49 protein-coding genes and 1 pseudogene (2 of these 50 only partly in view) are annotated in these 57032 nt (G+C 72.4%); 35 read left to right on the top strand and 15 right to left on the bottom strand.

The features are described from left to right. Positions 1-80, bottom strand: partial view of a GNAT family N-acetyltransferase gene (locus tag AB0J55_RS28140; RefSeq protein ID WP_364254663.1) — the start only. It extends 385 nt beyond the left edge of the window; the window shows 80 of its 465 coding nt (coding positions 1-80); the start codon lies at positions 78-80; its stop codon lies off the left edge, out of view. 71 nt (positions 81-151) lie between these two features. Between AB0J55_RS28140 and AB0J55_RS28135 the strand changes: the two genes are divergently transcribed. Together AB0J55_RS28135 and AB0J55_RS28130 are read left to right on the top strand one after the other, a co-directional pair. Further along, positions 152-763 carry a TetR/AcrR family transcriptional regulator gene (locus tag AB0J55_RS28135; protein ID WP_364254660.1) on the top strand — a complete coding sequence of 204 codons (612 nt, stop codon included), beginning with the start codon at positions 152-154 and terminating at the stop codon, positions 761-763. A gap of 28 nt (positions 764-791) precedes the next feature. Beyond that, positions 792-6005, top strand: coding sequence for a hypothetical protein (locus AB0J55_RS28130; RefSeq protein ID WP_364254657.1), 5214 nt, complete (start codon positions 792-794; stop codon positions 6003-6005). On the opposite strand, the gene AB0J55_RS28125 is transcribed toward AB0J55_RS28130, so the two are convergent. Further along, positions 5962-6927 (bottom strand): helix-turn-helix domain-containing protein, encoded by a 966-nt coding sequence (locus tag AB0J55_RS28125; protein WP_364254654.1) that lies wholly within the window; start codon positions 6925-6927, stop codon positions 5962-5964. The two genes, AB0J55_RS28130 and AB0J55_RS28125, sit on opposite strands and share 44 nt — an antisense overlap. 43 nt (positions 6928-6970) lie before the next feature. Between AB0J55_RS28125 and AB0J55_RS28120 the strand changes: the two genes are divergently transcribed. The 6 genes from AB0J55_RS28120 to AB0J55_RS28095 are packed head-to-tail and all read left to right on the top strand — an operon-like array spanning position 6971 to position 12367. Then, positions 6971-7360, top strand: coding sequence for a cupin domain-containing protein (locus AB0J55_RS28120; protein WP_364254651.1), 390 nt, complete (start codon positions 6971-6973; stop codon positions 7358-7360). 40 nt (positions 7361-7400) lie between these two features. Beyond that, positions 7401-7919: a helix-turn-helix domain-containing protein gene (locus AB0J55_RS28115; RefSeq protein ID WP_364254648.1), complete on the top strand. Its 519-nt coding sequence runs from the start codon at positions 7401-7403 to the stop codon at positions 7917-7919. A gap of 51 nt (positions 7920-7970) precedes the next feature. Beyond that, entirely contained in the window at positions 7971-8462 is a 492-nt protein-coding gene (locus AB0J55_RS28110) for an SRPBCC family protein (protein WP_364254645.1), read from the top strand. Beyond that, positions 8459-9484: an LLM class flavin-dependent oxidoreductase gene (locus tag AB0J55_RS28105; protein WP_364254642.1), complete on the top strand. Its 1026-nt coding sequence runs from the start codon at positions 8459-8461 to the stop codon at positions 9482-9484. Before AB0J55_RS28110 ends, AB0J55_RS28105 begins: the two co-directional genes overlap by 4 nt. After that, on the top strand, positions 9481-11814 hold the full coding sequence (locus AB0J55_RS28100; protein WP_364254639.1) for a molybdopterin-dependent oxidoreductase: 2334 nt from the start codon (positions 9481-9483) through the stop codon (positions 11812-11814). Before AB0J55_RS28105 ends, AB0J55_RS28100 begins: the two co-directional genes overlap by 4 nt. A gap of 7 nt (positions 11815-11821) precedes the next feature. After that, entirely contained in the window at positions 11822-12367 is a 546-nt protein-coding gene (locus tag AB0J55_RS28095) for a dihydrofolate reductase family protein (protein ID WP_364254636.1), read from the top strand. Positions 12368-12374: 7 nt separating this feature from the next. On the opposite strand, the gene AB0J55_RS28090 is transcribed toward AB0J55_RS28095, so the two are convergent. Beyond that, on the bottom strand, positions 12375-13898 hold the full coding sequence (locus tag AB0J55_RS28090) for an AMP-binding protein (RefSeq protein ID WP_364254633.1): 1524 nt from the start codon (positions 13896-13898) through the stop codon (positions 12375-12377). 60 nt (positions 13899-13958) lie between these two features. On the opposite strand from AB0J55_RS28090, the gene AB0J55_RS28085 reads away from it, so the two are divergent. The 3 genes and pseudogenes from AB0J55_RS28085 (at position 13959) to AB0J55_RS28075 (ending at position 15702) form a co-directional block, all read left to right on the top strand. Continuing rightward, entirely contained in the window at positions 13959-14777 is an 819-nt protein-coding gene (locus tag AB0J55_RS28085) for a hypothetical protein (RefSeq protein WP_364254630.1), read from the top strand. 193 nt (positions 14778-14970) lie between these two features. Continuing rightward, positions 14971-15267, top strand: a pseudogene (locus AB0J55_RS28080) (nitroreductase/quinone reductase family protein); the annotation flags it as partial. 36 nt (positions 15268-15303) lie between these two features. Continuing rightward, a complete protein-coding gene (locus AB0J55_RS28075) occupies positions 15304-15702 on the top strand; it encodes a hemerythrin domain-containing protein (protein ID WP_364254806.1) in 399 nt (132 codons plus the stop codon). Here the strand turns inward: AB0J55_RS28075 and AB0J55_RS28070 are convergent, their stop codons facing one another. The 5 genes from AB0J55_RS28070 to AB0J55_RS28050 are packed head-to-tail and all read right to left on the bottom strand — an operon-like array spanning position 15703 to position 19556. Further along, entirely contained in the window at positions 15703-16551 is an 849-nt protein-coding gene (locus AB0J55_RS28070) for an LLM class F420-dependent oxidoreductase (RefSeq protein ID WP_364254627.1), read from the bottom strand. It abuts the gene before it with no gap. Between the two features lie 32 nt (positions 16552-16583). Then, a complete protein-coding gene (locus AB0J55_RS28065; protein WP_364254624.1) occupies positions 16584-17273 on the bottom strand; it encodes a TetR/AcrR family transcriptional regulator in 690 nt (229 codons plus the stop codon). Between the two features lie 20 nt (positions 17274-17293). Next, entirely contained in the window at positions 17294-18229 is a 936-nt protein-coding gene (locus tag AB0J55_RS28060) for a phosphotransferase (RefSeq protein ID WP_364254621.1), read from the bottom strand. A gap of 11 nt (positions 18230-18240) precedes the next feature. After that, positions 18241-18627 carry a hypothetical protein gene (locus tag AB0J55_RS28055; RefSeq protein WP_364254618.1) on the bottom strand — a complete coding sequence of 129 codons (387 nt, stop codon included), beginning with the start codon at positions 18625-18627 and terminating at the stop codon, positions 18241-18243. Positions 18628-18647: 20 nt separating this feature from the next. After that, the gene (locus AB0J55_RS28050) at positions 18648-19556 is read right to left on the bottom strand and encodes a hypothetical protein (protein WP_364254615.1); all 909 of its coding nucleotides are present in this window, start codon (positions 19554-19556) and stop codon (positions 18648-18650) included. A 211-nt stretch (positions 19557-19767) separates the two neighbouring features. On the opposite strand from AB0J55_RS28050, the gene AB0J55_RS28045 reads away from it, so the two are divergent. The 3 genes from AB0J55_RS28045 (at position 19768) to AB0J55_RS28035 (ending at position 21535) form a co-directional block, all read left to right on the top strand. Beyond that, positions 19768-20067: a hypothetical protein gene (locus tag AB0J55_RS28045; RefSeq protein ID WP_354815840.1), complete on the top strand. Its 300-nt coding sequence runs from the start codon at positions 19768-19770 to the stop codon at positions 20065-20067. Between the two features lie 128 nt (positions 20068-20195). Then, positions 20196-20780, top strand: coding sequence for a dihydropteroate synthase (locus AB0J55_RS28040; RefSeq protein WP_364254612.1), 585 nt, complete (start codon positions 20196-20198; stop codon positions 20778-20780). Beyond that, entirely contained in the window at positions 20777-21535 is a 759-nt protein-coding gene (locus AB0J55_RS28035; RefSeq protein ID WP_364254803.1) for a dihydrofolate reductase family protein, read from the top strand. The genes AB0J55_RS28040 and AB0J55_RS28035 overlap by 4 nt, the downstream gene beginning before the upstream one ends. Before the next feature lie 277 nt (positions 21536-21812). On the opposite strand, the gene AB0J55_RS28030 is transcribed toward AB0J55_RS28035, so the two are convergent. From AB0J55_RS28030 to AB0J55_RS28020, 3 genes are all read right to left on the bottom strand, one after another. Then, positions 21813-22214, bottom strand: a complete 402-nt coding sequence (locus AB0J55_RS28030; protein WP_364254609.1) for an NUDIX hydrolase — start codon at positions 22212-22214, stop codon at positions 21813-21815. 15 nt (positions 22215-22229) lie between these two features. After that, entirely contained in the window at positions 22230-23900 is a 1671-nt protein-coding gene (locus AB0J55_RS28025) for a hypothetical protein (RefSeq protein WP_364254606.1), read from the bottom strand. A gap of 458 nt (positions 23901-24358) precedes the next feature. Continuing rightward, positions 24359-24724: a VOC family protein gene (locus AB0J55_RS28020; RefSeq protein WP_364254603.1), complete on the bottom strand. Its 366-nt coding sequence runs from the start codon at positions 24722-24724 to the stop codon at positions 24359-24361. A gap of 463 nt (positions 24725-25187) precedes the next feature. Here AB0J55_RS28020 and AB0J55_RS28015 point away from each other — a divergent pair, with 463 nt between their 5' ends. The 3 genes from AB0J55_RS28015 to AB0J55_RS28005 all read left to right on the top strand — a co-directional run bounded on the left by AB0J55_RS28015 (position 25188) and on the right by AB0J55_RS28005 (position 29541). Then, positions 25188-26327, top strand: coding sequence for a serine hydrolase domain-containing protein (locus tag AB0J55_RS28015; RefSeq protein WP_364254600.1), 1140 nt, complete (start codon positions 25188-25190; stop codon positions 26325-26327). 340 nt (positions 26328-26667) lie between these two features. After that, positions 26668-26841 (top strand): hypothetical protein, encoded by a 174-nt coding sequence (locus AB0J55_RS28010; RefSeq protein ID WP_364254597.1) that lies wholly within the window; start codon positions 26668-26670, stop codon positions 26839-26841. Between the two features lie 90 nt (positions 26842-26931). Next, the gene (locus AB0J55_RS28005; protein WP_364254594.1) at positions 26932-29541 is read left to right on the top strand and encodes a CHAT domain-containing tetratricopeptide repeat protein; all 2610 of its coding nucleotides are present in this window, start codon (positions 26932-26934) and stop codon (positions 29539-29541) included. Here the strand turns inward: AB0J55_RS28005 and AB0J55_RS28000 are convergent. Then, entirely contained in the window at positions 29538-30503 is a 966-nt protein-coding gene (locus AB0J55_RS28000; RefSeq protein ID WP_364254591.1) for an aldo/keto reductase, read from the bottom strand. The two genes, AB0J55_RS28005 and AB0J55_RS28000, sit on opposite strands and share 4 nt — an antisense overlap. A gap of 1 nt (position 30504) precedes the next feature. Next, positions 30505-31290, bottom strand: a complete 786-nt coding sequence (locus AB0J55_RS27995) for an SDR family oxidoreductase (RefSeq protein WP_364254588.1) — start codon at positions 31288-31290, stop codon at positions 30505-30507. 204 nt (positions 31291-31494) lie between these two features. Here AB0J55_RS27995 and AB0J55_RS27990 point away from each other — a divergent pair, with 204 nt between their 5' ends. The 5 genes from AB0J55_RS27990 to AB0J55_RS27970 are packed head-to-tail and all read left to right on the top strand — an operon-like array spanning position 31495 to position 43247. Then, on the top strand, positions 31495-37311 hold the full coding sequence (locus AB0J55_RS27990; RefSeq protein WP_364254585.1) for a beta-ketoacyl synthase N-terminal-like domain-containing protein: 5817 nt from the start codon (positions 31495-31497) through the stop codon (positions 37309-37311). After that, positions 37305-41093, top strand: coding sequence for a beta-ketoacyl synthase N-terminal-like domain-containing protein (locus tag AB0J55_RS27985; protein ID WP_364254582.1), 3789 nt, complete (start codon positions 37305-37307; stop codon positions 41091-41093). Before AB0J55_RS27990 ends, AB0J55_RS27985 begins: the two co-directional genes overlap by 7 nt. After that, entirely contained in the window at positions 41090-41380 is a 291-nt protein-coding gene (locus tag AB0J55_RS27980) for a phosphopantetheine-binding protein (protein ID WP_364254579.1), read from the top strand. Before AB0J55_RS27985 ends, AB0J55_RS27980 begins: the two co-directional genes overlap by 4 nt. Continuing rightward, a complete protein-coding gene (locus AB0J55_RS27975) occupies positions 41368-42144 on the top strand; it encodes an alpha/beta hydrolase (protein ID WP_364254576.1) in 777 nt (258 codons plus the stop codon). The genes AB0J55_RS27980 and AB0J55_RS27975 overlap by 13 nt, the downstream gene beginning before the upstream one ends. Beyond that, complete coding sequence (locus tag AB0J55_RS27970) at positions 42141-43247, top strand: nucleotide disphospho-sugar-binding domain-containing protein (protein ID WP_364254573.1); 1107 nt, start codon at positions 42141-42143, stop codon at positions 43245-43247. The genes AB0J55_RS27975 and AB0J55_RS27970 overlap by 4 nt, the downstream gene beginning before the upstream one ends. Here the strand turns inward: AB0J55_RS27970 and AB0J55_RS27965 are convergent. Both AB0J55_RS27965 and AB0J55_RS27960 read right to left on the bottom strand, forming a co-directional pair. Then, positions 43244-44077: an ABC transporter permease gene (locus tag AB0J55_RS27965; RefSeq protein ID WP_364254570.1), complete on the bottom strand. Its 834-nt coding sequence runs from the start codon at positions 44075-44077 to the stop codon at positions 43244-43246. The genes AB0J55_RS27970 and AB0J55_RS27965 overlap by 4 nt on opposite strands. Beyond that, positions 44074-45003 (bottom strand): ATP-binding cassette domain-containing protein, encoded by a 930-nt coding sequence (locus tag AB0J55_RS27960; RefSeq protein WP_364254567.1) that lies wholly within the window; start codon positions 45001-45003, stop codon positions 44074-44076. The genes AB0J55_RS27965 and AB0J55_RS27960 overlap by 4 nt, the downstream gene beginning before the upstream one ends. Positions 45004-45255: 252 nt before the next feature. Here AB0J55_RS27960 and AB0J55_RS27955 point away from each other — a divergent pair, with 252 nt between their 5' ends. The 13 genes in view from AB0J55_RS27955 to AB0J55_RS27895 are tightly spaced (at most 17 nt apart) and all read left to right on the top strand, a layout consistent with a single transcriptional unit that may run on beyond the window. Next, positions 45256-46821 carry a DUF6801 domain-containing protein gene (locus tag AB0J55_RS27955; protein ID WP_364254564.1) on the top strand — a complete coding sequence of 522 codons (1566 nt, stop codon included), beginning with the start codon at positions 45256-45258 and terminating at the stop codon, positions 46819-46821. 5 nt (positions 46822-46826) lie between these two features. Next, positions 46827-47549, top strand: coding sequence for a hypothetical protein (locus tag AB0J55_RS27950; RefSeq protein WP_364254561.1), 723 nt, complete (start codon positions 46827-46829; stop codon positions 47547-47549). Then, positions 47546-48340: an ABC transporter permease gene (locus AB0J55_RS27945; protein WP_364254558.1), complete on the top strand. Its 795-nt coding sequence runs from the start codon at positions 47546-47548 to the stop codon at positions 48338-48340. The genes AB0J55_RS27950 and AB0J55_RS27945 overlap by 4 nt, the downstream gene beginning before the upstream one ends. Further along, the gene (locus tag AB0J55_RS27940) at positions 48341-49156 is read left to right on the top strand and encodes an ABC transporter permease (RefSeq protein WP_364254556.1); all 816 of its coding nucleotides are present in this window, start codon (positions 48341-48343) and stop codon (positions 49154-49156) included. Then, on the top strand, positions 49153-50346 hold the full coding sequence (locus AB0J55_RS27935) for an MCE family protein (RefSeq protein ID WP_364254553.1): 1194 nt from the start codon (positions 49153-49155) through the stop codon (positions 50344-50346). The genes AB0J55_RS27940 and AB0J55_RS27935 overlap by 4 nt, the downstream gene beginning before the upstream one ends. Continuing rightward, positions 50343-51359, top strand: a complete 1017-nt coding sequence (locus AB0J55_RS27930) for an MCE family protein (RefSeq protein ID WP_364254550.1) — start codon at positions 50343-50345, stop codon at positions 51357-51359. The genes AB0J55_RS27935 and AB0J55_RS27930 overlap by 4 nt, the downstream gene beginning before the upstream one ends. Next, the gene (locus tag AB0J55_RS27925) at positions 51356-52351 is read left to right on the top strand and encodes an MCE family protein (RefSeq protein WP_364254547.1); all 996 of its coding nucleotides are present in this window, start codon (positions 51356-51358) and stop codon (positions 52349-52351) included. Before AB0J55_RS27930 ends, AB0J55_RS27925 begins: the two co-directional genes overlap by 4 nt. Continuing rightward, positions 52351-53349 (top strand): MCE family protein, encoded by a 999-nt coding sequence (locus tag AB0J55_RS27920; protein ID WP_364254544.1) that lies wholly within the window; start codon positions 52351-52353, stop codon positions 53347-53349. The genes AB0J55_RS27925 and AB0J55_RS27920 overlap by 1 nt, the downstream gene beginning before the upstream one ends. Further along, on the top strand, positions 53346-54317 hold the full coding sequence (locus AB0J55_RS27915; protein WP_364254541.1) for an MCE family protein: 972 nt from the start codon (positions 53346-53348) through the stop codon (positions 54315-54317). Before AB0J55_RS27920 ends, AB0J55_RS27915 begins: the two co-directional genes overlap by 4 nt. Next, on the top strand, positions 54317-55423 hold the full coding sequence (locus AB0J55_RS27910) for an MlaD family protein (protein ID WP_364254538.1): 1107 nt from the start codon (positions 54317-54319) through the stop codon (positions 55421-55423). The genes AB0J55_RS27915 and AB0J55_RS27910 overlap by 1 nt, the downstream gene beginning before the upstream one ends. Continuing rightward, a complete protein-coding gene (locus AB0J55_RS27905; protein WP_364254535.1) occupies positions 55420-55917 on the top strand; it encodes a hypothetical protein in 498 nt (165 codons plus the stop codon). The genes AB0J55_RS27910 and AB0J55_RS27905 overlap by 4 nt, the downstream gene beginning before the upstream one ends. After that, positions 55914-56516 carry a hypothetical protein gene (locus AB0J55_RS27900; RefSeq protein WP_364254532.1) on the top strand — a complete coding sequence of 201 codons (603 nt, stop codon included), beginning with the start codon at positions 55914-55916 and terminating at the stop codon, positions 56514-56516. Before AB0J55_RS27905 ends, AB0J55_RS27900 begins: the two co-directional genes overlap by 4 nt. 17 nt (positions 56517-56533) lie before the next feature. Continuing rightward, positions 56534-57032 carry the start of an AMP-binding protein gene (locus tag AB0J55_RS27895; RefSeq protein ID WP_364254529.1) on the top strand. It continues 788 nt past the right edge of the window, so the window shows 499 of its 1287 coding nt (coding positions 1-499); the start codon lies at positions 56534-56536; the stop codon falls past the right edge of the window.

The following is a 57032-nucleotide window of genomic DNA, read 5'->3' as shown; positions in this document are numbered from 1 at the left end:
ATCCGCTGGGCTTCGCGCAGCCGGACGGCGTCCGGATCGTCCCAGGTCACCGGAGTGATCGTCAGCGTGCAGTCGAACATCAGGCCCCACTCCCTTTTCCGTAACGGTCGTTACCGTAGCAACTGTTACGCTTCCCGGGAAGGAGGTTCCGATGCCGAAGCAGCGTGACGTCCGGGCCCAGCGGGACCTGCTGTCGAACGCGACCTGGCAGGTGTTGGCGGAAACCGGCCTGCCGGGGCTGACGTTGCGGGCGGTGGCCGAGCGCGCCGGCTGCACCACCGGCCTGGTCATGCACGCGTTCCCGACCAAGAAGGCGCTGCTGCTGCACGCCCGCGACCTGCTCTACGAACGCACGGCCGCCCGCGCCGACGCGGCCGAGGCGGCGAGCCCGGACGCGCGCGGGGCACTCGCGGCGGTGCTCGGCCAGGCCGTGGACCTTCCGCACGGCCACCACGACGAATCCCGCGTGTGGGTCGGCTTCCTGGCCGCGGCCCTCGCCGACGACGACCTGGCCGGACGCCACCGCGCGGCGAACCGCTCGTTCCTGGCCCGGGTCCACCGGCTGGTCGCGGCCTGCTGTCCGAAGTGGACGGACGAGCGGCTCGAGCGGACCACGAAGAGCCTGGTGGCGCTGGTGGAGGGGCTGAACGTGCTGGCCGCGGCCGACCCGCAGACGTACCCGGCCGACCTGCAGCAGGCCGCGTTGCGGGCGGCGCTGTCCGTCATTCCCGAATGGGGGCCCGGGAGCGCGGTGAGCCGCTAGGATGGCCGGTCCGGCGGGAGGAGGGTTCGTGACGGAGGAACCGGCCAACCGCATCACGGGAGACGTCCTCGGCTCGGCGGTCCAGGTCGGCGAGCTCCACGGCAACATGTACGTCGGCGCCCCGCCGCCACCGGAGCCGGTCCCCGTCGAGCCGCCCGCGGACTGGGCGTCGCTGCCCGGGCTGCCGCCGAAGATCGATTCTCTGCTGCGGGCCCAGATCCAGAACGCGGAGAAGCTGCCGTACCGCCTGCGGGGCGCTCGCCGCCCGTCGCTGGCGACGGTCTACGTCCGCCAGGACGTGACCACCGGAACGGAGCTCCAGCCGGCCGACCCGGCGCGCCCGCTCCCGGTGCTCGACAGCAAGGGCAGGCTGATCGACGTCCCGCACCCCCCGGCGGCGCGGCTGACGGTCCGGCCCCCGTCCCGGAGCATGCGGGAGGCGCTCGACGGGGCCGAGCACCTGCTGGTGACCGGCGGGCCGGGCCAGGGGAAGTCGACGCTGTCCCTGCGCTTGGCCGCCGACGTCGCCCGCTGCTGGCAGGAAGCCGTCGATTCCCCGCCGTTGACCGAGCCGGTGGTTCCGCTGCGCCTGACGGCCCGTGAACTGGCGACCCGGCTGGAGCTGCCGTTCTTCGAGGCACTGGCGGAGACGGTCCGCGGCGAGTACGGCGCGATGCTGGCCCAGCCGCTGCGGCCGGAGGACCTGACCGGCCGCGTCGCGGGCTGCCGGTGGCTGCTCCTGGTGGACGGCCTCGACGAGGTGGCGGACACGGTGGTGCGGGACCGCCTGGTGACGGTGCTGGCGACGTGGTCGTCGGCCGAGGCGTACCGCGTGGTCCTCACGACGCGGCCGATCGAAGGGGCGACCCTCGCCCCGTTCCAGCGGATCGGCGCGGCGCGGTACGAACTGCTGCCGTTCGACGAAGAGGCTTTCCGCCGGTTCGCCGGGAACTGGTTTTCGGAAGTGCCCGGCGACGCGAAGCGGTTCGTGCGCCAGATCCGGGACGCGCACCTGGACGAGCTGGTCCGCGTCCCGCTGCTGGCGACGATCGCGGCGATCATCTTCGAGCGGTACGCCGACCGGCCGTTGCCGGACAACCAGTACGAGCTGTACGAGACGTACCTGGAGTACCTGCGGTCGGGACATCCGGTGCCTTCGGGCCCGTTCGATCCCTGCTGCGGTCCGTTGCTGGAGCACCTCGGGCGGGTCCGGCTCGAGGAGGACACGTCGCTGAGCGCCGCGGCCTGCCGGTGGGTGGGCGAGCGCTTGCCGGACCTGGGGCCGGAGGCGCTGTGGCGGGAGCAGCTCGTCGAGTACCTGGCCGCGGTGGGACCGTTCCTCTTCCGGGGCGGTGAGCTGGGGTTCCTGCACCACAGTTTCGCCGAGCACCTGGCGGCCACGGCGAAGGCGCGGTTGCTGCCGGACGTTTTCGGTCCGGCGCACCAGGAATTCGTGGAGCTGTTGCACGCGGCCGAGCCCGACGACCGGGGCCGCTACGCACGGCGGGTGCTGCTGCACTACACGCGGTTGCGCCCGGTGGAGGCCGATCGGCTGATCCGGCACCTCCACGGCGGTGGGCCGCAGCAGCACCTGCTGGCCGCGAGACTGCTGGCTTGGCACGTGCCCGCGGGTGCGGAAATCGTCGACGCGTTCCTGGCGACGGCCCGCGCCTGGGCGCTCACCACGCAGTACCCGGGCGGGCTGATCCTGGAAGACGTCAGCCGGGCCGCGCACCACCCCGGCCTGGTCGGCTGGTTGCAGGAGCTCATGCGCGACGACGGGATGCCGTGGTCGTCGCGGGTGGAGGCGGCGATCGCGCTGGGGACGCGGCTCCACAGTGAGGCGCGCACGGAGGCCGTGGAGATCCTCCGGACGATCGTGGGGGATGCGGGCATCGGCGTGGAACCCCGGCTCGACGCGGCCGATGCGCTCTCCCAGTGCGGCGACGGCGAACGCGAGGCGGCGGCGTCCGGGCTGCTTTCCGTGCTGGACAGCCCGTCGGTCACCGCGTCCCGGCGTGGCGACGCCGCGGTCGTCCTCGCCGGGCTGGGTGCCGGGCCGCGGGCGCACGCGATCAGCACGCTGACCGAGCTGCTGGACGACCCCGCCGCGCCGGACGAGGACCTCGTCGCGGCCGCGGTCAGCCTGCTGGAGATCGACGTCCGGTTCCACGAGCGCTGCGCGGCCGTGTTCCGCGCTGTCCTGCGGCGCCGTTCGTGGTCGGTCGAAGGGGTCGAGGACGCCGCGGTCACCCTGGCGTCACTGGGGCCGGAGTGCCTGGCGGAAGCCGCGGCCACCCTGGAAGACCGCGTCGCCGACCGCCGGCTGCACTACGTCGACCGCCTGCAGAGCGCCCGCGTCCTGTCACGGCTGGGGCCGCGGTACCGGACCAGGGCGGGCGAGCTGATCGCCGGGTTCGCGGCCGGGCCGGCCAGGGGCGCCGTCGACCGGGCCCACATCGCGTGGGTGCTCGCCGACTGCGGGGCCGAATTCCACGAGCCGGTCGTCGCCCTCATCCGCTCGGCGCTGGGCGATCCCGCCGCGAGCGCGGATTCCCGGCACGCGGCCGGGAACAGGCTGGCCACCTTGGGACCCGATCACTGGGCCGAGGCCGCGGAGGCGCTCGCCGACGCCGCTGACGATCCACTGGGGACCGAGGGCGTCGCCGTGAGCGCTCTCGGGATTCTCGCGACCTTGGGCGAACCGCACAAAGCCCGGGCCGTCGAAAAGCTGCGCTCGGCGATGAACGGCCCGGATTCGACCGCGGAGCGGCGCTGGCGGGCGGCGGCCGAACTCGCCTACCTCGGCCCGGAGTTCCACCCCGAAGTGCTCGGGCACTTGGTCCGGCTCACGGCTCCGTCGTTCGCCCCGAACATCCGGGCCGAGGCTTGGCGCCAGGTCAAACGGCTGGACCCGGAGCGGGAACAGCGGGCGTCCACCGCCCTGATCGGGCTGCTGGGTCAAGGCGAAGACCTTCCGGTCTATCGGTGGGAAGTGTCCGATCCGGACGAGCTCGCCCGGGCGCTCGAACAGAAGATGGACGACCGTGCGCTCAGCGCCCGCCAGCGGTGCGACGCCACATCGCTGCTGACCTGGATGCACCACCGCTACCACGCCGCGGCCGCCCGCGGCATCGTCGGCCTGATCGAGGACGACGTCGTCCCCGATCAGGAGCTCACCTCCGTGGTCCGGCCGGCCAGCAGGCTCGGTGCCGGATTGCGCCGGCTCGTGGCCGGCGCGTTGCGGGCCGTGGTGCTTTCCCCGGCGAGCCGCCCGAGCCGGGTCTGCGGCGCGGCCGAGGCGATCGAGGCGCTGGACACGCTCGGCGACGAAGACGTGTTTTCGGCGCTGCGCGCGATCGCCGCCGACGGCACGGCCGACGCGACGTCCCGGTGCGATGCGGTGATCCTGCTGGCGAGAAGCGGTGCCGTCCGGCTTCCGGAAGCCGCCGAAGCCGTGCTCGGCCTCCGCGCCGAACTGGACAACCTCGATTGGGGCGATCGTGTTCGCCGCCTGGTGTTGCTGGGCGCGGAGGTCACCGACGACCTCCGCGCGATGATTGCCGACCGCGACACCGACTTCCGGGTCCGGCAGCAAGCGGCCGTTCTCGTCGCGGAGACGCGGCCGGCGCCCGAGGCCGTCGCCGAACTGCGCTCGCAGACGGCGGACCCGTTCCTGTACGTCGGCTGGCGGAACCTCGCGATGAAGAGGCTGGCCACGGCGGACCCGCGCACCGCACCCGCGTCCGCCCGGGCGATCCGGGCGACGATGGAGGACGAGCGGCAGCAGGTGGAGGAACGCAGCTACGCCGCCTACGAACTCGCGTCGGTCGATCGGTCGGCGGGCGCGGACGCTCGCCGGGCCCTGGCGCGATTCGTCGGCGATCCGGAGTTCTCGCCCGAAGAGCGTGGCGAGGCGTTAAGGCTGTTGAGCTTCTTCCGGCCGGACGGCCGGACGACCGGGTTGCTGCTCGCCTTGGCCCACGATCCGGCGAACACCTCCGGCAAGGTCCGCGCCGGCGTGTTCCGCCACCTCACCGGCGCCGACCGCCGATCCGTCGGGCGGGCGCTGGTGTCGGATCGGCTCGCCGCGCCGGACACCTGGGCGGACGAGGTGAACCGGTGGAAGGACGGGCCACTGGCCCGGGAGGCGGAACGGGCCGTGCTCGACCGGCTGACCGGCCCGGAGTCACTGCCGTCCGCCCGGATCACGGCGGCGGCCGCGCTGGCCAAGCTTTCGCCGTCGTGGCAACCGAAAGCGGTGGAAGTGCTCGGCGAGCTGAGCCACGGCAGGACGGCGGCCCGTCGCGCGCGCCATGCGCTGGCGTTGCTGGATCCCCGCGGGCGGCACCGGGTGGCCGCGGACGCGCAAGCGGTGCTCGCCGACGCCGGGCGGTCCTGGCGGGCGCGGATGGAGGCTGGCTTCGTCCTGATCGACCTTGTCTCCGAGCTGCCCGGGCCCAGCCGGAAGCACCTGGAGGAGCTGCTGGATGACGGACGGCTCGCCGTCCGATTGCGGATTCGGCTGCTGTCCGACCTGATGCGGTTGGACGACGTCCGGGCGATCCGCGACGACCAGCGTCAACCGCTCCCGCTCCGCCGTGAGGCGGCTCTCAAGACCACCGGGTTCAGCCGCGAAGACCGCATTGCCGCCGCGGAGCTCTTCGAGGCGATGGCCGACGATCCGGGCTGTCACCCGAGGGTGCGCTGGTCGGCGGCCGCCGACCTCGCCGACCTGGGGACCCGGGGGCACGAACTCGGGACGGCGCTGCTGGCGAAACTCATGCACGACGAGTCCCTTCCCGTCAGCGCGCGCCGGAAGGCGGCCGGCCGGCTGGGGATGCTCAGGCCGGATTCGCGCGGAGAGGCGCTCGAGGTCCTGCGAGGGCTGCTGAGCGAACCGAGGCCCCTCATCCGGCGACTGGTCTGGAACACCATCGGCGACTTCCGGCCCGAAGAAGCCGCACTCGGCCTCCTCGACATGGCCCGCGACGCGTCCCTCGGCCCGGTCGTCCGCTGCAGCAGCGCCTGGGCTGCCGCGCACCTCCACCGCAACCACCGCGAAGCCGCCGCCGTCGTCGCCCGCGAAATCGCCCACGACGACCATGCCCCGGCCCACGTCCGCGTCTCCGCCGCCCGGCTGCTGGCGCGGACCAGCGACCTCTGCCTCGCCGAAGCTCGCGAGCTGATCACCCGCCTCACGCCACCGGCCCGAACCGGCGGCGGTACGCACTTGGGCTGAGCCCCGTGTGACGCCGCAGCTGCAACCGCAGGTTCGCCGCCGTCCCGAAGCCGCTCGACTCGGCCACCCGGTCCAGCCGCAACTCGCCTCGCTCGATCAGCCGGCAGGCCAGCGTCACGCGTTCCGTCGTCAGCCACGCCAGCGGGGTCGTGCCCAGCTCGGCCCGGAACTTCCGGTGCAGCGTGGCCGGGCTCGTGGCCGCCCGTGCGGCCAGGTCCGCGACCGTCAGCGGCGTGTCCAGCCGCTCCAGGGCCCAGGCGAGGACCGGCGCCAGCGACGTCTCCGGCACCGCCGGGACCGGGCGCGCGATGAACTGGCGCTGGCCGCCGTCGCGGTGGCCGGTGAACACCAGGCGGCGGCTCACCGCGTTGACCACCTCCGCGCCGTGGTCGCGGTGGATGAGGTGCAGGCCGAGGTCGAGGGAGGCCGCGCTGCCGGCCGCCGTCAGGACGTTGCCCTCGTCGATGAACAGCACGTCCGGTTTCCAGCGCACGCGAGGAAAGCGCGAAGCCAGCGAAGCGGCCCACTGCCAGTGGGTCGTCGCGCGACGGCCGTCGAGCACGCCCGCCTCCGCCAGCGCGAGCGCGCCCGTGCAGAAGCTGACCAGGCGGGCGCCGCGGTCCGCGGCCCGGCGGATGGCGGCGATGATCGCCGGGTCCGTCGGGACGTCGGTGTCCGGGCGGGCCGGGACGATCAGGGTGTCCGCCGTGTCGGCCGCCGCCAGGCCGGCGACGTCCGACAGCGTGAACATGCCGAGGTTCATCCGGACCGAAGGCGTCGCCGAGCAGAGCGTGAAGTCGTACCACGGCCGGCCGAGTTCGGGCCGCCGGAGGCCGAACAGCTCGGTCGCCACCCCCATCTCGAACGGGTTCGACTGCTCGGTGACGATCGCGACGACCCGGTGCGAGAATTCTTGCGGCATGTGCGATTCCTAGCACTCGTGCCGGCGGAACACCAGGTCGAGCATGGGACGCATGAACCCGATCGACCTGAACGAAGTCCTCGCGAGCTTCGACGCCGCCTGGAGCCCGCGCATCGTCACGCGCGTCAACGACTACGACATCCGCCTCGCCCGGTTCGACGGTGAGCACGTCTGGCACGTGCACGAAAACACCGACGAGTTCTTCCTCGTCCTGGACGGCGAGATCGAGATCGGCCTGCGCGACCCGGGCGAACGCGTCGTCACGCTCGGCCGCGGGCAGGTCTTCGTGGTCCCGAAGGGGACGTTCCACAAGCCGTCGTCGAAGGCAGGCGCGAGCGTGCTGCTCGTCGAGCCGGCCGGGACGCTCAGCGTCGGCGACGAGCACGACGAGGTGCCCGCCCACGTCGACGTCACGACGGGCCACCGGGCCTGACCTGCTGAGTCTTCCCTGGCAACGGCGTACTCTCGGTCCCATGAAACGGACATCGTTCGCGCAGTGGCCGTGCTCGATCGCGCGCACCATGGACCTGCTCGGGGACTGGTGGACCCCGCTGGTCCTGCGGGACGCCTTCTACGGCGTGCGCCGCTTCGACGAGTTCCAGCAGGCGCTCGGCATCGCGCGCAACACCCTCGCCGACCGGCTGAAGCGGCTGGTCGACGAGGGGCTGCTGGAGAAGGTGCCCTACCAGACCGAGCCGGTGCGGTACGACTACGTCCTCACCGAAAAGGGCCGCGACTTCTATCCGGTGCTGCTCGCGATGACCCGCTGGGGCGACAAGTGGCTCGCGGCCGAAGCCGGGCCGCCGATCACCGTGCACCACCTCACCTGCGGGCACGACACGCACGCCGAAATCGTCTGCGCGGAGTGCCGGGAGCCGCTGACGCCGGACGACACGCGGATGCGCCGCGGCCCCGGCTTCCCGCCCCGGCTGGCGCAGCGCCCGGACGTCGAGGAGCGCTTCGCCCGGCAGGAGCAGGCGTTGACAGAGTAAGTCTATCTACGCAACTATCGTGGTCAGCCGAGGAGAGAAGGGGCGACCACGATGGAGTGGACGGGTGCGCGCTACGCCGACCTGCCGACGGCCGAGGTCTCGACCTGGATCGACGCCGCGCCCGAGGACGTCTGGCCGGTCGTCTCGGACATCACGCTGATGCCGTCGCTGAGCGCGGAACTGCAGTCCGTCGAGTGGTGCGAGGTGGGCCGCACGTTCCTCGGCCGCAGCAAGCACGAGGCGTTCGGTGAGTGGGAGACCACCTCGTACGTCGTGGAATGCGAAGCGCCGCGGGTGTTCGCGTGGGCCGTGCAGGATCCCGAGGAACCCAGTGCCGTCTGGAAGTTCACCCTCGAACCCGACCACGGCGGCACGCGCCTGAGCCAGTGGATGCGGATGGGCCCCGGCCGGTCCGGGCTGTCGTTCGCCATCGACCGGATGCCGGAGAAGGAACAGAAGATCGTCTTCGTCCGCATGCGGGAGTTCGAGACGGCGATGCAGGGCAATCTCGCCGCGATCAAGGCCAGGGTCGAGAAGCGATGAAGACCGCGACCACCGTCGAGTTCTCGAAGGACACGCGCACGACGGTGGATTTCGTGCTCGAGGCGGAAAAGCTCGGCCTCGACGTCTGCTGGGTGGCCGAGGCCTGGGGCTCGGACGCGCCGTCCGCGCTCGGCTACCTCGCCGCCCGCACCGAACGGATCCGGCTCGGCTCCGGCATCATCCAGCTCGGCACGCGCACGCCGGTCGCGATCGCGCAGGCCGCGCTCACCCTCGCCGACCTGTCCGGCGGCCGGTTCGCGCTCGGCCTCGGGCCGTCGGGGCCGCAGGTCGTCGAAGGGCTGCACGGCATCCCGTTCGCGAAGCCGCTGACGCGGATGCGCGAGACCGTCGAGATCATCCGCCAGGCGTTCGCGGGGGAGAAGATCGCCTACTCGGGCCGGGCGTTCGAGATCCCGCTGCCGGGCGAAGCACGCCCGATGCGGCTGTCCACCGCACCGAACCCCGGCATCCCGATCTATCTCGCCACGCTGTCGCCGAAGCTCCTGGAGCTCACCGGCGAGGTCGCGGACGGCTGGCTGGGCACCAGCTTCGTCCCCGAAGGCGCCGACGCGTACTTCGCCCACCTCGATGCGGGCCTGGAGAAGGCGGGCCGCAAGCGTGAAGACATCGACGTCTGCCAGGGCGCGGAAGTCGCCTTCGCGGACAACGAAGACGAGCTGCGCGCCCTGGTCGGCAGCCGCAAGAAAGAACTGGCCTTCAGCCTCGGAGGGATGGGCTCGGCCACCACGAACTTCTACAACAACGCCTACAGCCGCCAAGGCTGGGCGGACGTCGCCGCCGAGGTCCGCGAGCGCTGGCAGGGCGGGGACCGCGACGGCGCCGCCGCGCTCGTCACCGACGAAATGGTGCTCGGCACGACCCTGATCGGCACCGAAGAAATGGTGCGCGAACGCCTGCGCGTCTGGCGTGACGCCGGCATCGACACCGTCCGGCTCTACCCGGCCGGCGAAACCCTGGAAGCGCGTCTCACGACGCTCGGTCGTGCATTGGAGCTGATATGACCGGCGAGTGGCAGCGCACCGCGTGCAGCCTCTGCTACCTCAACTGCGGGCTGGAGGTGCAGCTCGACGGCCGGAAGATCACCCGCGTCCGCGGCGACAAGGCGCACCCTCGCTCGGCCGGGTACCTGTGCCAGAAGGCCCAGCGCCTGACCTGGTACGGCGACCACGAAGACCGCCTGACGACCCCGCTGCGCCGTCGCCCGGACGGCACGCACGAGCCGATCGACTGGGACACCGCCCTCACCGAGATCGCGGCCAAGCTGCGCGAAATCCGGGACGCCGACACCGCGGCCGGGCGGCCCGGCTCGTTCGCCTACGTCGGTGGCGGTGGGCAGGGCAACCACTCCGGCGGCGCGTACGGCACTTCGCTGCTGAAGTGGATGAACTCGACGCGGCACTTCAACGCGTTGTCGCAGGAGAAAACCGGCGACTTCTGGGTCAACGGGCAGCTGTTCGGCTCGGCGACCGTGCACACCGCCGAGGACGTCGAGCACTGTGACCTGCTGGTGGTGCTCGGCTGCAACCCCTGGCAGGCGCACGGGTTCAGCAACGCCCGGCACGCGCTCAACACGCTCAAGAACGACCCGGACCGCCGGATGATCGTCATCGACCCCCGGCGCACCGAGACCGCGGAGCTCGCCGACCTGCACCTGCCGCTGCGCCCGGGCACCGACGCCTACCTGCTGGGCGCGATCCTGGCGCTGCTGCTCGAACGCGGTGGCGCCGACGAGGAGTTCCTCGCCGCCCGGACCGAAGGCTTCGGCGAGGTGGCCGCGGTGCTGGCGAAAGTGCCGGTGGACGAATGGATCGCGCACGCCGAAGTGTCCCGTGTGGACGTCGAGCGGGCGGTCGAGCTCATCCTCGCCGCGCGCGCCATGACCGTCCGCGTCGAGCTGGGCATCCAGCAGGGACGGCACTCGACGCTCAACAGCTACCTCGAGAAGCTGCTGTACCTGCTCACCGGGCACTTCGGCCGCCGCGGCACGAACAACCTGCACTCGTGGCTGCTGCCGCTGTGGGGCGCGACGACCGGGCAGCGTTCGGAGATCACCGGGTTCGAGTACATCGGCGGCCTGCTCCCGGCGAACACCCTCGCCGAGGAGATCCTCGGCGACCACCCGAACCGCGTCCGCGCGCTCTGGGTGGAGTCGTCGAACCCGGCGAACACCTTCGCCGGGACGCGGGACGTCGAACGCGCGGTGCGGGCGGCCGAGCTGTCCGTGGTCGTCGACGTCGCCTACACCGAGACGGCCGCGCTGGCCGACTACGTGCTGCCGGCGGCGTCCCAGCACGAGAAGTGGGAGTTCACGCTCTTCACCTTCGAGTGGCCGACGAACTACTTCCAGCTGCGGCCGCCGTTGCTGGATCCGCTGCCGGGCACGCTCGTCGAAGCCGAGATCTACGCGCGGCTGTTCGACGCCCTCGGCGTGCTGCCGCCGTCCGACGTCCTCGCTTCGCTGGCCGCCGGGCCGCGTTCGGAGCTGCAGGCGGCCCTCGGCGCCCTGGTCCAGGCGATGCCGGAACGCGCGGCGATCCTGCCGGTGCTGCTGTACCGCACGCTGGGCGCGTCGCTGCCCGGCGGCGCGGCGTCGATCGCGCCGCTGTGGGCGGGGTGCCACCGCGCGGCGAAGACGATGACCGTGCCGGTGCAGCGCGCCCTGGGCAGCTCGGCGACCGGCCCGCAGCTGGGAGAGGAACTCTTCGAACGGGTCCTGGCCGGCCCGACGCCGTTCTCGGTGCACGAACAGGACGAAGTCTGGAGCCTGCTGCGCCGCGAGCGCGTCCGGCTGGCCGTGCCGGAACTGCTGGACTGGCTGGCCGCGCTGGACCCGGCCGCCGAACGGCCCGACCCGGCGTACCCGTTTTCGCTGCTCAACGGGCAGCGGCGGGCGCACAACGCGAACCAGATCCTGCGCGACCCGCGCTGGCGCCGCACCGACCCGGACGGCGCCCTGCGTGCGCGTCCCGAAGAACTGGCGTCGATCGGCGCGGCCCCGGGCGATTGGGTGGCCGTCGTGACGGCGTCGGGGCGGGTGGTCGTGCGCGCCGAGGCCGACCCCGGGCTGCGGCCGGGCCAGCTCGCGCTGCCGCACGGCTACGGCATGGCCCACCCGGACGCCCACGGCCGCCGGGTGGTCAGCGGCCCGCGGATCAACCTGCTGACCGACCCGCTGGACCGCGACCCGATCGCCGGCACCCCGCACCACAAGGACGTTCCGGCGCGGCTGGAACCGGCGACCGAGCGGGAACGCGCGGCGGCGGAGGCGGACAGCGCCCGGGTGCGGGAAACGGTCGCAAGTGGACGGACGGGACGGCTCGCCGGTTTATAGTGGGCGCATGCGCAAGATCGTCGCGAACCTGTTCCTTTCGCTGGACGGCGTGGTCGAAGCGCCGGACAAGTGGTCGTTGCGGTACTGGAGCGACGAGATAGGCCAGGCGGTCGGCAGCGGGATGGCCGCCGCCGACGCGATGCTGCTCGGGCGCGTCACCTACGAAGGGTTCGCCGAGGCGTGGCCGGGCCGGACCGTCGAGGACGACGAAGGCGCCGAGTTCATGAACAACGTCCGCAAGTACGTGCTTTCGTCGACTTTGTCGGAAGTCACCTGGAACAATTCGACGTTGCTGACGGGTGATCCGGCCGAAGCGGTCCGCGCGTTGAAGGCCGCGCCGGGCGGCGACATCATGACCAGCGGGAGCCCGACGGCGGTGCGGTGGCTGCTGGCCGAGGGCCTGGTCGACGAGCTGAACCTGGTGCTGTACCCGGTCGTCGTGGGCCGCGGAAAGCGGTTGTTCCCCGAAGCCGGGCCGTCGTTCCCGCTGGAGCTGCAGAAGTCGGCGACGTTCGGCAACGGCGTCGTCCAGCTGACCTACGCGCCGGCGTGAGCGTCCGCTAGTTCACCTGCCTCGGCTGCCCCTGCCAGAACGGCTCCCGCAGCTTGAACTTCTGGATCTTCCCCGTCGCCGTCCGCGGCAGTTCGTCCAGGAACTCGATCCGCTTCGGGCACTTGTACCCCGCCAGGTGACCGCGGCAGTGCCGGATCAGCTCCTCCGCCGTCACGTCCCCCTCCACCACGACCAGCGCGGTCACCAGCTCGCCCCACTTCTCGTCCGGGATGCCGATCACCGCGGCCTCGCGGATCGCCGGGTGCGAGTTCAGCGCGTCCTCGACCTCGATCGACGACACGTTCTCACCGCCCGAAATGATCACGTCCTTCTTGCGGTCCGCGATCGTCAGGTAACCCTCCGAGAACGTCCCGCCGTCGCCGGTGTGGAACCAGCCGCCTTCCTGCACCCGTGCCGTCTCCGCCGGGTTCTCCCAGTAGCCGTCCAGGTTGTGGTTCGACTGCGCGAGCACCTCGCCGTCGCTGTCGACGGCGATCCGGACGCCCAGCGCCGGCGTGCCTGCGCGGCCCAGCAGCCGGGCCTGCTCGTGCGGGTCGAGGTCCGCCCACTCGCTGCGCATCCGGTTCACCGTCAGCAGCGGTGCGGTCTCGGTGAGCCCGTAGATCTGGATGAATTCCCAGCCCAGCTCGGCCCGGACCCGCTCGATCGTGCGCGTCGGCGGGGGCGCGCCGGCCACGACGATCCGGACGCGGCCGCGGCCCGGGATCTCGCCGTCCCAGGTTGCCGCGCCGTCCAGCGCCGCCGTCACGACCGCGGGCGCCGCGCACAGGATCGTCACGCCGTGCTCGTCGATCCGCCGCAGGATCTCCGTCCCGTCGACCTTCCGCAGCACGATGTGCCGCCCGCCCAGGCCGGTCACCGCGTACGGCATGCCCCAGCCGTTGCAGTGGAACATCGGCAGGGTGTGCAGCAGGACGTCGTTGTCGCTCAACGTCGTGTGCAGCCCGAACACCGCCGCGTTCAGCCAGATGTTGCGGTGGGTGAGCTGCACGCCCTTCGGCCGGGCGGTCGTCCCGGACGTGTAGTTGATCGTCGCCGTGGCCGACTCGTCGCCGTCCCACGGCCGGGGTGTGCCGTCGCCGCCCCAGATGGCCTCGTCGTCGCGGCCGAGGACGAAGACGTGCTTCGCCGTCACCGTGTCCAGCAGGTGCTCCAGCTCGGGGTCGACGATCAGCACCTCCGCACCGGAGTGCTCCACTATGTACTTGACCTCGGCCGCGGCGAGCCGGAAGTTCACCGGCACCAGGATCCGGCCCCAGGCCGACACGCCGAAGAACGACACGAGCAGCCGCGCGGCGTTGTGCGACACCATCGCGACGCGCCCGCCGGCCGGCACGCCCAGCGCGTCGAGGTTGGCGGCCTGCGCGCGGGCCCGGCGCGCCACCTCGCGGTAGGTGAGCGAACCCCAGCTCGGCGCGGGCTGGTCCGGCTCGTCGACCACCGCGACGCGGTCCGGGTACACCGTTTCCGCGCGGTCGAGGAAGTCCCGCACACCCAGATCGAAGAACATCCCCCGATGATGACTCTTCCCAGGTGCTCGCACCAGTCCGATGTGGTTCGCTGGACCGCGATGGACTTCGACACGGTGGCCGGCGAGCTCTACGGGGGCGACCTCGCGGAGTTCGTCAGCGCGCGCAACAAGGCGGCGAAGGCCGCGAAGGCCGAAGGGGACCCGGAGCTCGCGAAGCGGATCCAGCAGCTGCGGAAGCCGACCACGGCCGCGGCGATCGTCAACGGCCTGTCCCGGGACGACCCGGACGAGCTGCGGGAACTGGCCGCGCTCGGCGACGAGCTGCGTGACGCGCACACGCGCCTGGCCGGCGACGAGCTGCGCGCCCTGACCCGCCGCCGCGGCGAGCTGGTGCGGCGGATCCTGCACGGGCTGCCGCCGATGAGCGACCCGGTGTCCCGCGAGGTCGAGGCGACCCTGGAAGCCGTCGCGGCCGACCCGGACACCGCCGCGCTCGCGCTGGCCGGCCGGCTGACCTCGGTGGCGCACCAGGACACCGACCAGTGGTTCAGCCTCGCCGCGAGCGTCCCGCCCGCCACCGGGAAGCGTCCGAAGAAGCTGGTGGACAAGGCCGAACCGGCCGAGCCGAAGCGGGACCACCGGCGCGAGGAAGCGGAGCGGGCGAAGGCCCGTGCCGAACGTGACCGCCTGCGCAAGGAAGCCGCCGAACGGGCGAAAGAGCGGGCGACGGCCGAGCGTGACCTCGTCCGCACCGAGCGCGCGGCCGAGCAGGCCACCGCCCGCGTCGAAGAGCTGCGTGAGCGGCTGGCCGAAGCCGAGGAACGCGCCGAGCGCGCGACGGCGGAGCTGGAGACGGCGAAGGCGGCCTTCGACGAGGCCGACGCCGCCGCCCGGAAAGCCGCCGACGCCGCCGGCTGAGCTATCCGGTTGAGGGATGGCCCGCCTCCGGCCCGGGTTGGTAACGTGCAAGGGCGCCCCGGATGGGCCGACACACGGAGGTAGTGGCTAACCAGCCCCCTTGAGATCGACACGGTCCGCCTTTCCCGGGCGGAGCTGTGCCTTCGTGTCGGCTCTCGGCCTCCGGTGACTCCGTCATCGGAAAGGAACACCCAGCTTGATCACGCTCACCACCACCGGCGCCCGCACGGGCCGGAAGCACCGGGTTCCGTTGGGCGCCTTGGACATCGACGGCCGGCTGGTCGTCGTCGCGTCCGCGATGGGCGCGCCGAAGCACCCCGCCTGGTACCACAACATCCGGCAGAATCCCCTGGTCACGGTGGAAACCGGGACCGAGACGTTCGACGCGATGGCCGCCCTCCCGCCGGACCGCGACGAGCTGTTCGCCAAGGTCGTCGCGCAGGAGCCGGGGTTCGCGGCCTACCAGGCGCGAACGACCCGGATCCTGCCCGTCGTCGAGCTGCACCGGTTCGACCCGGCGCGCCGCATGGGCGAGTGGGTCGTCGAGGTGCACGACTGGCTGCGTGCCGAGCTGAAGGAGATGCGCGCCGAGCTGGACTGCGGCACCCCGCGGCGGCTGAGCACGCGGTGCGCCGGGTTCTGCACCGCCCTGACCAAGCACCACACCGGGGAAGGTGCGAACCTGTTTCCCCTGCTGGCCGAGCGGTTCCCCGCTCTGGCGCCGACGCTGGCGAAGCTCGACGAGGAACACGTCGTCGTGGCCAAGCTGCAGGAGGACATCCAGCGGCTGGTGGACGAGGAGACCGACCCCGTCAAGCTGCGCGCCGAGTTCGACCGGCTCCGGTCCGAACTGGACAGTCACTTCGACTACGAGGAACGCACGCTCGTCGCCGCGCTCAACGCCCTGCTGCCCGCGCCGGGCTGATCAGCACAGGATTCCGGCCAGCCGCCGCTGGTTCTCCAGCTCCACCTCGGGGGACGGGCCGAGCACCTGGACGGCCACGTGGTCGGCCCCGGCGTCCACATGGGACCGGAGGCCCTTGGCGACGGTTTCGGCGGTGCCGTGCAGGACGAGGTCGTCGATCAGGCGGTCGCTGCCGCCGCCGGCGACGTCGGCCTCGGTGTATCCGTGGCGCAGCAGGTTGTTCACGTAGTTGCTCAGCTCCAGGTAGGGGGTCCGGACGTACGGGCGGCCGATGGCGCGCGCGGCCGCCGGGTCCTCGTCCAGGACGACTTTCTGTTCCGGCGCCAGCAGCTTGCCCGCGCCCAGGATCGTCCGTGCGTGCCGCGTGTGCCCGGCCGGCACGAGGTACGGGTGCGCGCCCGCGGTGCGCTCGGCGGCCAGCTTCAGCACGCGGTCGCCGAGCGCGGCGAGGACCCGGGCCTCGGCCGGGACGCCGGCCGCGTCGAGCCGGTCGAGGTAATCGACGATCTTGGCGTACGGGCTGCGGTATTCGGTGACGGCCTCGGGGTGCCCGACGCCGATGCCGAGCAGCAAGCGCTTTCCGTACCGGCCCGCGAGCCGGTGGTAGGACTCCGCGAGGGTTTCCGGCTCGTCGACCCACACGTTGACGATCGCCGTCGCCACGGTGATCCGCTCGGTCGAGGCGAGGACGTCCTCGACGAGCGCGAGGTCGCCGACGGAGTTGCGGCCGGTGCCGAGCCAGACCGCGCCGTAGCCGAGCGCGTCCGCCGCGACCGCCTGCTCCTTGCGGGTTGTGTCGTCGCGGTGCGGGGCCAGGAACAGGCCGAACTGGTTCACTACATTTGTCATAGAGCTCAATGTAGCAAATGTAGCGACGGCTGTCAGGCGGCCAGCCGGTGCAGCCACTCCCGCAGCATCTGGCGCTCGGTGGTGGTCAGGGCGTCGGTGTCGTGCTCGAGGGCAGTCGACAAAGCGACAGCGAGGGCGCCGACGGACGACCCTTCCGCGGGCCGGTCGGCGAGCAGCCCGGCCAGCACGGATTCCCTGACCTGCGTGGACATCGCGAGGTCGCGCCGGTCTTCCGGCTGGGCGATCAGGCTGAGCGTGACACCGCTGTTGGCCGCCGCGAACTGGCGCGCGGCCTCCGCCGCGTCGACGCGCAGGCGGCCGTCACGCGCCAGCGGCGTGAACAGCTCAAGCAGCATCGCTTCGGCGCTCGAGGTGAGGTTGCAGGGCACGCCAGGCTCGATCTGGCCGTAGAGCAGCACGTAGAACGCCGGGTGTTCCAAGCCGTATTCGACGTGCCGGTCCCAGCCCGCCCGGATCCGGTCGACCGGATCGCCGTCCGGCGACGGCACCTGGACGTACTGGGTGAAGCCGTAGTTGACGACCGCGTCGAGCAGGCCCTGCTTGCTGCCGAAATGGTGGTAGAGCGTGGGGGCCTGGACGCCGGCGCGCTCGCAGATCGCCCGCGTCGACACCGGGCCGTCGCCGGCCTCGTGCAGGAGCTGACCGGCGGCCAGCAGCAGGCGGTCGCGGGTACTGGTGGCGTTGCTCGATCGTCCGGCCATGTAGCAATTGTAACGCCCGGTTATAGCGCCCGGCGCAGCCGCAGCTGGATGCGCCGGAGCCCGGCGAAGGCGGCCAGCACCTGCGGGTCCGTCGTGGCCGCGGCCGGGCGCACCGACCGGTAGCCGTCCACGAGCGCCTCCCGCAGCTCGTCGCGCTGGGGCAAGTGCGCGAGCGCGGCGGAGGCGACGGCGAGGTCGTAGGCGTAGTGCCCGTAACCGCAGTCGTCGAAGTCGATCACCCGCACCCGGCCGCGGTCGAACAGGTAGTTGTCCTGCCGCAGGTCGCCGTGCACCAGGCCGAAGACGTCGGCGCCGTACCCCAGCTCGGCCCGCACCGCGCGGACCCGCGCCACCGCCTCACGGACCGTTTCGTCCCCGCCGGCCGCGGCGACGGCCCGCTCGACGACCGCCGCGGAGAAGCCGTCCACCTGCGTGCGCCCGAACTCGGTCAGGTCGTCGACGCGGCCGCGGTCGAGGCCGTTCATCCGCGCGCCGTGCAGGTGCAGCCGCGCGGTGAACGCGCCGACCGCGTACAGCTGCGGCGCGCCGAGCCGCTCGTCGGCGAACCGGCCGTCGACCCACTGGTACAGCACGCAGGTGCGGGGCTCGGGCACCGCCGGGTCGGCGACCACAGTGGCCAGCTCCCGCGCACGCGTCGGCACCGGCCGCGGGACGACGAGGTCGGTTTCGCGGCCCAGCGTGGCGAGCCAGGCCATCTCGGCACGTACCTGCGCGACGCCCGGGCCGTCCGGCCGCTGCACCCGCAGCACGTACCGGTGCCCGTCCGAGCCGTCGATGCGGAAGGACGTGTTGAGCCCGTGCGCCAACGGGGTCAGGCGCGCCACCGGCACGGCGTAGGCCGTCAACGCCGCTTCGGCGAGGCGGCGCAGGCGTCGCGTGCGGCCGGCGCGGTCCAGTTCGGCGAACGGCCGGGTGTTCGCCTGGAAGTCGGCCATCGCCCAGGTGCTCAGCTGATCGACCGTTCCGGCTCGCGGGCGTGCGAGACGAGCTCGATCGCCGGCGTCGAGTGCTGTCCGCCGCCGGGCCGCTCCACCCCGCGCAGTCCCTCGACCAGCCGCTCGACCGCGACGAAGTCGACGAACGACTCGTCGATCACCACCAGGTCGAGGTCCTCGAGGGCGTCCATGAACCGGATCGCCTCGCGGCGCGGCAGGTACCCGCCGTCGGGGTTGTCCGGGTTGCGCAGCACCGCGACCCGGGAGCCGCGGCGCTTGATGAAGTCGACGTACTCGTCGATGTGGGGCTCGAAGAGCCGCAGCACGCTCGCCAGCTGCGCGGTGATCGCCGCGGCGTCGCTCGGGAAAAGGCCGCTGGTGGTCATGCCGTGCCGCACGCGTGGTCTCCGTCCGCCGCTTACCGGCCCCTTGCCTTCCCGTGGGGGACACGTACGAATCGGGCGGCCGGTTCAATGCCCGACAACGCGTAGCCGCCGGTGCCCGCCAATGCGATGGCGGCGAGCGCGGACAACGCCGTGAGCGGCAGCGGCGCGGCGAGCGGGTCGATTCCGGTGAAGGACTCGAGGCCGATGACGGCGGTGAGCACGGCGTCGGCGGCGACCGCGGTGGTGACGACACGCATCCGGTGCGCCTCGGGCGAGCGGGTGAAGCGCAGGAGCCAGGCCAGTGCGGGCAGCACGAGGATCGCGTGCATGGCCACCGCGTGCAGGGGTTTCAGCGAGCCGGCGGTCGTGTAGGCCAGTTCCGGATCGCCGCCGCGGGCCGCGACGACACCGCGGCCGATCATCACCGCGCCGGTGGCCAGCGCGACCAGCAGCACGACCAGGCCGGCGCGGATGGCCAGGCGCAGGCTCGGCGCGTCCGGGCCGGGCTCCACGAGCGCGGCCGCCGTGAAGCCGATGACGGTCACGATGATCACCCCGCCACCCGCGGCGAGCGTCATCGAAACGGCTGTGTCGAACGGCGTTTCGAAGTCGAAGTGCGACGGCACCCCGCGCCACGCCTGCATGCTGACCAGCACGACTTCGGCGACGCTCGCCGCCGTGAACGCGCCGAGGAGTGCGCTGCGGATTCGCGGGCGGACGGTGAGGAACGACGTCGCCCAGGCGACCGAGGCGAGCGTCAGCCCGAAGGAGAGGCCGAACGTGACGGCCTTGCGCAGCGACAGCGGGCCGAGCCACGAGCCCCCGGTCGCGATGAGCACGAGCGCGTGCGCGAGGCCGCCGGCGAACAGGACCGCGCCGACGGCGTAGGCGACGCGCTCGGCTCTCCGTCCGTCGTGCCAAATCCGGATCAAAGGGTTCATATCCGCCAGTTTCGCCCGTTGCAGCGGTCGCCGCGTCGGCCCGGCGGCGACACCGCGACGTACGACGAGAGGCGTACGGCAATCGGTGAGTATGTCGAGAAAGCAGTCGTAAAGGAACGGGAATTTTCTTGACGAAATTTTGGCGGCACGCGTGTTCGGAGCCACTCGCCAGGCGGATGCGTTCCGGTCGGCGGCGTTCTACCCTGCAATCATGTACATCGCACTCTTGACCTACACGGCGCCCGAAACAGAAGTCGACTACGCACTTCCGGACCATTCGGACTGGTTGCGCAAACAATTCACGAAGGGACTTTTCCTGGTTTCCGGAAAGGGCAACGGCGCGGCCGACCAGGTGATACTGACGCGGTCGGTGCTGCGCGGCAAGCTCGACGCCGTGCTCGCCAGCGACCCGTTCGTCGTCCGGCGGCTCGCCCGCTACGAAGTCATCGAGTTCACCGCCACCCGTACTGCGCAGGAGCTGCTGGCGATCAACGAGGCCATCGCCTCCTGACCAGTCCCGGAAGTCACGGCCGTCACTGTCGGGTGGCCCGGCGACGATGCCCCGCCACCTGACGGCGAAGAAAGCTCGCCCGCTGCGTCTCGCTTATGATCGCGAAGACGTCCAGCAGGGAGAGTGCGATGAAAACCCCCGACCTCGTCTTCCGGGGCCGCCGGTTGAGCAGTGACCGCGCGCTGGTGCTGGCCGCCGTCGAGGCGCTCCCCGCGGCCCGGGACGCCACCCGCGCCGCCGTCGCCGACGGCGCCGACCTCGTGAGTTTCGCCGGGCCCGGCGCCGAATCCCTGGTCGCGTGGGCGCGTGAGACGTTTCCCGGCCTTGTCGTGGGGGCCGAAACCGCGGACCCTGCGGTGGCCGTTGCCTGCTGCGAAGCGGGCGCCGACCTGCTCGTGGCCCGCGCGGACCTGTCGGAGGTCGCGGCCCGGTTCGGCACCGGTTACGCCGCGGCGTCGGTGCCGTCCGGTTTGCCTGCTTCGGGTGTCGTCGTGGACATCGGGGAGTTCCGCACGCCGCTGCCGGACCGGCCCGTGCTGGCCGGCGTGCCGCGCGATGGGACACCGGCGGGCCTGGCGCTGGCGGCGCTGGCGGCGTCGGCGGGGGTGGCGATCCTGCGCACGAGGCACGTGCGCGAGGTGCGCCAGGTGGCCGAGATGGCGGCGAGCATCGCGGGCACCCGCCCGCCGGCGAAGGCGGTCCGGTGGGAGTGATCCGGCAGGTCTGGCCGTCGCCGCGCGACCTTTCCGGCGACGATCTCGAGCAGCTGTACCGCTACCCGGCGCACCCCCGCTGGCTGGCGGTGAACTTCGTGTCGAGCGCGGACGGCGCGATCACGGTGGAGGGCCGGTCGGGAGGCCTGTCGACGCCGGCGGACCGGATCGTCTACCGCCTCGGCAACGACCTCGCCGACGTGGTCCTCGTGGGCGCGGGAACGGCCATGGCGGAGGGCTTCGAGGGCATGCGCCCCGACGCCGCCACGGCGGACCGCCGCCGCCGGTTCGGGCTGGCCCCGATCGCGCCGGTGGCGGTGGTGACGACGGGCCGTTCCCTGCCACCGGCCGCCCCGGTGATCACCAGGGCGGCGGTCCCGACCATCGTGTTCACCTGCGAGGCGGCGCCTCCGGCGTTGCGCGAGGCGTGGGCGTCGAACGGCGCCCGGGTGTTCGTCGTGGGCGCGGCGGAGGTGCCGGCCGGGGAAGTGGTGTCGACGCTGGTGTCGGAGGGCCTGGGCCGCATCGACTGCGAGGGCGGGCCGAGGTTGTTCGGTTCGCTGATCGAGGCGGGCGTGGTCGACGAGTTCCGGTTGACGGTGGCGCCGTTCCTGGTGGCGGGAAGGGCCGACCGCGCCGCGGTGGGGCCGGCGATCGACCCGGCGGAGCTGCGGCTGGCTTCGGTGCTCACGGACGGCGCGAGCGTCTTGCTGCGGTACCTGGCTGGCGGCACCGAGGACGACCGCGGCGCATAGGGCTGGTGTGGGCCGCGCGAACTCGGCCCGGCTGCCGGCGCACCCGGCGACGGCTGCCGTGCCCCGGTTTTGTCGGTCCCTTCCGGTAGTGTGGAAATCGGGGGCTCCCTCGCGCGATCCCTCTTGTGCCACAAGGGAAACTCGGTTCTCCGCGCCCGCCACAGTTCACCCGGTCCAGCGATGATGTTCGAACCTTTGTTCGGGTACCGTCGAAGACATGACCGCCACCCGAAGACCCGTGCAGCGCCCGGAACCGGTGCTGCATCAAGGAAACCCCCTACCGATCGAGCAGCCGCCGGAAGTGGTCCGGCAAGGGCAGTTCCCGCGCCTCCGCCCGCGTCAGCCACGCGAAGTCGTCGTGCTCCTCAGGGTTGAGCACGACCTCGCCGGCGCCGTCTTCTTCCACCGTGTAAACGAAAGCGTGGATCCGCAGGGCCCGGCCCGCGACGTCCGGCCACGCGTCGCGAGCCAGCTCGCCCGTGACGCGGACCGCCAGCCCGGTCTCCTCCGCCGCCTCGCGCACCGCGGTGGCTTCGTGCGGCTCGCCCGGCTCGGCCGTCCCGCCGGGCAGTTCCCAGCGGCCGGCGAGGAACACCCCGGGGCTCCGGCGGAGGAACAGCACCCGGTCGCCGCGGGCGATCCAGCAGTAGGCCAGGTGCTTGTGCGCGAGCTCCGTCATGCGCGCGATTCTCGCTCAGTTGGTCTTGGACGTCGGCAGGTGGGCGCCGAGGTACCCGACGTACACCGTGCCGGTCCGGTCGGTGTCGTCGAGGAAGTGCAGCCGCGGCGCCGGCGACTTGAACCGCTCCAGAGCGATGTGGGCGCCGAAGTAGTCGCGGCCCGCCGGGTTCGTCCGGGGGTCGACGCGGAACGTGCGGGCTTGGCGGAGCCGCTCGTTCGTCGTCACGGTGTCCGACTCGGCCAGGGCGATGATGTTGGCGCTGATGAGCGAACCCGGCTGGCCGGTGCGGGCGAACGCGAGCACGTCCGAGAGCTCGGGGCCGGGGTCCTGGCCCGCCTCCAGCAGCGACGTCCGGGCGCCCGCGTAGGCGTCGAGGGTGCGGAGCGCGTCCCACGCCTTGCGGCGCCAGGCGGCGGCTTTCGGGTGGTGGTCGAGGATCGCGGCCGGCGCCGGTTCGGCCGTGATGGCGAGGTGCTTGAGCGACGCCGACGCGGCGCCGATCAGCTCGCCGAAACTGGGGAACTCCTCCGGCGGCCGCTCGGCGGCGGCGACCTCGTCGTCGGCGTCGTGGTGGCGGGCGAGCCGGCCGGCCAGCAGGCCGTTGACGCGCCGGAGCTCGTCGCGCTCGGCCTCGGTCTCTTCGAAGGCGCGGGCGTAGTCGTCCACTTCCGCCTGCAGTTGCGCGAGCTGCTTCCGCAGGCAAGCGACGTCGGTCGCGCACACGTCTTCGAGGCGGCGGCGGAGCTTCTTCGCCTCACCGGCGTGCCGGTCCCGTTCCTCGGCGTGCGCCTTGGCCTTCTTCCGCAGGATCGTGATCACGCCGCGCGCCTCGGCCAGTTCCCGTTCGGCACGGCCGAGTTTCCCGACCAGTTCGGCGTCGGGCTCGCGCTCCGGCGACGCGAAGGGATCCGTGGCGTACCAGTCCCGCACGCTCGGCACCTCGGCCCACTCCTCGGGCAGCGGCGTCCGGCCGCGGGCCTGGATGAGCCGCGTGATCGCGTCCTCGAGTGCCTCACCGGAGACCGGGCTGGCGGCTTCGACGAAATCCGGGATCTGGTCGCACGGGGGCACGTAGAGCCGCGCGCCCTGCGGCAGGGCGCAGCCCAGCGGAAGGTGCCGGTTGAGGGTGTGGCGGAAGCGGTCGTCGACGTCGAAGACGTTGACCAGCCCCGGCCAGCCTTCCACCGGCACGGTCGGCGGCTCGGTGAGCACCAGCACGGCCGACGAGCGCCACGGGGCCACCAGCGCCTCGCCCAGCAGGTCGGCCAGGTGGTCGCATTCCTTGCGCGACCACCCGCGCATCGCCAGCACCGGCGTTTCGATGGGGATTTCGTCGCTGCCGCTGGCCCCCAGCTCTTCCAGCCCGATCCGCTGCGCGGGCGCAACGTGGCAGCTGCGCCACGGCCGCGTACAAGCCGCGGCCAGCAACCACGTCACCCGGTCCTCGCCGGCCCGGTAGCACAGCGAAAGCAATACCTGAACGGAGTAGCGCCCTTCGCCGCCCTCGTACGCGAACTTCAGGTCACACCGGCGCGAACCCCCATCCCCGGACGACCCGAGATCGGCCACGGTGTAGTCGTCGTGCTGCCGCTGACGGCTGATCAGCCTGCTGCGCAAGGCGTCCAGGGGGCGTTTCCCCTCGGTGGGGACCAGTCCGTGGTGCCAGATCCGGTGCACCCCCACAGGACTCAACTCCGTTCGCCGGAAACAGGACCTCGACCGAACATAGCGGATCCTGTGACCGTCCGAACGCGGGGCGTCACCCTGTCCCCATCCAGAGGCAGAAGAAGTACCCGACCGCACCAAGACAGCCGCGGCCGTCAACCTGCCGCCAGGAGCCGCCGCCCACTGCGCCCGCCGCCGCAGCAGCCTCCAAACCGTCGATGTCGAGGTGCACCTGCGTCTGCTGGGCGTCGGCAGGCGCGGCCGTCCCCCTGCGGCCGGAAAGTCGGCGGCGACCGCGCCCGCCCCTGTCGCAGCCTGGGGTCCGTCGATGTCGAGGTGCAGCTGCGCCTGCTGGGGGCTCGGCGGACGCGGACGTCATCTTGCGGCTGGAAGCCGGCGCCCACTGCGCCGGCCGCGGTCGCCGCCGCCGGCGTCGAGGTGCAGCGGCGTCTGCTGGGCTCCGGTGGTCGTGGGTGTCAGCCGGTTCGTTTCCAGAGGCAGAACGGGTGTCCGGCCGGGTCGAAGCAGACGCGGACGTCGTCCTCCGGCTGGAAGTCGGCGACCACTGCGCCCGCCGCCGTCGCCGCCTCGGTCGCGGCCTGGAGATCGTCGACCTCGATGTCGAGATGCAGCTGCATCTGCTGGGCACCGTCGACCGGCGGCCATACCGGCGGAACGTGCCCGGTCTCCAGCTGGAACGACAGCCCCGCGCTGCCATCGTCCGGGCGCAGCGTCACCCACTCCGGTTCATCGGTGCGGATCGGCCAGCCAAGCAGCTTCGAGTAGAACTCGGCGAGCGCGCGCGGTTCCGGCGCGCCGAGGACGGTGGAGGTCAGCTTCATGATCGGACTGGTACCCGCGAGGCGGGTTCTCTACCGCGGTCCGGAGGTGCCGTCGCCGCAGTAGCCAACCGGCGGCCCCGACAACGCGATCGCCAGACCCGCCGAAGTGGGGTGGCCGGCATCGGACTCAGGTCCCCCAAACGGGGAACATCCCACCCGGCCGCACGTCACGAACCACCGGCAAGCTTGCACTACCAGGCGGCACGGGGCACCGGGCCGCCGCACGCAATGCCTGATCGCGTCATGCCGGGGCGCTCAGCAGCCCGGCTCCAGTACCTGGCCGCTGGGAGTGCGGGATACCGCGCGGCCCGCCGGTGATGCCTGGCCCGGCGCAGAACACCGGCCGCCCGACCGCAATGCCTGGCAGCGCAGCCCAGAACCCCGGCCACCGAACCCGCGGAATACCTCACCACCCGGGCGGTTGGATCCTGGCGCAGGCGTTGAGATCACTGAGGGAGCCGCCATGTCGTCCGAACACATCCACGGAACCGTCGCCGACGGCTACGAAGCCGTCCGCACGGAGTTCGCCGCCGTCGCCGCCGACGAAGGGGGCGACTACGCCGCCCAGCTCGTCGCGCACGTCGACGGTGAACGCGTTGTCGACCTCTGGACCGGCCCCGAAATCACCGGTGACTCCCTGACCGGCGTGTTCTCCTCGACCAAGGGCGCCGCACACCTGGTCGTCGCGCTGCTCGTCCAAGACGGTCTGCTGGACCTCGACGAGCGGGTGGCGCACTACTGGCCGGAGTTCGGCGCCGCGGGCAAGGACCGGATCACGCTCCGGGAGCTGCTCGCGCACCGCGCCGGCGTCGTCGGTGCGGATGGAGGTTTCACGGCCGAAGAGATCGCGGATGACCGGATCATCGCCGAGCGGCTCGCTCCGCAGCGGCCGTACTGGCGGCCCGGCACCGCGTTCGGCTACCACGCGCTGGTGATCGGCGCGCTGACCGGAGAGGTCGTCCGGCGCGTCACCGGCCGCAGCATCCAGGAGCACTACGAAGAACGCGTCCGGAAGCCGTTCGGCCTGGACTTCCACCTGGGGCTGCCCGAGGAACTGGAGCCGCGGTTCCTGACCACGCAGCCGATGCTGCCGACGCCGGAGCAGCTGGCGGAGCTCGAAGCGAACGCGACCGGGCCGGACAGCATCACCGGCATCGCCTTCAATCGGAACCACCCGAAAGGCCCGGAACTCTGGGAACTGCCGAACATCAAGCTGGTCCGGCAGCTGAGCCCGGCTTCCGTGGGCGGTGTCGCGTCGGCGCGGGGGCTCGCCGGCATGTACGCGGCCGCGATCAGCGGCCCCGAACCGCTCCTGCGGCCGGAAACCGCTGCGGAATTCGCACAGATTCACTCCATCGGCGACGACCTGTCCACCCGGAACCACAACGCGTTCGGCCTCGGCTTCGCGATCGTGTCGGACGACTACCCCGTGCTGGGCCAGGGCGCGTTCGGCCACAGCGGCGCGGCCGGCTCGCAGGCGTTCGCCGACCCGCGCAGCGGGCTCGCCTACGGCTACAACCGCCGCCGGTTCGCCTTCCCGGGCGGCGCCGCTCCGGAGAACGCCCGGCTGGTCCGCGCGGTGCACGCGGCCGCGACGGCCTAGCCGCCGCCGGAGTCCACTCGGCGGCAGCCCGAGGACCATCCACAGTGGACGGCGCGGTCACGGTCCGTGGCCGGAGCAACACGTCCCTGCGGGTGGCCCCGCCGGGGGCGCGGTGCACGTCCGGAGTGGACGTCGTTACAGACTTCACCCGTTAGGACGTTCCCGTCCCGACATCCCGCCTGCTCACGGGGCCTGGTCTGACTTTCCGTAGCGAAAACTCTCCCGATCATTGCTCCGATGTGAAACTATTGGGCCGTTCGCGGGGAGAGGGCCTCGCGATGGGGGACTCACCGTCACGGCAGCGTCCCCATGCAGATCCCCAGGGGAGAGGAGATCGACCATGTCGACGCCCACGGATGTCAAGCCCGGCGAAGCTCCGGAGCCGGTCGAGGAGCCGGCCGAGCCGACCCAGCAGCCGCTCGTGCAGTGGACGGACGCGGACGGCAAGGTCCACGTCGACCACCCGGTCCACACCGAGTGCGCGAACGGCTGCTACCAGGGTGTCACGCCCTGAGCCAGGCCTCGTCGAGGCAAGCCCGCCTGCTGATCTACCGGTAGGCGGGCTTCTTTTTGCCGAAGCCTGTGCTGTCATAGGTGAGTGCCCGTGATTGACCTGGACCCCTCCGAGGTGATCGAGAGGGTTCGATCCCTGCAGAAGGACGCCGCCGATGCTTCGTGCGTCGCGCGGTACCACCTGAGCCTCCGGCTGCTGCGCCGCGGGATGAGCCTGCTGGATTCCGTGCACCCCGTGCCGGCGGAGCACCGCACCGACTGGCTGGTGACGCGCATCCGGCTGGCCAGCACCATGACGGCGGTCTCCTCGGAGATCTCCAACGACCTGGCCGCCGGGCTGGCGGGCCTGGACGACGTCCGGCTGCTGATCAACGCCGTGGAGGACCCCGTCCTGCGGGCCGAGCTCAACGGCTCGCTCAACCACAACTACGCGATGCGGCTGATGGGGGTCGGGCGCAACGACGAGAGCCTCGCTTCGTTCGACCAGGCGGTCGAGCACCACGAGTACCGCCTGGCCCACGGCACCGATCCCGAGTCGCGGATGAGCGCCTTCACGTTGACGCTGGCGTCGCGCGCCTGGGTGCACATCCGGCTGGGCAACGTGCGCGAAGCCCAGGCGGACCTGACCCGCTCCCTCGAACTCGCCGAGAAGTACGAGCTGCGCGGCAACGCGGCCAGCACCCGGCGGACGCTGGGCACGCTCGCCCTGCGGATGGGGGACGTCCCCGAAGCCCTGCGCCTCTACGACGAGTGCGAGCGCAGCTACCGCGCGCTCGACATGGAGATCCCGTCGAGCCTGCGGCTCGCGCAGGCCGAGGCCCTGCTCGCGGCCGGCCTCGCGGACGAGGCCGGGGCCCACCTGGACGAGATCCTGCCGGTCATGGTCGAGGAGCAGAGCGTCAGCCGCGAACTGGCGCTGGCGGAGCTCTACCGCGCCTCGGCCGCCCTGATGGGCGACGACGTCGAGCTCGCCAGGGAAATGGCCTACTCGGCGCGACGCCGGATGCTCAAGGTCGGGTGCCTGACCTGCACGGCCAACGCCACCCTGATGGGCCTGAAGGCCGACGCGCGCGACGCACTGGAGACCGGTGACGTGCCCGCGAGCCTGCCGACGCGGGCGCTGCGCCAGGCCGAGAAGATGCCGGCCCCGCAGCTCACCGACCAGGCCGCGACCGCCCGCATGCTCGCCGTCCGGCTGGACATCCGCCGCGGGAACCTCAAGCGGGCCGTCGAGACCCTCCAGCTGGTGCCGCGGCCCGGGCAGCTCACCCCCATCGACTACCGGATGCTGCGGCGGCTCTGCCGCGCCGAACTCGCCGTCGCCCAGGGGGACCGGGCCAAGGCGCTCACCGAGATCCGGTCGGGGCTCACCGAACTGGACGCCGTCCGGGACCGGATGGGCGGGCTGGACCTGGTCTCCGGGACCGCGCTGCACGGGCAGGAGCTCGCCGACCTCGCCGTCAAGCTCGTGCTCGAACGCAACGACGCCCGCCGCCTGTTCGTCTGGCTCGAACGGACGCGGGCCCAGACCTACCGCTACGAACCGCTCTCGGCCGGCACCGATCCCGAGCTCGCCGCGCGCGTCGCCGAGGTGCGCGGGCTCGGGCAGGCCATCCAGGAGGCCCAGCACGACGGGCACCCCATCGCCGGCCTGCGGGCGAAGTACAACGAACGGCTGCGGGAGGCCCAGCGGCTCGGCTGGCACACCGGGCGGTGGGGGCGGCCGCGTCCCGTCGCGGGGCTCGCCGAGGTCGCCGGGCGGCTCGGGGACCGGGCCATGGTCAGCTTCGCCGCTTCCGGGGACGAGCTCGTCGCCGTCGTCGTCGCCGGGGGTGAGTGCCGGCTCGTGCGGCTCGGGTCCGCCGGGGCCGCCGCGGAGTCCGCGCGCGTGCTGAACGTCGACCTCGACGCCCTCGCGCCCGACAACCTGCCCGAGCGGCTCGCCGAGGTCGTCATGGCTTCGGCGCACAAGCAGGCCGACAAGCTCGACGCGCAGCTCGTCCAGCCCCTGGCCGGCCTCATCGGCGACCGCGAGCTGGTCATCGTCCCGACCGGCCCGCTCTACGCCGTGCCGTGGGGCGTGCTGCCGGGCCTGCGGGGGCGGCCGACCGTCGTCGCGCCGTCGGCGACCGCGTGGCTCGCCGCCGAGCTGACCCGGTCGTCACGCGCCCGCAAGATCCTACTGGTTCGCGGGCCGGGGCTGGCCGGTGCCCGTGGTGAGCTCGAAAAGCTGACCACGCACTACCGCACCGCGACGACGATGACCGGCGCGAAGGCCACCGTGAAGTCCGTCCTGCGCGCGATGGACGGCGCGAAGCTCGCGCACTTCGCCGCGCACGGCGCGCACGAACCGGAGAACGCGTTGTTCTCCCGGCTCGAGCTGGCCGACGGCGCTCTGTTCGGCCACGAGATGGCCGGGCTGCGGCAGCCGCCGCGGCAGGTGGTGTTCGCCGCGTGCGAGCTGGCGATGAACCGGATCCGGCCCGGCGACGAAGCCCTCGGCTTCGCCAGCGCGCTGCTGGCCAGCGGCTCCCGGACGGTGATCGCGCCGCTGTCCCGCGTCGGCGACCTCGCTTCGGCGGCCGCGATGGACGACTACTACCGCGCGCTGGCCGTCCGGGACAGCCCGGCGCTGGCGCTGGCCGACGCCATCGCCGTCGACCCGTTCCGCCGCCCGTTCGTCTGCCTCGGCGCCGGCTAGGACTCCCGCGCCGGCGGCGACCAGACCAGCCGCGGGTCGGTCTGGACGAAGCTGCCGAGCAGGTGGTCGATCCGGGTCAGCACGTCGAGGTCGAGCCGGACGCCGGCGGCCTTGGCGTTCTCCGTGACCTGTTCGGGCGTGCTCGCGCCGGCCACCGCCGAGGCGACCGTCTCGTGCTGCAACGTCCACGCCAGCGCGAGCTGCGCCATCGTCAGGCCGGCGTCGTCCGCGACGCCGCGCAGCAGCTCCACCCGTTCCAGCAGGTCCGGCAGGAGCACCGGCCGGGCGTGCGGGTGCGTGGCGGCCCGCGAACCCGCCGGGATCCGCCCGCCGCGGTACTTGCCGGTCAGCACGCCCTGGGCGAGCGGCACCGACGCGAACTGCCCCACGCCGATCCGCGTGCCCACCGGCATCACCTGGGCCTCGGGCACCCGCCACAGCATCGAGTAGTGCGGCTGGTTGGCGATCAGCGGCACGTCGTACCGCTGCGCCGCCTCGTGCGCCTGGAGCAGCTGCTCGGCCGTCCACTCCGACGTCCCGGCGTACCGGATCTTCCCCTGGCGCACCAGGTCCGAGAGCGCGAGGAACGTCTCCGCGACCGGCGTCCGGTAATCGAATCGCAGCAACTGGTAGACGTCGACGTGGTCGGTGCGCAGGCGGCGCAGCGAGCCTTCGAGGGACGCGATCACGTGCTTGCGGCTCAGCCCCGCGTCGTTCGGGCCCGGGCCCTCCGGCCAGAACACACCCGTGCACAGCACCAGATCGTCGCGGCGCAGCCCGGCGAACGCCGCACCGAACGCGGCTTCCGCGGCGCCGCCGTCCCAGGCCGCCGCGGTGTGGAACGTCGTGATGCCGGCGTCGAGCGCGGCGGCGACGCAGCCGGGCGCGTCGTGCGTCAGCCAGTTGCCGTGGGCGATCTCGCTGACGGCGAGCCCGCTCGCCCCGACCCTGCGGTACTCCACTTCAGCCTCCCACGGCCATCTCGTCGATCCACGCGTCGACCGCGCCGGCCTTGCGGGCGAAGGACTCCCGGACCGATTCGTGCGGCAGGATCAGGAATTCCTCGGTGCCGAGCCCGCGGACGACCGCCTCGGCGACGTCGTCGGGCTCGATGAGCGGGGCGGCCGCGGCGATGGCCAGCGCGGCCGGGTGGCCGGCCGCGATGCCCGGTTCGAGCAGGGCCGTCCGGACGCCGAGCGGGCACAGCGCGCTGACCCGCACCCCGCGCGGCCGGTAGGTGATCGCCAGCCACTCGGCGAGGCCGACGGCCGCGTGTTTGGTGACCGAGTACGGCGCGTCGCCGGGAATGCCGAGCAGGCCGGCGCCCGACGCCGTGATCAGCAGGTAGCCCTCGCCGCGCGCCAGCATCGCGGGCAGCACGACCTGGGCGGCGTGGACGTGCTGCATGACGTTGATCTCCCACGACTGCTGCCACTGCTCGTCGGCCGCGTGCACCCCGGTGCCGAACGCCGCGCCCGCGTTGGCGCAGAACACGTCGAGGCGGCCGAACTCGGCGCGGGCCGTCGCGACCAGCACCTTGAGGTCCTGTTTGGACGTGGCGTCGGCGGTCACCGCGACGGCGCGCCCGCCCGCGGCCGTGATCTCGTCGGCCACCCGGCCGGCGCCCGCGGCGTCCACATCGGACACGACCACGCCTGCTGCCCCTTCCGCGGCGAAGCGGCGGGCCATGGCGGCCCCGATTCCGTGTGCCGCGCCGGTCAGCGCGACCACGCGTCCGGTCAGTTCCACGCGGGCTCCAAAATTCCGGGTTCGAATTGTCATGCAGGTGCGGGAAATGTATTTCCCGGTTGCGATGCGGGTGATAAAAGTGCTGGTCAGAGCGATGAAACTGCCTTGTCCTACGGTTTTGCACGTTAGCACGGCTATTGCGTTTCAGGTATCCGGTGCGTTATTCCTGAAGATCGCAACACCCGACTGCAGGAGGTCCCGCCGATGGCCGAGCTCGTCCCGCCGTCGCACGCTCGACGGCTGCGGTGCCTGGGGATCGGTGGTCCCGGCGAGGTCGCCGCGGTCGCCCGCGGCGGGGGCCTCGGTGTGCTCGACGGCGCCGATCCGGAGGACCTGCGGCTGGTCGCGGCCCGGGTGCGCGTGCCCTACGGCGTGCGCACGGACGGCCCGCTGCCCGGCGGCGCGGCCTTCGCCGTCCGCACGAGAGCGCCGTGGGCGGGGGCGCTCGCCGAGGTCGCGGACCTGGCCACGGCCACCGAGGCGGTTCGCGGCGGCGCGCTGGGGCTCCTCGCCCGCGGCGGCGAATTGAGTGACTTCGTGCTGCTGCAACAGCTTCTCGGCGCCTTCGACGTCCCGGTGTGGGGCAGCGCGGCCGGGCCGCGGACGGCGGTGGGTGCGCTCGCCGGGGGCGCGGCCGGGGTCGTCGTCCGGTCCGCGGAGGACGTCCGCCGGATCGTCGGCGCGGAGGTGCCGGCGCCGGTGTTCGGGACCCGGCTCTGCCGGACGCTGGGGACACCGCTGCCGGTCGTCCAGGGTCCGATGACGCGGGTGAGCGACCAGCCGGGCTTCGCGGCCGCGGTCGCCGACGCGGGCGGGTTCCCGTTCGTCGCCGTGGCCACCGCGAACGGGGCGCGCACCACCGACCTGCTCGCCCGGACCGCCGAGCGCCTCGGCGACCGGCCGTGGGGCGCGGGCATCCTCGGTTTCGTGCCCGACGACCTGCGCGCCGCCCAGCTCGCCGCGATCCGGGCCGCCCGGCCGCGGTGCGTGCTGGTCGCGGGCGGCAAACCGGGCCAGGCCAAGGCCCTGGAAGCCGACGGGATCGCGACGTTCCTGCACGTGCCGTCGCCAGTGCTGCTCCGCCAGTACCTCGACGCCGGGATCCACCGGTTCGTGTTCGAGGGCGCCGAATGCGGCGGGCACGTCGGCCCGCGGGCGAGTTTCGAGCTGTGGGAGGAACAACTGGCCGTCCTCGGCGCGGCGGACGGCGTCGAGGTGCTCTTCGCGGGCGGAATTCACGACGCCCGCTCGGCCGCCGTGGTCGCCGCGATGGCGCAGCCGCTCGACGCCGTCGGCGTCCTGATGGGAACGGCGTACCTCTTCACCGAAGAAGCCGTGGCACACGGGGCGATCACCGACGTCTTCCAGGAGCGCGCACTCGCCGCGGACTCGACCGTGACGCTGGAAACCGCGCCGGGCCACCGCACGCGGTGCCTGCCCAGCCCGTACACGGCGGAGTTCGAGCGGGTCAAGGCGGGTCTCGACGCGACGCCGGAAGCGTGGCAGCAGCTGGAGGAACTGAACACCGGGCGGCTGCGCGTCGCGAGCAAGGGCGTCCGCCGCGACGGCGAGCCGATCGACGCGGCCACGCAGCTGGCCGAGGGGATGTACCTGGCCGGCCAGGTCGCCGTCCTCCGGGACCGCCGGACGACGATCGCCGAGCTGCACCGCGAGGTCACGGCGGGGAAGACCTTCGCCCGTGCGGAAGAACCGGTCACCGGCGATTCCCGTGACATCGCGATCGTCGGCATGGCCTGCACGTTCCCCGGTGCGCCCGACCTCGAAGCGTTCTGGTCGACCATCCTCCGTGGCGACGACGCCGTCACCGAAGTCCCGCGCGACCGCTGGGACCCGGAGGTCTACTTCGGACAGTCGACGTCGAAGTGGGGCGGGTTCCTGCCCGCGCTGGAGGTCGACCCGCTGGCGTACGGCATCCCGCCGTCGGCGATGGGCAGCATCGATCCGGCCCAGCTGGTGTCGCTGGAGACCGCGCGCCGCGCGCTGGCCGACGCCGGGTACGCCGACCGCGAGTTCGACCGCGAGCACACGAGCGTCGTGTTCGGCGCGGAGGCCGGCGGCGACCTGGCGAACGCGGGCACCCTGCGGTCCCTGCTCGACGGCTACTTCGACGAGGTGCCGCCGGAGCTGCTCGCCCAGCTGCCCGAGCCGACCGAGGACAGTTTCCCGGGCACGCTGGCCAACGTCATCTCCGGCCGGATCGCCAACCGCCTCGACCTCGGCGGCGCGAACTACACGGTGGACGCGGCGTGCGGCTCGTCGCTGGCCGCGCTGGACCTGGCGGCCAAGGAGCTGCGGGCGGGCACCAGCTCGCTGGTCCTCTGCGGCGCGGTCGACCTGCACAACGGCATCCACGACTACCTGATGTTCACCTCGGCCGGGGCGCTGTCCCCGACGGGCCGCTGCCGCCCGTTCGACGCGGCGGCGGACGGCATCGCCCTGGGCGAGGGCGTGGCGTGCCTGGTCCTCAAGCGACTGTCCGATGCGGAGCGTGACGGCGACCGGATCTACGCGGTCGTCAAGGGAATCGGCGCGGCCAGCGACGGAAAGGCGCTCGGCCTGACGGCACCCCGGCCGGAGGGGCAGCACCGGGCCCTGACGCGGGCGTACCGGGACGCGGGCGTGTCCCCGGCGGAGGTGGGGCTGGTCGAGGCGCACGGAACGGGAACGGTGGTCGGCGACGCCACCGAGCTGCGGACGCTGACGGACTTCTTCGCGGAGGCGGGAGCGCGCCCGGGTTCCTGCGCGCTGGGCTCGGTGAAGAGCCAGATCGGCCACACGAAGTGCGCGGCCGGCCTGGCCGGGCTGATCAAGGCGGCGATGGCGCTGTGGCACGAGGTGGTCCCGCCGACCCTGCACCTGACCAGCCCGAACACGGCCTGGGACGCGGCGGCGAGCCCGTTCACGTTCACGACGACGGCCCGGCCTTGGTCGGAACCGGCGAGGCTGGCGGCGGTGAGCGCGTTCGGCTTCGGCGGCACGAACTTCCACGCGGTCCTGGCGGCGGGTCCGGTGGCCCCGGACCGGCGGCACGGGGTGCGGGATTGGGCACCGGAGGCGGAGAAGCTGCTGACGGAGATCCAGCGCGAGACGGCGACCGGTGCGGGCCCGGGCGAGCCGCGCGGCGCGGAACGGCGTTGGGGCGGGGCTGCCGCCGGCATGGTCGGCGCGGGTCCGGCCGCCCCCGACGGACTTCGCGCCGATCCCGGCAAGGTCGCCTTCCTCTTCCCCGGGCAGGGCAGCCAGCGCCCCGGAATGCTCGCCGAGCTCTTCGTCCACTTTCCCGAGCTCGCCGAAGTCCTCCGCCTCGCGCCGGATGTCGCCGCCACGGCCTTTCCTCCCCGGGCTTTCACCGCCGAGGCCGCCGATGACCAGCAAGCCGCCCTCACCGACACCCGCGTTGCGCAACCCGCCCTCGGGCTCGTCGAGATCGCCGTCGCGAAGCTGCTCGGCCAGCTCAACGTCCGTCCCGATTTCCTGGCCGGGCACAGCTACGGCGAACTCGTCGCCCTCTCCGTCGCCGGGGCCTTCGACACCGGGACCCTCCTTCGCCTCAGCCGGGCCCGCGCCGAGGCCATCGCCGGCGCGGCAAGACCCGGGACCATGGCCGCCGTCAAAGCACAACGGGACCTCCTCACCGCGACCCTCATCGGCCCGGATGTCGTCGTCGCCAACCACAACGCTCCCGAACAGGTTGTCCTTTCCGGACCGGTGGCTGCCGTCGAACGGGCCGTCCGGCGGCTCGGGGAAAGGGGCATCTCCGCCCAGCGGATTCCCGTCGCCTGCGCCTTCCACAGCCCGCTCGTCGCCGCCGCCGGGGACGTCTTCGCCGCGGATCTCGCCAAGGAAGCCATCCGACCGCCGCACCTTCCCGTGTGGGCGAACCGGACCGCCGCACCGTACGCCGACGTCCGCGGTGAACTCGCCGCGCAGATCGGCGCCCCGGTCCGGTTCCTCGAGCAGATCGAAGCGATGTACGCCGCGGGCGCCCGGACCTTCGTCGAGGCCGGACCCGGCCGCGTGCTCTCCCGCCTGGTGCAGGAGATCCTCGGCGACCGCCCGCACACCGTCGTCGCCTGCGGCCCGGACCTCAACGGGTTCCTGACCGCGCTGAAAACCCTCGCGCAGGCCGGCGTCGACGTCCGGGCCGATCGGTTGACGCGGCCGCCGCGGCCCGCGCCGTCCGCCACCGCCTGGGCCGTCGACGGGCGGTCCGCCCGCGCGCCCGGCTCCGACGTGCCCGCCCTGCCACCGGCCCGACGAATCCGGAGTACCGCCATGACCCAGCCCGCCGGCCGTGACCAGGCGATCGCCGACTTCCTGCGCACCACCCGCGAGCTCGTCGCCGCGCAGCGGGAGGTCATGCTCGGCTATCTCGGCGGCGCGGCGCCCGCGCTGGCGCCGGTCGTGCTCGAAGAACCCGAGCCGCAGCCACAGCCGGAACCGGAACCCGTGGCCGAAACCGGGCAGGCCGACGTCCTGGGCACCGTGATCGGCGTGATCAGCGAACGCACCGGCTACCCGGCCGAGATGATCGCCGTCGACCTCGACCTCGAAGCCGACCTCTCGATCGACTCCATCAAACGCACCGAGATCGCCGGGACGCTGCTGAGCAGGCTCGGCCTGCCCGCCGACGACCGCACCGACCAGCTCAGCCGCGACCGCACGGCCGGCGCCCTGACCGCGCACCTCGAGAGCTGGCTGTCCCCGGCACCCGCGGCTGCCCCACCGCGCCGGTACCGGCTCGAACGGGTTCCGGTGCCGCTCGACTCCGATCCCGGACGGCTGCGCGGGAAGACCGTGGCCGCGCCGGACGACGCCGTTCGAGCCGCCTTCGCCGCGGCCGGGGCGGAGGTCGTCACCGGGGACGCGGACATCACCGTGCTCCTCGCCCGTGACCTTACGGAGGTGTTCGCCCAGCTCAAGGCGCTGCGGGGGACGGTCCTCGTGGCGGCGGAACCGGGCGCCGTGCCGGGGCTCCGGGGCCTGGTGCGGTCGGCCGCGCTGGAGCGCGACGGCGTCACGCGGCTCGTCGAGGTCACCCAGGACGTGGCGAAAACGCTGGTGGACGAGGCTCTCAGCGACGGCCCTTCCTTCGTCGGCCACGACGACGCCGGGCGTTTCACCATCGAGCCCCGGCGGGCGGACCTCCCGTCGATCGCCTACGCCGGCGCCGGTCCGGGGGGCGGCGAGCTCGCCGCGCTGGGCCTCGGCCCGGACTCCGTCGTCCTGCTGGTCGGCGGGGCCCGCGGGATCACCGCCCGCGCGGCGGTGGCGTTCGCCGCGTCCGGGTGCCGGCTCGAACTCGCCGGGCGGACGCCGTGGCCGGGCGAGCCGGACGACCTGCCCGAAGACCCCGCGGCGATGCGGGCGGTGCTGGCCGGCCGCGGCGGCCCGGTCGCCGGCATCGAACGCCGCGTGCGGACCGTCCTGGCCCAGCGGGAGATCGGCCGCACCCTCGGCGAGATCCGCGCGGCCGGCGGGACCGCGGGCTACACGTCGCTCGACGTGCGTGACCCGGACGCTGTGCGGCGCCTCGTCAAGGACCTCCCCAGCCGGCTCGCCGGGGTCGTCTTCGCCGCCGGGGTCATCGACGACAAGCTCATGGCGGACAAGGACGAGACTTCGTTCCGCACGGTGTACAAGACCAAAGTGGACGGTGCACGGGTCCTGCTGGACGCGCTCGACGCCGAACCCGGCTTCGTCGCGTTCTTCGGCAGCATCGCCTCAGTACTCGGCAACCGCGGCCAGACCGACTACGCCGCCGCGAACGACGCGCTGGAAACGATCGGCGCGGCCTGGCCGGGCCGGGCCGTGACCGTCCACTGGGGACCGTGGGCCCCGGACGGCGACCACGGTGGCATGGTGTCGCCGGAGCTGGCGCGCGAGTACGAACGCCGGGACATCGGCCTGCTCGACCCGGCCGAGGCCACCGCGGCCCTCCTGCGCGAGCTCGCGTACGGCACGGACCGGTCGGTGCTGTACACGGCGTCGCTGTGGTGACGCCGGTCGCCATCGTCGGCATGGGGGTGTTCCTGCCCGGTGCGTCCACAATGGACCAGTACTGGCGGAACCTGGTCGACGGCACCGACGCCGTCACCGAAGGCGCGCCGCACCAACGGGATCCGCAGTTCCCCGGCCGCCGCGGCGGCTTCACCCCGGACACCCTCGACTTCGACGCCGTCGCCCACGGCGTCCCGCCGACGTCCCTCGACGGCACCGAGCCGGACCAGCTGACGGCCCTGGCCGTTGCCCTCGACGCGGTCGGTGACGCCGGTGGCCTCGGCCGGCTCGGCGACCCCGAACGGATCGGCGTCGTGCTCGGGCGCGGCGGGTACCTGTCGCCCGGCCTGCGGGGCTTCGACCAGCGGGTCCGCACCGTCCGGCAGATCACCCACACGGTCGGCGAGCTGATGCCGTCGGCCGGGCCGGAGGTCCTCGACCGGCTGCGGACGGCGTTGCTCGAACCGCTCGGCGAGTTCCGGCCGGAAACCGCGGCCGGGCTGGTGCCGAACCTCGCCGCGGCCCGGGTGGCCAACCGGCTCGACCTCGGCGGCCCGGCGTACACGGTGGACGCCGCCTGCGCGTCCTCGCTGGTCGCCGTCGACCAGGCGATCGGCGAGCTGACCCGCGGCCGCTGCGACGCCGTGCTGGCCGGCGGGGCCCACCAGACGCACGACGGCACGCTCTGGTCGCTGTTCGCCCAGCTCGGCGCGCTGTCGCCGAGCCAGCGGATCAGCCCGCTGTCCCGCGCCGCCGACGGCATGCTCCTCGGCGAGGGCACCGCGATCGTCGTGCTCAGGCGGCTGGCCGACGCCCGCCGCGACGGCGACCGTGTGTACGCCGTGATCCGCGGCAGCGGCACGTCGAGCGACGGGCGGGGCGCGAGCCTGCTCAGCCCGTCCGTCGCCGGGCAGACCCTTGCCCTGCGCCGCGCCTGGGCGGGCCGCGATCCCGCGGAGATCGGCCTGCTGGAGGCGCACGGCACGGCCACTCCGGCCGGGGACGCCGCCGAGCTGACCACCGTCGCCGACGTCTTCGGCCCGGCTGCCGGGCCGCGGGCCGTGATCGGCTCGGTCAAGTCGATGATCGGGCACACGCTGCCCACCGCCGGGGTCGCCGGGCTGGTCAAGGTGGCCCTCGCGCTGCACCACGGCGTCCTGCCGCCGACGCTCAACTGCGCCGATCCCCACCCGCTGCTGGACAAGACGCGGTTCCGGGTGCTGGCCGAAGCCGAGCCGTGGGGCGCGCTCCCGCAGGTGGCCGCGGTCAACGCGTTCGGCTTCGGCGGGGTCAACGCCCACGTCGTGCTCGAAGCCGGCGATCCGGCGCCGAAGCGGCGGGTGCGCGTCGACGAACCGGAACGCGTGCTGCGCCTGGCCGCGCGAACGCCGGAGGAACTGCTGGAGCAGCTCGAGAAACCCGGCGAAGGCGACGGCCCGTGCCGGCTCGGCATCGTCGGCGCCGACGACCGCAAGCTTGCCACCGCGCGCCGCGTGCTCGCCAAGGTGGCAGCCGAGGGACGGCCGTGGCACGGCGCCGGCGACGTCTGGTGCAGCGTCGACCCCCTGCTGCCGCGCGGCAAGACGGTGTTCGTCCACCCGGGACTGGAAGCCGGCGGCGAACCACGCCTCGACGACGTGGCCCGGCACTTCGGCCTCGACCGTCCACAGTGGTCGACGGCGAGCGTGCTCGACCGCGCGGCGAGCGTGTCCGCGGCCGGGCTGCTGCTCGACGAGGTCCTGCGGCGGCTGGCGGTCCGGCCGGACGCCCTGGCCGGGCACAGCGTCGGGGAGTGGACCGCGATGCAGGCCGCCGGGATGTACACCGCGGCGCCGGGCACCGTGGCGCGGTACTGGCCGGACGGCTTCGAGCTGCCCGAGGCGGACTACCTGGTGCTGGGCGCCCCGGCGGCGCAGGTGGCCGGGCTGCTCGCCGGAGACCTGGTCGTCTCCCACGAGAACGCGGCCAAGCAGACCATCGTGTGCGGGCCACCGGACGCCGTCGCGGCTTTCGCGGCGACCTGCCGTGCCCAGGGGATCGTGGCCACGACCCTGCCGTTCCGGTCCGGCTTCCACACCCCGCTGATGCGGCCGCACCTCGCGCCCTTCGCCCGGCTCGCCGCGGACCTGGATCTGCGTGCCCCGCGGCTGCCGGTGTGGTCGGCGACGACCGCGCGGCCGTACCCCGCGGACCCGGCCGACGTCCGCCGGCTCTACCTGGACCACCTGCTGCGCCCGGTCCGGTTCCGGGAGCTGACCGAGGCGCTGCACGACAGCGGGTTCCGGGTGTTCGTGCAGGTCGGCGCCGGACAGGTCGGCTCGTTCGTCACCGACACGCTCGGCGAGCGGCGGCACCTGGTCGTCGCGGCCGCGTCCGGCACCCGGCCCGGGCTCGCGCAGCTGCGTCGCCTGGCCACCGCGCTGTGGACCGAGGGCGGTGACCCGGACTTCGCGGCCCTGGAACCCCGGCGGATCCGCCTCACCACCGGGAACCACCTGCTCTCGCTGGGCGAGTCCGCTCGCGGTCTGCTGGACGCGCCGAGCCTGCCCGCCGGGGTACCGGACCCGATCGTCGCCGAGTTCACCGCCTTGCTCGCCGAAACGCGCCGGAGCGCGGCGGACGTCGTCGCGGTGGCCGCGCGCCGGCGGGTCGAGTCCACTGTGGATGTCTCCCTCGCGGCCATGCCGTACCTGCGTGACCACCGGTTCTTCCGGCAGCGCGACGACTGGCCGGACGAGTCCGACTTCCGGCCGGTGGTGCCCGCGACGACCCTGGTCGACCTCGCCTGCCGGGCCGCCGAACGAGCCTGGCCGGGCACGACGGCGGTCGCGGTGCGGGACGCTGTCTTCTCGCGGTGGCTCATCGCGTCCCCGGCCCGGCGGGTGCCGCTGTCGCTGACCCGCGAGGGCGACCACGTCACCGTCGAAATAGGACCGTACGCGCTGATGACGGTCGCACTGGGGGCATTCGCCGCACCGCCGTCGCGGACCGCGGTACCCGGGCCGGAAACCGCGCCACCGCTGAGCGCGGCCGAGATCTACGCGCGCCGGGAGATGTTCCACGGCCCCTCCTACCAGGGCCTGGCCCGGCTGACCGGCCTCGGCGAGCAGCACGTCCGCGGCGAGCTGGTCGTCCCGGAAGCGCCCGGCGGGCTGCTCGACAACGTCGGCCAGCTGCTCGGCTGCTGGCTGATGGCGACCCGGTCCGACGACCTGCTCGCCTTCCCGCGGTCGATCGGCCGGCTCACCTGGCACGGCCCCGAACCCGCGCCCGGGACGCGGCTCGAGTGCCTGGTCCGGGTCCGGCTGCCGCGGGCCGACGTCCTCGAAATGGACGCCGAGCTGGTGCGCGACGGCCGGGTGCTGGCGACGATCGAGGGCTGGCGGGACGTCCGGTTCCCCTGCGACCGCGCCGCCCACCGCGTGTACGCCTTCCCGGCCGAGAACCTCCTGGGCGAGCGGCGCGACGACGGCTCGGTCGCCGTCACCGACCGCTGGCCGACGGTCGCCGCGCGGGACATCTACGCCGGGATCTACCTCGGCGCGGCCGAACGCGCGGAGTTCGCCGCCGTCCCGCCGCGGCAGCAACGCGGCTGGCTGCTGCGCCGGATCGCCGTCAAGGACGCCGTCCGGGCCCGGCTCGGCGAACCGGTCTACCCCGCGGAAATCCGCGTCCACGACGACGGCACGGTGTCCGGCCGGCACCGGGACCTGCCGCCCTTCACCGTCACGGTCGAGTCCACAGGCGACACCGCCATCGCACACCTGGAGAGCACGCCATGACCATCGACCACGCGTCCGCCACCTTCGACGTCGTCGCCGAGCTGCTCGCCGAGCTCGTCGGCGACGCCGAGGTGCTCGGCATCGAAATCACCCCAGACACGACGTTCCACGAGGACCTGCAGCTGGAGAGCATCGACCTGGTGACCTTCGCGAGCATCCTCGCCGAGCACTTCGGCGCGGAGGTCAACCTCGCCGAGTACCTGGCGGAGAAGGACCTCGACGACGTCATCGGCCTGACCGTCGGCGACATCGCCCGGTTCGTGGGGGAGCGCACGTGCCCACGATGACCGTCAACGGGCTGCGCACGAACGTGCAGCTCGTCCCCGCCGGCGGCACCGAGACCGTGGTGTTCCTGCACGGCATGGGCACCGACAGCCTGGCGAGCTTCTACCTCACGCTGGCCCCGCCGGTCGCGGCCGCGGGCGTCGACGTGATCAGCTACGACCTGCGCGGGCACGGCAAGACCGAGCGGCCGGAGCGCGGGTACACCCTCGGGGACTTCGTCGCCGACCTCGACGACCTGCTGCGGCAGCTCGGCGTCGACCGGCCGGTGCACCTGGTGGGCAACAGCTTCGGCGGCACGCTGGCCTACAGCTACGCCGTCGCTTTTCCCGAGCGGGTGCGCAGCATCGTGTGCATCGAGTCGGAGCCCGCGACCGAGGTGTGGGCGGCGAAGATGAGCGCGATCCTCGCGCACACCGTCCGGTTCCTGCAGGTGGAGGAAAGCTTCGCCTGGATCGAGGCGAACTTCGGTGCCCACCACCGGCGGCTGGCGCGGATGGCGGCCGAGCGGATCACCTCGACGAAGATGGCCGAAGAAGTGCCGCTCGGGCCGTTGCTGACCTGGGAGCAGGTGGCGGCGATCGGCTGCCCGGTCCTGTCCATCCTGGGCAGTCACGGCTACCAGGCCGACGACCTCGAAGCGCTGACGTCGCTGCTGCCGAACGGCGAGCTGCACGTGTTCGAGGGGCAGGGGCATTCGGTGCTGGTGGAGCAGCACCGGGAGGTGCGCGAGCTGGTCCTGAAGTGGATCGAACGGCACGCGGCGTGAGGTTCCTGCTGGTCGTGCCGCCGCTGGCCGGGCACGTGGCGCCGTTGCGCGGGGTGGCCGCCGTGCTTGCCGCGCGGGGCCACGAGGTGGCCTGGTGCGGTCCCGTGCCGGAACTGTCCACTTTGGTCGCCGGCCGGGTGTTCCCGGCCGGGGACTCCGGCCCGTTCTCGTCGGCCCTGCGACCGCCGGGACTGCGCGGGTTCGCCGCGTTGAAGTACCTGTGGGAGTCGTACCTGGTGCCGCTGGCGGACGCGATGGTGCCGGGCGTGGCTTCGGCGGTCTCTTCGTTCGAGCCCGACGTCGTCGTCGTGGACCAGCAGGCGATGGCGGGGGCGCTGGTGGCGGCGCGCCACGGGCTTCCGTGGGCGACGTCGGCGTCGACGTCCACCGAGCTGGCCGACCCGCTGGGATCGTTGCCGAAGATCGCGTCCTGGGTCACCGGCCTGCAGGCCGGACTGCGGGCCCGGCACGGCGTCCTGCTCGGTGACCTGCGGTTTTCGCCGCACCTGGTGCTGGCGTTCACCACCCGGGCGCTGGCCGGGGAGTGCCGCCTGGCGGTCCCGGTGTCGTACGTCGGCCCGGCGCTGCCCCCGGCTTCCGGCGAATGGTCCCCTGTGGACGATCGCCCGCTGGTCGTGGTGACGCTGGGGACGGCCAATGCGGAGGCGGGGTCCCGGTTCCTCGCGGAGAGCGTGGACGCGCTGGCCGGGATGCCGGGCGTGCAGGGACTCGTCGTCGACCCGGCGGGTGAGCTGGTCAGCGAAAGCGTGCTGCTGGCCCGGCGGATCCCGCAGGTCGCGGTGTTCTCCCGGGCCGCGGTAGTGGTTTGCCACGGCGGCCACAACACGGTGTGCGAGGCCCTGTCGGCGGGCGTGCCGCTGGTGGTGGCCCCGATCCGCGACGACCAGACGATGCTGGCCCAGCAGGTGACTTCCGCCTCGGCGGGGGTGCGGCTGCGGTTCGACCGGGCGAAGGCAGCGGACCTCCGCAAGGCGATCGAGTCGGCGGAGCAGTACCGCCCCGGTGCGGAGAAGATCCGCGAGTCGTTCGAAGCCGCCGGTGGCGCGGAAGAGGCGGCCACCCACCTGGAGTCGTTGGGCTAGACGCGGTTGCGGAACGTGCGGGCCGCCAGCAGCGAGCCCGCCACCGCGGCCACCGCGGCGATCACCAGCGCCGTCAGGACCGACCAGCCGATCGGGCGGCCCAGCGCCAGCGCGCGGGTCGCGTCGATCGCGTACGTCAGGGGGTTGACCGCCGAGACCGCGCGGACCCACGCCGGCATCGTGTCCAGCGGCATGTACGCGCTCGAGGAGAACATCAGCGGGAACATCACCACGAACGACGCCGCCTGTAGCGTTTCCGCCTTGCGCAGCCACGTCGTGATCGCCACGAACACCCAGCTCAGGCACCAGCCGACGACCAGCGTCAAGGCCAGTGCCGACAACAGGCCCAGCACCCCGCCCGCCGGGCGGAAGCCCAGGAAGGCCACGCTCGCCAGCGCCGTCACCGCCAGCTGGACGGCCAGCCGGGCCGCGTCGGCCAGGGTGCGGGCCACCAGGACCGCGAACAGCGAGATCGGCAGGCACCGCAGCCGTCCGGTGAAGCCGCCGTAGATCTCCGCCAGCAGGCCCGCGCCCGAGCTCATCGCCGTGGTCATCGCGATGTTGACCAGCGTCGCCGGCACCAGGAAGTTCACGTAACCCTGGTAGGCCGCGACCCCGGGCAGCTCGCCGACGCCGCTGAACACCTGGCTGAACAGCAACAGCAGCACCACCGGCTGCAACAGCCCGAAGAAGACCAGGCGGCGGTCGCCGAACGCGGTGCGCAGGGAACGGGCCGTCAGGACCCGGACCTGGGTCCGGAACCCGGATTCCGGCCACGCCGCCGGGTCGCCGAGCGCGGCGACGGCCGCGCGGTGCCGGGCCTGCGTCACGACGCTGTCCGATGCAGCGACAGGTAGACGTCGTCGAGCGTCGGCTCGGTCACCGTCAGGTCCCGCAGCGGTGCGCCCGCCGCGTCGAGCGCGCGGACCAGCACCGGGATGTCACCCGGGCCGGACAGCGGGACGGTGAGCACCAGCCCGGCGCGGCCGGCCGCGAGACCCAGGCGCGCCAACGCATCCACGGCGCGCCGCAACGCCAGCTCGGTGCCGAAGGTGCACGTCGCGGTCCGGGTGCCGAGCCGGGCCTTGAGCTGCGCCGGCGTCCCCGAGACGGTGATGTGCCCGAGCCCGAGGACGACGACGTGGTCGGCCAGCCGGTCCGCCTCCTCGAGGTACTGGGTGGTGAGCACGACGGTCGTCCCGCGCGCGGCGAGCCCTTCGACGATCGTCCACAGCCCGGCCCGGCTCACCGGGTCCAGACCCGTGGTCGGCTCGTCGAGGAACAGCACCTGCGGCGCGCCGACGAGCCCCGCGGCCAGGTCCAGCCGCCGCCGCATCCCGCCGGAGTACGTGCCCGCCGGCCGGTCGGCGACGTCTTCGAGCCCGAAGGCCGCGACCAGTTCGGCCGCCCGCGCGAGCGCCTGCCGCGGCTTCGCGCCCAGCAACCGGGCGATCAGCACGAGGTTCCCGCGGCCGGAGAGCGCGTCGTCGACCGCGGCGAACTGGCCGGTCACGCCGATCCGCCGCCGGACCGCGCGGCTACGCTGCACGACGTCGTGGCCGCAGACCCGGGCGGTGCCCGCGCTCGGCCGGACGCGCGTGCTGAGGATGTCGATCAGCGTGGTCTTCCCGGCGCCGTTGTGGCCGAGGACCGCCAGCACCGTGCCGCGGGCGACGGTGAGGCTGATCCCGGCGAGCGCGGTGACCGGGCCGTACTTCTTCTCGAGGTCCGTCACGGCGATGACCGGCTGGGGCATGGCCGCTCCTTTCCTTGCCTGGTGAAAGGTATCGGGGCCGGGTGATCCCGGGCAAGAAGATCGTCACCATTCGCCGGGCGCATGACAATCTTCGCGGAATTGAACCGTACGGACGTGATAAGCCCTGACCTGCGTGATCGTTCCGCGGTGGGCGTATGCCATGCGCGTGACAAAGAATCGCGGGCCGCTTGTTCCGCCGGAAACGCGGAGGTAGCTTTGCCGAAATTCCCCCATTTCCCGAGGTGACGAGCCGTGAAGTTTTCGTGGAAGTCGAGAAAGCCCGCCTACGGTCTGGCCGTCGTGACCGCCGCGGGCGTGGCGGCGACGGTCGCGCTCGTCGGCGCCGGCCCGACCCAGGCCGCTCCGGTGAGCCTGACGCTGAACTACAACTGCCCGTTCCCGCTCATCGGCGACCAGGTGCTGTCGGTGAAGATCGACACGAACCTGCCGGACAACGCCGTCGCGGGCGCCTCGTCGACGCCGATCACCTTCGACGTCGACGTCACCGTGCCGGAGACCGCCACCGAGGGCCTCGCGCTGGTCGGCGCCACCTCGCTGGACGGCTCGGCGAAGGCCGCGGCCGTGCTCAAGTACCCGGTCGACAAGACCCTGAACCTGAACCTGCCGCTGACGATCGCGTCGACGCCGGTGCCGCCGTCGGGCGCGTTCCACGTCAAGAGCAGCGGCAAGGCGCCGGCGGTGACGTTCCCCAGCCCCGGCACGGCGTCGGTGACGGTCGGGAACTTCAGCACCACGATGACGCCGCGGACCGCGGACGGCCAGCCGACCGACCTCGGCACGTTCACCTCCGACTGCGTCGCCGTCCCGGGCCAGAACCAGCAGCTGGGCACGTTCGAGATCAAGCCGGCGGGCGGCACCACGACGCCGACCACGCCCACGACACCCACGACACCGACCACCCCGACGACGGAACCCACGACTCCCACGACGGAGCCCACGACTCCGACGACCGAGCCGACCACTCCGACCACGGAACCGACGACTCCGACGACTCCGACGACCGAGCCGACGACTCCGACCACGGAGCCCACGACTCCGACAACCGAGCCGACCACGCCCACCACGGAGCCCACGACCCCGACGACGGAACCCACGACTCCGACCACGGAGCCGACCACCCCGACCACCGAGCCCACGACCCCCACGACGGAGCCGACGACTCCCACCACCGAGCCGACGACCCCGACCACGGAACCGACCACGCCCACCACGGAACCGACGACCCCGACGACCGAGCCCACGACCCCGACCACCCAGCCGACCACGCCGACGACCAGCACCCCGCCGGGCGGCATCGCGGTCAAGTACTCCGTGCAGGGCAAGTCGGTCCTCAAACAGCTGCACGCCACGCTGCCCCTCGGCCCGGGCACCCTGGACGCGAAGCTCGACGCCGCCTCCGGCAAGTTCGGCGCCCAGCTCGCGCTGCCGAAGTCCGATGTGTACTTCCGCGTCCTCGGCTTCATCCCGGCGTCCGCGACGGTGAAACTCGGCCAGGTCGGCCCGATCAACGGCACGCTCACCGCGGGCGCGGTCCAGGCGAACGCCCAGGTCGACGTCCAGCTCACCAAGGTCCGCGTGTTCGGGTTCCCGATCCTGTCGTCGAAGTCGTGCCACACGGTCAAGCCCGCCGACGTGCCGCTGACCTCGGCGCCCGGGTTCGACCCGCTCAAGGGCGGCAAGCTGACCGCGACCTACGGCATTCCGCAGTTCACCGGCTGCGGCTTCCTGACCGGCCTGATCACCGGTCTCACCTCCGGCCCCGGCAACAAGCTGGACGTGACCCTCACCAAGAAGTGAACTCGATGACGCTGACCCGATTTTCGCTGCCGCTCGTGCTGGCAGTGGCCGCGTTCTCGCTCGGCGCCGCGGAGGCGGCGCCGGGCGAGAACGCCCCGGCAGTCCAGGCCACGCAGATTCCCTTCGGCTTCACCCTGGGGGACGCGCAGCAGCCGACCACGAGCCACGTGGCCAAGCTCGGGTCCGACATCGCCTTCCCGCCGGGCACCTTCGACGGCTTCCTGGGCGGGCTGACCAGCACCGTGCCGATCACCGGGAAGCTCGCGATCCCGCCGGCGAACGGCTACTTCGTCGCGTTCCGGTTCATGCCCACCACCGGCCGCGTCGAAATCGTCCCGGACGGCGACGCCTCGGGCACGGCGACCGTCCACACGGGCAAGGACAAGGACTGCAAAGCCACCCAGACCAACATCTGCGCCGACACGGACGTGACCGCCAAGGTGTTCATCAAGCTCTCGGAAGTCGAAGTGGACGGTAAACCCCTCGACGTCGGCCCGGACTGCCGGACGGCCCAGCCCGCGGCGGTCACCATCAAGGCGCTGGTGCCGATTTCCCTGCCGGCCCCGCCGGTGAAGGTGACGTCGACCTTCACCACGCCGCCGTTCGCCGGCTGCGTCGGGCACGAGGACGTAAGCCGGCTGCTCACCGGCCTGGTTTCCGGTCCCGGCAACACCTTCGTCTCGAACCTCCAGCTACGCTGCTTCAGCACCGGGTGCAAGCAGCCATGACGACCTTCCTCAGCGAAGCGCCGCAGAAGGCCGCGAACGGCCTGCGCGAGTTCGGCCGGATGTGCGCGATGGGCCTCGACGTCGTCGTCGCCATGCTGCGCCGCCCGTACCAGGTCCGGGAGTTCGTCCAGCAGTTCTGGTTCATCGCCAGCGTGTCCATCACCCCGGCGATCCTGGTCTCCATCCCGTTCGGCGCGGTCATCTCACTGCAGCTCGGCTCGCTCACCAGCCAGATCGGCGCCCAGCAGTTCAACGGCGCGGCCAGCGTCCTGGCCGTGGTGCAGCAGGCGAGCCCGATCGTGACGACGCTGATCATCGCCGGCGCGGGCGGCAGCGCGATCTGCGCCGACCTCGGCGCCCGCAGCATCCGCGAGGAGATCGCCGCGATGGAGGTGCTCGGCGTCTCGCCGATCCACCGGCTGGTCGTGCCGCGCGTGCAGGCCGCCGTCGGCGTGTCCGTGCTGCTGAACGGCCTGGTCAGCGTGGTCGGCGTGCTCGGCGGCTACTTCTTCAACGTGATCGTCCAGGGCGGCACCCCCGGCGCGTACCTGGCCAGTTTCAACGCCCTCGCGCAGCTGCCCGACCTCGTCGTCAGCTCGATCAAGGCCGTGATCTTCGGCTACCTGGCCGGGGTGGTCGCGGCCTACCGCGGCCTGAATCCCAAGGGCGGCCCCAAGGGTGTCGGCGACGTCGTCAACCAGTCCGTCGTCATCACGTTCCTGCTGCTGTTCTTCGTCAACACCGTGCTCACCGCGCTGTACCTGCAGCTCGTCCCGGCGAAGGGAACCTGAGTGACGCTCCTCGGCAAACCCGGCGACCGGCTGTTCGACCTCGGCGACCAGCTGCTCTTCTACGTCCGCGCGCTCGCGGCCGTCCCCCTCGCCGTCACCCGCTACTTCCGCGAGGTGGTGCGGCTGCTGGCCGAAGTGACGTTCGGCAGCGGCGCCCTCGCGGTGATCGGCGGCACGATCGGCGTGATGGTCGGCCTGTGCGTGTTCACCGGCGTCACCGTGGGCCTGCAGGGGTTCAGCGCCCTGAACCAGATCAACATCTCGGCGATGACCGGGTTCCTGACCGCGTACTTCAACACGCGCGAGATCGCGCCGCTGGTCGCCGGGCTCGCGCTCTCGTCCACTGTGGGCAGTGGGTTCACCGCGCAGCTGGGGGCGATGCGGATCTCCGAAGAGATCGACGCCCTCGAAGTGATGGCCGTGCGGAGCATGCCGTACCTGGTCACCACCCGGATCGTCGCCGGGTTCATCGCGATCATCCCGCTGTACGTGGTCGGGCTGCTGATCTCCTACCTCGGCTCGCGGTTGACCACCGTCGTCTTCTTCGGACAGTCCGGCGGCACCTACGACCACTACTTCACGCTGTTCCTGCCGCCCGGGGACGTGCTGTGGTCGTTCGGCAAGGTGCTCGTCTTCAGCGTCGGCGTGATCCTGACGCACTGTTTCTACGGCTACCGCGCCAGCGGCGGGCCGGCCGGCGTCGGGGTCGCGGTGGGCCGGGCCGTGCGGACGTCGATCGTGCTGATCAGCGTGCTCGACCTGTTCCTGTCCCTGGCCATCTGGGGTGCGACGACCACGGTGAAGGTGTCCGGATGAGCCGGTTCCGCACGCAGCTCGCCGGGGTTGCCTTCCTCGGCGTGCTCGTCTTGCTCGGCTGGCTCGCGGTGGCCATCTACGACAAGGACTTCGACGACGCCGAGCTGGTGACGCTGCGGGCGGACCGGGTCGGCAACCAGCTCGCGCCGACCGCCGAGGTCAAGGTCAAGGGCGTCCCGTTCGGTGAGGTCCGGGCGGTGCGCAGCACGCGCACCGGCGCCGAGATCGACCTCGCCCTCGACCCGGCGAAGATCGGGATGCTGCCGGAGAACGTGTCCGCGCGGCTGCTGCCGAAGACGGTGTTCGGGGAGCGGTACGTCAACCTCGTTCTTCCCGCGAGTCCACGAGGGACACTGCGGGCGGGGGACGTCATCGGGCAGGACCACTCGGCCAACGCGATCGAGCTGGAACGCGTCCTCGGCGACCTGCTGCCGCTGCTGCGCGCGGTCCAGCCGCAGAAGCTGAACAGCTCGCTCGGCGCGATCTCCCAGGCCCTCGACAACCGCGGGAAACCGCTCGGCGAAAGCATCGTCCGGCTGCAGGACCTTCTCGGCCAGGTGAACCCGCTGATGCCGCAGTTCAAGGCGGACGTCACCGGGCTGGCGAACGCGGCCGACGTCTACACCGGTGCCGCGCCGGACATCCTGCAAGCGCTGTCCGACCTCTCGACCACCGCCAAGACCATCGTGGACACCCGTGCCGACCTCGACGGCCTCTACGCGAGCGTCACCAGTGCCACCGGCCACCTGAACGAGTTCCTGCGGAAGAACAAGGACAACCTCATCGGCGTCTCCGCCGCGAGCCGGCCCACCCTGGAGCTGCTGGCACGGTATTCGCCGGAGTTCCCGTGCCTGTTCGACGCGGTCGACCGGCTCAAACCGCTGATGGAGAAGGCCCTCGGCAAGGGCACGAACGAACCGGGCCTGCACGTGACGCTCACCGTGCAGGACCCGCGCGACAAGTACGTGCCCGGCCGCGACACCCCGCGGTTCGACGCCACCGGCGGCCCGAAGTGCTACGGCGGTGGTGCTGCCGCGGCAGCCGCCGACGGCGACCTGGGACCCGCGAACTCGCCGGGCGAACGCCGGCTCGTCGCCGAACTCCTGCGGCCGGCCCTCGGTGAGGTCCCCGACTGGAGCAGTGTCCTCATCGGACCGGCGTTGCGCGGGACGGAGGTGACCGTCCGATGAGGAGTATCGCGGGTCCCGCCGTCAAGGGCCTGATCTTCTTCCTGGTCACCGCGGCCGCCACCGCCGTGCTCGCGATCACGATCGCCAACTCGAACGTCGGCGCGACGATCGGCTACACCGCCCGGTTCACCGACGCGACCTCGGTCAACCCCGGCGACGAGGTCCGGATGGCCGGGGTCCGGATCGGCCAGGTCGACTCGGTGCGGGTCGTCGAACACCGCCTCGCCGACGTCGCGTTCTCGGTCGGCCGCGCGCACCGGCTCACCGCGTCGGCGACGGTCACCATCCGCTACCGGAATCTGGTCGGACAGCGGTACCTGGCCGTCGACCCCGGCGCCACCGACACCTCGCCCACGCTGGCCGAAGGCGCCGAAATCCCGCTCGACCGGACCAAACCGGCACTCGACCTCACGGCGCTGTTCAACGGGTTCAAGCCGCTCTTCCAGGCGCTGTCGCCGAACGACGTCAACCAGCTGTCGTTCGAGATCATCCAGGTGCTGCAGGGGGAGGGCAGCACGATCGAGAGCCTGCTGCGGCACACGGCGTCGCTCACCTCGACCCTGGCGGGCAAGGACGCGCTCATCGGCCAGGTGATCGGCAACCTCAACACCGTGCTGGACACGCTGAACGCCCAGGGCGACCAGTTCGACACGCTCGTCGACACGACCGCCCAGCTGGTCACCGGGCTGGCCGCGGACGCGAAGCCGATCGGGCAGGCCATCGGCGGCCTCGGCGAGCTGACCACCGCGACCGCCGGGCTGCTCGAAGAGGGCCGTCAGCCGCTGAAGGACAGCATCACCGCCCTCGGCGACCTGTCGAAGAACCTGGCCGACAACACCCCGGTGTTCCAGCAGTTCGTCGACAACCTGCCGAAGAAGCTCGACCGGATCGGCACGCTGTTCTCCTACGGCTCCTGGGCGAACTTCTACCTGTGCGCGGTGCAGACCGACGCGAAACCCGCGCCCGGCGGCCCGCCGCCGGGCATCCCCGTGACCGCCGCGAGGTGCCGGTGAAACCCTTCCGCAGCCGCAACCCGATCGCCGTCGGCGCGGTGACCGCGCTGGTCATGGCGTTGATCGGCAGCGCCACGTTCTTCTCCGACGATCTTCCGCTCATCGGCGGCGGCACGACCTACAAGGCCGAGTTCCGCGAGGCCGCCGGGCTCCGGCCGGACGACGAGGTCCGCGTCGCCGGGGTGAAGGTCGGCGAGGTCACCGACGTGCGGCTGGCCGGCGACCACGTCGAGGTGCTGTTCCGGGTCCGCGACACGTGGGTGGGCAACCGGACGACCGCGGCGATCAAGATCAAGACGTTGCTGGGGCAGAAGAACCTGGTGCTCGACCCGGTCGGGAACGCCGAGCTGAACCCGGACCAGCCGATCCCGCCCGAGCGCACGAGCTCGCCCTACGACGTCACGGCGGTCTTCAACGACCTGGCGAGCACGGTCGGCGCCATCGACACCGACCAGCTCGCGCAGGCGTTCCGCGTGCTGTCCGACACGCTCGGCGCGTCGGCCCCCAGCGACGTCAAGACCGCGTTCAACGGCATCGCGGCGCTGTCGCAGACGCTGGCGTCCCGCGACGACGAGCTGGTCAAGCTGTTCCAGAACACCAACCAGGTGTCGAAGACGCTCGGTCAGCGGTCCGATCAGATCCAGGCGCTGATCCGGGACGGCAACACGCTGCTCACCGAGCTCAACGCCCGCAAGGACGCGATCGCGCAGTTGTTCAGCGGCATCAAGAACCTCTCCATCCAGCTGCGCGGGCTGGTCGCCGAGAACCAGAAGACGCTCGGCCCGGCGCTGGACCAGCTCGACCGCGTGGCCACCGTGCTGCAGCGGAACCAGGGGAAGCTGGAGGACAGCCTGCGCCTGGCCGGCCCGTTCTACCGGCTGCTCGGCAACGCCGTCGGCAACGGCCGGTGGATCGACACCTACATCTGCGGCCTGATCCCGACCGGCACCACGCCGGGCAGCTGCCAGCCGCCGAAGAACGGGGGACGCTGATGGCGCACCAGCTCATCGACCTGGGCGCGGCGGCGCGACGGCGGACGAGACTGCGAGCCCTCACGCTCGGCGTCGTGCTCGCGCTCGTGGTTTCGGCGGCGTGGCCGGTGGTCACCGCGCCCGCCGAGCGCCTCCTGTACGCGTACTTCACCGCCGCCGTGGGGATCTACCCGAACTCGGACGTGCGCGTGCTCGGTGTCGCCGTCGGTTCGGTGTCCGAAGTGGAACCGAATGGGACCGACGTCAAGGTGACGATGACGCTGAAGCCGGGCGTCCAGCTGCCCGCCGACGCCGGGGCCGTCGTCATCACGCCGAGCCTGGTCGCCGACCGGTACGTCCAGCTCACGCCCGTCTACCGCGGCGGGCCGACGCTGGCCGATGGCTCGTCGATCCCGCGGGAGCGCACGGCGACCCCGGTGGAGGTCGACGACCTGCTGCACAGCCTCAACCAGCTGATGTCGGCACTCGGGCCGAACGGCGCCAACAAGGACGGTGCGGTGAGCGACGTCCTGACCCGCTCGGCGGACTACCTGAACGGGACCGGGCAGACCATCGGCACGGCGATCAAGAACCTCGGCGAGTTCGCCCGCACCGCGAGCGACTCGAAGGACGACCTGTTCACCTCGGTCGACAACATCAGCAAGTTCACCGCGATGCTCGCCGCCAACGACGGGCAGGTCAAGCAGGCCATCTCGCAGATCGCGTCGCTGAGCAAGGTGCTGGCCGACCAGCGCGACCAGTTTTCCGGCGCGCTGACCGAACTGACCCAGGCGCTGAGTGTCGTGCAGACGTTCATCAAGGACAACCGCGGCAAGATCCAGTCCGATGTGGACAAGCTGGCCGACGTCACGAAGGTGCTGGTGGACCAGAAGGACTCCCTGTCCGAGGCGCTCACCGCGGCCCCGAACGCCCTGACGAACCTCCTGGGCGCCTACGACCGGGCGAACGGGACCATCGACGGCCGCGGCAACCTCCTCGAGTTCCCGGAGCAGAAATGAAAGCCCTCGCCAAACTCGCCGCGGTGGTGACCCTCGCGCTGGTGACGACCGGCTGCGGCAGCGGGGTGAGCGTCTACGACATCCCGCTGCCCGGCGGCGCCGCGCTCGGCGACCACCCGATCCACGTCACCGCGAGCTTCACCAACGTCCTCGACCTCGTGCCGCAGTCCGGGGTCAAGGTCAACGACGTCCCGGTCGGCCAGGTCGTCAAGGTCGAGCTCGCCCCGGACGGGCACAGCGCGGTCGTCGACCTGCTGCTCAACGGCGATGTCGACCTGCCGGGCAACGCCGTCGTCCGGCTGCGGCAGGCCAGCATCCTCGGCGAGAAGTTCGTCGAACTCGCCCCGCCGGACGACGCGACGCCGTCCGGCCGCCTTCTGGACGGCGCGGCCATCCCCCTCGACCGCTCCACCCTGACGCCCGAGATCGAGGAGGTCTTCGGCGCGCTGTCGCTGCTGCTCAACGGCGGCGGGGTGGCGCAGGTCCAGAACATCAGCCACCAGCTCAACGACGCCCTCGGCGGCCGCGAGTCGGCGGCCCGCAGCCTCCTGTCCAGTTTGGACACGTTCGTCCGGGGGCTCGACGAGCACCGGAACGAGATCACGCGGGCCATCGAGAGCGTCAACAAGCTCGCGGCGACCCTCAACGCGCACACCGGCCAGATCACCACCACGCTCAACGGCCTGACCCCCGGCATCGGCGTGCTCAACCAGCAGCGGACGGCCCTGGTCGAGATGCTCAAGGCGCTCGACGGCCTGACCACGGTCGCCGTCGACACGGTCCACCGCAGCAAGGACGACCTGGTCGCCGACCTGCACGCCCTCGAACCGCTGCTGCGCCGGCTGGCCGACTCCGGCGACAAGCTCCCCAAGGCGATGGAGATGATCTTCACCTTCCCGTTCCCGGACGCCGCCCTGGACACGATCCGCGGCGACTACCTCAACGGGTTCCTCAAGGCGGGTCACTGATGCTGACCCGGTTCGTGCGCGTCCAGGTGACGCTCTTCGTCGTCATCGCCGTCGTCGGCGTCGCCTACGTCGGGGCCACCTACGCCGGCCTCGACAAGGTCTTCTTCGACCGCGGCTACACCGTGAAAGCGCAGTTCCCGGCCGGCGGCGGCATCTTCACCAACGCCGAGGTCACCTACCGCGGCGTGCCCATCGGCCGCGTCGGTGAACTGCGGCTGACGCCGGCGGGGATGGAGGCCGACCTCGAGATCGACGCCGGCACCGCGCCGGTCCCGGCCGACACCGAGGCCGTCGTCGCGGACCGCTCGGCCGTCGGCGAGCAGTACGTCGACCTGCGGCCGCGCACCGACGGCGGCCCGAAGCTGCACGACGGCTCGGTGATCACCCAGGCAGACACGAAGATCCCGCTGCCGGTCGACGTCGTCTTGTCGACAGTGGACACCTTCGCCGCGTCGGTGCCCAAGCCCGCACTGCGCACGGTCGTCGACGAGCTGTACAACGCGACCTCGGACGCCGGCCCGGCGCTGGACCAGCTGATCGGCCGCGGGATCGAGTTCGTCCAGGCGGCGAGCGCGCACGTCGCCCCGCTGACCCGGTTCGTCACCGACGCGCACACGGTGCTCGACACGCAGGTGCAGCAGGCGGGCGCGATCCGCGAATTCGGGGCCAACGCGAAACTGCTCGCGTCGACGTTGAAGCAGTCCGACGGCGACCTGCGCACGCTCATCCCGGCGGTCCCCGCGGCCGCCAACGAGGTCAGCGCGCTGATCCGCGACACCGGCCCGGACCTCGGCGTGCTGCTGGCGAACCTGCTGACCACCGCCGACGTCCTGGAAGCCCGCCACGACGGCGTCCGGCAGCTGCTGATCACCGCGCCGGAGGCGGTGGCCGCGGCCGGGACGATCGTGCGGCCGGACGGCGTCCACATCGGACTTTCACTGACCTTTTTCGACCCACCGCCGTGTACCAGCGGGTACACGACGCCGTACCGCAACGGCCTCGACACGTCGGTCCGCCCGCTGAACACCGCCGCGCGTTGTGCGCTGCCGAAGGGCGACCCGACGAACGTCCGGGGCTCGCAGAACGCACCGGGAGGACGGCCGTGAGGATCGTCGCAGTGCTGGCCGCGGTCTTGGCGACTGTCGCGGCCGGGTGGTCGGGGTTCACCTGGTGGCAGGCGGCGCACGACGACGGCGTCGCGCGCGCGGTCGTCCGGGAGCAGGCGTTGCAGGCCGGCCGGACGGCGGTCGCCGAACTGACCACTTTGGACTACCGGCAGGCCGCACCGGGGTACCAGCACTGGCTCGACCTCTCCGGCGGTGCCCTGCACGACGAGCTCGCGGCCGACCGGCAGGGCAGTCTCGACCGGATCGCCCAGGCGAAGACCGTCACCACGGGGAAGGTCACCGACGCCGCGGTGACCGAAGTGGACACCGGCGCGGGCACGGCGAAAGTCCTCGCATCGGTCGAGCTGGTCGTCACGCCGGACGGCGGCGAAGCCGTGACGAAACGCAACCGGTTCCAGGCCGACCTGACGCGCGGGCCGGACGGCTGGCGGGTCACCGGGCTCGGCCAGGTTCCCGTGGGGGAGGCACCATGACGGTCCCGACGAAGAAGCGAGCGGTCAAGGTCGCCGGCCGCCACCACGCTCGTGAGTGTTCGGACGAGTCAGAACTCGCCTTACCACTCACGACCCCGGAACCACGGCGGCGGGTGCCGGTGGTGTTCGCAGCGGTGGCCGTGGTCATGGCCGGGCTCGCCGGGTGGTTCACGCTCGAAGCGCACAGCACGAACGCCGTCGTCGCGCACAACAGCGCGCTTTCCGACGTCGCCGGGACCGCGGACGCCGCGAAACAGATCAGCGCCGCGCTCGGCACGGTCTTCTCCTACCGCTACGACGACCCGGCCAAGAGCGAACAGGCCGCGAAGGACGTGCTGACCGGGCCTGCTCTGGCGCAGTACGAGCAGCTCTTCGGCCAGGTCCGCAAGCTGGCCGCCGACCAGAAGCTCGTGGTCACCTCGACCGCCGTCGCCTCCGGCGTGAAGCTCCTCGACGGCGACCGCGCGGCACTCCTGGTGTTCCTCGACCAGACCGGCACGCGGGGCGACGGGCAGCGCAGCACGGGTGCCGCGCAGCTGAGCGTCACCGCCGAACGCGTCGCCGGGAAGTGGCGTGTCACCGGGATGTCCGCGGCCTGAGGATGCGCGAGGAAGCCATGACCCTCTCGAAGCTGCTGGCCCGCCGCGCCGCGGCGGCGGGCGACGAGCCGTCGATGACCTGGCCCGGCGCCCGGACCACCCTGACCTGGGCCGGGCTGGACCGCCGGGTCACCGCCGTCGCCGCGGCCCTGCGCCGGGTCGCCGAGCCGGGGCAGCGCGCGGCGATCCTCATCGCGCCGTCACCCGCCTACGCCGTCGCGTTCCTCGGCGTGCTGCGGGCCGGGCTGGTCGCGATCCCGGCGGGGCCGGACGGCCGGGCGCACGTCCTGGCCGACGCGCAGCCGTCGATCGTGCTCGCGACCGCGGCCACGGTGACCGCGGTCCGGCGCTTTCTGTCTGCTTTGGACACGTGCGGGCATCGCGTGCTCGCCGTGGACGCCGTCCCGGACGCGCCGTTCGCCGAAACCGCGCCGTCCCCCGAGGGGGTGGCCTACCTGCAGTACCCGGGCGGGGTGATGGTCACCCACGCGAACATCGTGGCCAACGCGCGACAGG

The sequence above is a fragment of the Amycolatopsis sp. NPDC049688 genome, from assembly GCF_040674975.1.
Taxonomy (GTDB): Bacteria; Actinomycetota; Actinomycetes; order Mycobacteriales; family Pseudonocardiaceae; genus Amycolatopsis.
Note: the sequence above shows the minus strand (reverse complement) of the source record. Positions and strands in the feature narration are given on the sequence as shown.

Excerpts from the sequence above, each read along its gene's own strand:
- AB0J55_RS28120 (WP_364254651.1), top strand. The coding sequence starts at position 6,971 with ATGGGACGCATGAACCCGATCGACCTGAACGAAGTCCTCGCGAGCTTC.
- AB0J55_RS27930 (WP_364254550.1), top strand. The coding sequence starts at position 50,343 with ATGAGGAGTATCGCGGGTCCCGCCGTCAAGGGCCTGATCTTCTTCCTG.
- AB0J55_RS28010 (WP_364254597.1), top strand. The coding sequence starts at position 26,668 with ATGTCGACGCCCACGGATGTCAAGCCCGGCGAAGCTCCGGAGCCGGTC.
- AB0J55_RS27990 (WP_364254585.1), top strand. The coding sequence starts at position 31,495 with ATGGCCGAGCTCGTCCCGCCGTCGCACGCTCGACGGCTGCGGTGCCTG.
- AB0J55_RS27960 (WP_364254567.1), bottom strand. The coding sequence starts at position 45,003 with ATGCCCCAGCCGGTCATCGCCGTGACGGACCTCGAGAAGAAGTACGGC.
- AB0J55_RS28100 (WP_364254639.1), top strand. The coding sequence starts at position 9,481 with ATGACCGGCGAGTGGCAGCGCACCGCGTGCAGCCTCTGCTACCTCAAC.
- AB0J55_RS27945 (WP_364254558.1), top strand. The coding sequence starts at position 47,546 with ATGACGACCTTCCTCAGCGAAGCGCCGCAGAAGGCCGCGAACGGCCTG.
- AB0J55_RS28095 (WP_364254636.1), top strand. The coding sequence starts at position 11,822 with ATGCGCAAGATCGTCGCGAACCTGTTCCTTTCGCTGGACGGCGTGGTC.
- AB0J55_RS27910 (WP_364254538.1), top strand. The coding sequence starts at position 54,317 with ATGCTGACCCGGTTCGTGCGCGTCCAGGTGACGCTCTTCGTCGTCATC.
- AB0J55_RS27950 (WP_364254561.1), top strand. The coding sequence starts at position 46,827 with ATGACGCTGACCCGATTTTCGCTGCCGCTCGTGCTGGCAGTGGCCGCG.
- AB0J55_RS28085 (WP_364254630.1), top strand. The coding sequence starts at position 13,959 with ATGGACTTCGACACGGTGGCCGGCGAGCTCTACGGGGGCGACCTCGCG.
- AB0J55_RS27935 (WP_364254553.1), top strand. The coding sequence starts at position 49,153 with ATGAGCCGGTTCCGCACGCAGCTCGCCGGGGTTGCCTTCCTCGGCGTG.
- AB0J55_RS28125 (WP_364254654.1), bottom strand. The coding sequence starts at position 6,927 with ATGCCGCAAGAATTCTCGCACCGGGTCGTCGCGATCGTCACCGAGCAG.
- AB0J55_RS28060 (WP_364254621.1), bottom strand. The coding sequence starts at position 18,229 with ATGGCCGACTTCCAGGCGAACACCCGGCCGTTCGCCGAACTGGACCGC.
- AB0J55_RS28135 (WP_364254660.1), top strand. The coding sequence starts at position 152 with ATGCCGAAGCAGCGTGACGTCCGGGCCCAGCGGGACCTGCTGTCGAAC.
- AB0J55_RS28020 (WP_364254603.1), bottom strand. The coding sequence starts at position 24,724 with ATGAAGCTGACCTCCACCGTCCTCGGCGCGCCGGAACCGCGCGCGCTC.
- AB0J55_RS27915 (WP_364254541.1), top strand. The coding sequence starts at position 53,346 with ATGAAAGCCCTCGCCAAACTCGCCGCGGTGGTGACCCTCGCGCTGGTG.
- AB0J55_RS27900 (WP_364254532.1), top strand. The coding sequence starts at position 55,914 with ATGACGGTCCCGACGAAGAAGCGAGCGGTCAAGGTCGCCGGCCGCCAC.
- AB0J55_RS28110 (WP_364254645.1), top strand. The coding sequence starts at position 7,971 with ATGGAGTGGACGGGTGCGCGCTACGCCGACCTGCCGACGGCCGAGGTC.
- AB0J55_RS27980 (WP_364254579.1), top strand. The coding sequence starts at position 41,090 with ATGACCATCGACCACGCGTCCGCCACCTTCGACGTCGTCGCCGAGCTG.
- AB0J55_RS28075 (WP_364254806.1), top strand. The coding sequence starts at position 15,304 with ATGGGCGAGTGGGTCGTCGAGGTGCACGACTGGCTGCGTGCCGAGCTG.
- AB0J55_RS28050 (WP_364254615.1), bottom strand. The coding sequence starts at position 19,556 with ATGAACCCTTTGATCCGGATTTGGCACGACGGACGGAGAGCCGAGCGC.
- AB0J55_RS28065 (WP_364254624.1), bottom strand. The coding sequence starts at position 17,273 with ATGGCCGGACGATCGAGCAACGCCACCAGTACCCGCGACCGCCTGCTG.
- AB0J55_RS28040 (WP_364254612.1), top strand. The coding sequence starts at position 20,196 with ATGAAAACCCCCGACCTCGTCTTCCGGGGCCGCCGGTTGAGCAGTGAC.
- AB0J55_RS28070 (WP_364254627.1), bottom strand. The coding sequence starts at position 16,551 with ATGACAAATGTAGTGAACCAGTTCGGCCTGTTCCTGGCCCCGCACCGC.
- AB0J55_RS28045 (WP_354815840.1), top strand. The coding sequence starts at position 19,768 with ATGTACATCGCACTCTTGACCTACACGGCGCCCGAAACAGAAGTCGAC.
- AB0J55_RS28090 (WP_364254633.1), bottom strand. The coding sequence starts at position 13,898 with ATGTTCTTCGATCTGGGTGTGCGGGACTTCCTCGACCGCGCGGAAACG.
- AB0J55_RS28115 (WP_364254648.1), top strand. The coding sequence starts at position 7,401 with ATGAAACGGACATCGTTCGCGCAGTGGCCGTGCTCGATCGCGCGCACC.
- AB0J55_RS28030 (WP_364254609.1), bottom strand. The coding sequence starts at position 22,214 with ATGACGGAGCTCGCGCACAAGCACCTGGCCTACTGCTGGATCGCCCGC.
- AB0J55_RS28105 (WP_364254642.1), top strand. The coding sequence starts at position 8,459 with ATGAAGACCGCGACCACCGTCGAGTTCTCGAAGGACACGCGCACGACG.
- AB0J55_RS27920 (WP_364254544.1), top strand. The coding sequence starts at position 52,351 with ATGGCGCACCAGCTCATCGACCTGGGCGCGGCGGCGCGACGGCGGACG.
- AB0J55_RS28015 (WP_364254600.1), top strand. The coding sequence starts at position 25,188 with ATGTCGTCCGAACACATCCACGGAACCGTCGCCGACGGCTACGAAGCC.